Origin of the sequence: Micromonospora sp. LOL_013, from assembly GCF_048060315.1 — a bacterium.
GTDB lineage: Bacteria > Actinomycetota > Actinomycetes > Mycobacteriales > Micromonosporaceae > Micromonospora_E.
This window is the reverse complement of sequence record NZ_JBHMIQ010000019.1, coordinates 57,672-113,080: the sequence shown is the minus strand read 5'-3', so window position 1 is coordinate 113,080 and position 55,409 is coordinate 57,672. Positions and strand designations below refer to the sequence as shown.

Here is a 55,409-nt window from a genome sequence, read left to right as displayed (position 1 = left end):
GCTGGCCTCGAACTTGCTCACCCCCTCCGACTCCAGGGTCTTGACCACGTCGTCGAGGTCGACGCCGACGGCGATCAGGTCGTCGAGCACCTGCCGGGCGGCCGGGTAGGAGCCGGTGACCGTGTCGCCCCGGGTCTCGCCGTGGTCGGCGTAGGCGTGCACCACCGACTCCGGCATGGTGTTGACCGTGCCGGGGGCGATCAGCTCCTCGACGTAGATGACGTCCCGGTAGGCCGGGTTCTTCGTCGAGGTGGAGGCCCACAGCGGGCGTTGCGGGTGGGCGCCGGCGTCGGCCAGTGCCTGCCAGCGGTCCGAGGAGAAGGTCTCCGCGTACCGTTCGTACGCCAGCTGCGCGTTCGCCACGGCGGCCTTGCCCTTGAGTGCCTTGGCCTGGTCGCTGCCGATCTTGTCGAGGCGCTTGTCGATCTCGGTGTCCACCCGGGAGACGAAGAACGACGCGACCGAGCCGATGGTGGTCAGGTCGTGGCCGTTGGCCTTCGCCTGCTCCAGGCCGGCGAGGAAGGCGTCCATCACCGCGCTGTAGCGGTCCAGCGAGAAGATCAGGGTCACGTTGACGCTGATCCCCTCGGCCAGGGTGGCGGTGATCGCCGGCAGCCCGGCCTCGGTCGCCGGGATCTTGATGAACAGGTTCGGCCGGTCGACCAGCCACCACAGCGCCTTCGCCTCGGCGACGGTCTCCGCGGTGCGGTACGCCAGCCGCGGGTCGACCTCGATCGACACCCGGCCGTCGACGCCACCGCTGGTCTCGTACGCCGGGCGCATCACGTCGCAGCCCCATCGCACGTCGTAGGTGGTGAGCATCCGCACCGCCTCGTCCACGCTGACGCCCCGGGCGGCCAGGTCACGCAGCTGCCAGTTGTACTCGTCGGCGTCGGCGAGCGCGGCGGCGAAGATGGTCGGGTTGGTGGTCACGCCGGCGACGTGCTTCTCGCGGCGCAGCTGGTCCAGGTTGCCGGTGCTGAGCCGTTGCCGGGACAGGTCGTCGAGCCAGACCGCCACGCCTGCGGCGGTGAGCTCACCCAATCGGTCTGTCATCTGGTGCCTCCTCAGTTTCCGGTGGTGGTGCCGGTGATGGCGCCGACCCGGGTCAGCGACGCGTGCGCCGCCGCGACCACGGCGTCGGCGGTGAAGCCGAACTGCTCGAACAGCACCTGGTATGGGGCGCTGGCCCCGTAGTGTTCAATGCTGACCGATTCGCCGCAGTCGCCGACCAGGCCGCGCCAGGACATGCCGATGCCGGCCTCGACGCTGACCCGGGCCTTGACCCCGCGCGGCAGCACCGATTCGCGGTACGCCTCGTCCTGCTCGGTGAACCATTCCTGGCACGGCATCGAGACCACCCGGGTGGCGACGCCCTCGGCTTCGAGGCGCTCCCGGGCGGTGAGCAGCAGCTGCACCTCGGAACCGGAGCCCATCAGGATCACCTGCGGCTGGGCGTTGCCGGCGTCGGCCAGCACGTAGCCGCCCTTGCGGACTCCTTCGGCCGAGGCGTAGACGTCCCGGTCGATGACCGGCACCGCCTGGCGGGTCAGCGCCAGCGCGGTCGGCCGGTCGGTGTGCTCCAGGGCGACCCGCCACGCCCAGGCGGTCTCGTTGGCGTCGGCCGGGCGGACCACGTCCAGGCCGGGGATGGCCCGCAGCGCCGACAGGTGCTCGATCGGCTGGTGGGTGGGGCCGTCCTCGCCGAGCCCGATCGAGTCGTGCGTCCAGACGTAGATCACCGGGAGTTTCATCAGCGCGGCCAGCCGCACCGCCGGGCGCATGTAGTCGCTGAACACCAGGAACGTGCCACCGTACGGGCGGGTGCCGCCGTGCAACGCGATGCCGTTGAGGATCGCGCCCATGGCGTGCTCGCGGATGCCGAAGTGCAGGGTGCGGCCGTACTCGTGGCCGGGGAACTCCTTGGTGGCGTACTCGGCCGGGACGAACGACGGCTCGCCCTTCATCGTGGTGTTGTTGCTCTCCGCCAGGTCGGCCGAGCCGCCCCACAGCTCCGGCAGCTCGGCGGCGAGCGCGGTCAGCACCTTGCCGGAGGCGGCCCGGGTGGCGACCCCCTTGGGGTCCGCCGGCCAGTCCGGCAGCGCGTCGGTCCAGCCGGTCGGCAGGGTACGGGTGGCGAGCCGGTCGTGCAGCGCCTTGCGCTCCGGGTTGGCCTGCGCCCAGGCGTCGTACTTCTCGGTCCACTTCGCGTGTGCCTGCCGGCCCCGGTCGAGTACCTCGCGGATGTGGGCGAAGACCTTGTCGTCGACCGCGAAGTGCTGGTTGGGGTCGAAGCCGAGGACCTCCTTGGTGGCGGCGACCTCGTCGGCGCCGAGCGCCGAGCCGTGGATCTTGCCGGTGTTCTGCTTCTTCGGCGCTGGCCAGCCGATGATGGTGCGCAGCGCGATGAACGACGGGCGGTCGGTCTCGGCGCGGGCGGCGGTCAGCGCCGCGTACAACGCCTCGACGTCCTCGTGGTACTCGCCGTCGCCGGCCGCGCCGGCCCGCCAGTCGACGGTCTGCACGTGCCAGCCGTACGCTGCGTAACGGGCGGCGACGTCCTCGCTGAGCGCGATCCGGGTGTCGTCCTCGATGGAGATCTGGTTGTCGTCGTAGACGACGGTCAGGTTGCCGAGCTTCTGGTGCCCGGCCAGGGCGCTGGCTTCGTGGGTGATGCCCTCTTCGATGTCACCGTCGGAGGCGATCACCCAGATGTTGTGGTCGAAGACTGACTCGCCGGGTGCGGCGTCCGGGTCGAGCAGGCCGCGCTCCCGGCGGGCGGCGATCGCCATCCCGACCCCGTTGGCCAGCCCTTGGCCGAGCGGCCCGGTGGTGGTTTCCACACCCCGGGTGTGGCCGTGCTCCGGGTGTCCGGGGGTCAGCGATCCCCACTGCCGCAACGCCTTGAGGTCGTCCAGGCTCAGGCCGTAACCGGAGAAGAAGAGCTGGATGTACAGGGTGAGACTGGAGTGGCCGGCGGAGAGGACGAACCGGTCCCGGCCGGCCCAGTCCGGGTCGCTCGGGTCGTGCCGCATGACCCGGTTGAACAGCAGGTACGCCGCGGGAGCGAGGCTCATCGCGGTGCCCGGATGGCCGTTGCCGGATTTCTCCACGGCGTCGGCGGCCAGCACGCGTGCGGTGTCGACCGCGCGGCGGTCGAGGTCGGACCAGTTCAGGGGGGCATCGGTTGGTGTTGCAGCCACGGTGGATGTGCTCCTCGTCCAGCAGGTAGGCGGAACCCTCGTCACGACCCTATCGAGCAGGGTTGAACGCGCGCCCGCCGATCTCGACAACCGGATGGTCGTCCAGGGCGTGGTCGGTCGTCGGAACCTCCGACCGACCACCGGGGGATACGCATCGTGGCCGGTGGAAAGCCTGCCGGGTGTGACGACGAGCACCGGTGACGGGTCGGCCGGGCAGGCGAAATACCTGCGCGTACGCTGTCGGAGGCGCGTCGGCCCGCAGGTCGCGCCGCCAGTTGAAGGTCACCCGCCGCCGACGCCGGAAGGTGCAGCCCGTGAGCATGGTCACCGAGCGCCCCGCCCATGACCGGGCGCGGGTCAGGTCCGTCGTCGAAGCGGACCGGGTGCCCGGCACAGCGGTGGTGGATCCGGGACCGGTGGCCGCCCCCGGGCTGGCCGTGGTCCGGGCGTACGTGTCGCTCACCAAGCCGCGGATCATCGAGCTGCTGCTGGTCACGACCGTACCGACGATGATGGTCGCGGCCGGTGGGCTGCCGTCGCTGGGGCTGGTGGCGGTGGTGCTGGTCGGCGGTACCTTGGCCGCCGGTGCGGCGAACGCGTTGAACTGCTTCATCGACCGGGACATCGACCAGTTGATGCGCCGGACGAAGCGCCGGCCGCTGCCGAACCACGTGGTCGGCCCCAGGCACGCACTGATCTTCGGATTGGTGCTCGCGGTGGGCTCGGTGGCCCTGATGGCGGTCTTCACCAACTGGATCGCCACCGGGCTGACCCTCGCGGCGATCGCCTACTACGACCTCGTCTACACGCTGTGGTTGAAGCGCACGACGCCGCAGAACACGTTCTGGGGTGGCATCTGCGGCGCCGCTCCGGTGCTGATCGGCTGGGCGGCGGTGACCGGTGGCCTGGCCCCGGTGGCCTGGGCGCTGTTCGCCGTGGTGTTCTTCTGGCAGCTGCCGCACTTCTACGCGTTGGCGATCAAGTACAAGGTGGACTACGCGCGGGCCGGGATCCCGATGCTGCCGGTGGTGGCCTCCGAACGTCGGGTGGGCGTGGAGATCGTGCTGTTCAGCTGGTTGACGGTCGGGTCGTCGGTGCTGGTCTGGCCGTTGGGCATGTCGCCGATCTACGCGGTGCCGGCGGTCGTGGTCGGGGTCGTCTTCCTGCTGGAGGCCCACCGGCTGCAGCGCCGGTCCGGGCGTGGTCTGCCGGTCCAGCCGATGCGGCTGTTCCACTGGTCGACGACCTACCTCACGGTGCTCTTCGTCGCCGTGGCGATGGACGCGCTGATCTGACGCTGGGTCGCTCTGACCTGACGCTGGGTCTCGCCCGTCCGGGTCCCTAACTTCTGTCGTGTTTGCCGTTCTTCGTGCTGAAATTTGTCCCTTTTCATAGTAGAAATCACGATCAATCATCTGTGGAACTTCTTAAGCCCACGGATGATTGGAGTCACAAAAAGCCGACATCCGATCGGCGAAACGTCGTCGCTCTGCTTACGCTTCGCGTATGGCAGATGGTTCCGATACGACGCTGGCGACCGAATCCGTCCCGGGGGACGCCCCCTCTGGTCTGGTCGCCGGCATCCGGTCCTTCGCCGCTGGCCACGGCGGTGCGAAGGCGGTCATCGAGTATGTCGGCAAGCGTGGCGCACGGATCGTCCTGGTGGGGGAGGACGGCGCCTGGGGCGACCAGTTCGCTGACGGCACCGACGTGGCCCGCGCCGCCTGCCTCAAGGCGGGGGTCGAGATTGAGAACGAGTGGGAGCGGGAGCTGATGGATCAGATGCGACCCAGCAACGACCTGTGGCGGTCGATGTCGCGTCGCAGTCTGGCGCGCTGACCAGCCCGTTCCCGTCCTGCACAACGAACGACGACCAGTTGCGTGACTGGACGAGCGGTCCGTCAGCTGGAGAATCAGAGCCGAGCGAGACCCGGGCGGTTACGCCCGGGTCTCGCTCGTTGTCCGCCGCGGCAACCTGCGGCTGGACGTCCGGCTGGTCGGCGGCTACTAGACGTGGGCCGGCGGCCGGACGGGTGCCGGTGGCACCGGTAGCGCGGTGCCGCTGTCGGCGCCCCAGCCGATCGTCCGGTACGTCTGCGGGCACCTGGCGCGCAGCCAGAGCGCCCAGCCGACGCCAGCCAGCGCGGCCAGGGCGTACCCGGCCGGGAACCACCAGCGCAGCGGGGACGCGCCGATGCCGAGCAGGTCACCGAAGCTGGTGACGGTGCCGATGAGGATCAGCCCGAGCGCGCCGGTGGCCGCGCCCGGCGCGACCAGTCGCCGCCAGGCCGACTCGCCACGCGGGTCGCGGCGGAAGTAGCCGATCACCGCGAGCGAGGTCACGGTCATCAGGATCAGCACGCCGAGCCCACCGGTGACGGTCACCCAGAAGAACAGGTGGGTGATGGGATCCAGGCCGGTCGCCGCGTACGCCACGATCACCGCGACGGCCAGCCCGCTCTGCACCAGCGAGCCAAGCTTCGGCGCGCCGGTCCGCCGGTTCGTCCGGCCGAGCGCCGCCGGCAGCACCCGTTCCCGCCCGAGGGCGAACAGGTACCGGGCAACGGTGTTGTGGAACGCGAGCAGCGCGGCGAACAGGCTGGTCAGGAACAACAACCGGCCGGCGTCCACGAGCGTCGTGCCGATGTGCGGGTCGACCAGCACGAACATCAATTCGGTGCCGTGCTCGCGGGCCTGGGCGACGACGTCGTTCGGGCCGGCCGCCACCGCCATCGTCCAGGCGGAACCCGCGTAGCAGACTCCGGCGATCGTCACCGCCAGGTAGGTGGCCCGGGCGACCGTACGACGCGGATCCCGGGTCTCCTCGGCGAACACCGTGCCGGCCTCGACACCGACGAAACCGGCTATGCCGCCGACCAGCATCGCCGCCACCCCCGGGGTGAGCAGCTGGCGGGGGTCGAGACCCGCCGCGGCGGCACCGTCGGCGGGGTGGCCGACCATGACGATGCTGTAGCCGATGATGACCGCGAGCTCGGCCAGCAGCAGGCCGGCCAGGATCCGGCCGTTGAGGTCGACGCGGGCCAGGCCGAGCGCGGTCACCAGGGCCCAGCCGGCCAGCGCGCAGAGCCACCACGGCACGGTGGCACCGGCGACGGCGAGTACCTCGGCGGCAACCACGCCGAAGGCGCCGTACAGCCCGATCTGCATCGCGTTGTACGCGACGACGGCGACGAACGCCGCCGCGATGCCGGGGATCCGGCCGAGACCGTGCGCTACGTAGCTGTACATCGCGCCGGCGTTGACGACGTGCCGGCTCATCGCCACGTAGCCGACGGCGAAGACCGCCATCACCACCGCGATGAGCAGGTAGGCGACCGGCACCGCGGTGGTGCCGGTGACGGCATAGCCGGTGCTGGCGCCGCCGGCCACCACGGTCAGGGGCGCGGCGGCGGCGAGAACGAAGAACAACACCTGGGGTACGCCCAGGCGGGACCGGGCCAACGTCGCGGCGACGGTGCCGGACCGGCTCGTTCGGGAGGTAGACACGCGGGAACTCCGAAAGTGGGTCAGTCAGGAAAACGCGGGAGTGCGCGTGCGGTGACGGAGGATCGTCCGGGGTACCGCTACGCGGGTCTGGTCCAGGCAGGGAACCGACCAGGGGCGCGGCAGCCACGGCACGGGGGGACCGTCACTGCCGCGCCCGGTTCGTCGTGCCGGTGGTTGTGCCCCGGCACAGGCGTAGCCTCACCGGTACTCTCCGCTATGGGGATAGGTCTGCCGTCTTCAACCGTCTTCAACGGTTGGTGATCTTAAGGTTGCGCTCTGGCCAGGGGGCGCTCGTTGCCGTCGTCAGAAACCACCCTGGTAGCGGCTGAATCCGGCCCGGTCGGCTCCCGGGTCCGGGTCGACCAGAGCACGCCGAGGGTGGCCAGCCACACCAGACACGCGCCGAGCATGTGCGCGCTGACCAGCGCGACCGGCAGGTCGGTGAGGTATTGCACCACGCCGATCAGTCCCTGGGCGATCTCCACGACGACGAGCACGGCGGCCGCGCGGACCGCCGGTCGGGGTGCGCCGACCGCGCGCAACGCGAACCACCAGGCGACCGACAACCCGATCAGCAGGGTGACCGAGTCGGCGTGCAGCTGGGACATGGCCTGCGGATCCAGCCCGGTGCGCCCGGCGTCCGGGTCACCGGCGTGCGGGCCGCTGCCGGTCACCACGGTGCCGAGCACCAGCACCCCGAAGCTCACGGCGGTGATCACGAGGGCCAACTGGCGCAGCGGCCGGGCCACCACGTCGCGGGTGGTGCGGCCGCCGGCGCGTACCCGTCGCCACAATCCGTACGCCACCGCTACGGCGACCATCGACAGCATGAAATGCAGCGCCACCACCCAGGGGTTGAGCTGCACCCGGACGCTGACCCCGCCGATCAGGCCCTGCAGGATCACCAGACCTAGAACGCCGAGGGCCGGTCCGCGCAGGTCCAACCGGCGTGGCCGGGACCGCAGCACCGCCAGCAGGGTGGCGAGCGCGATCATGCCGACCAGGATGCCGAGGACCCGGTTGCCGAACTCGATGATGCCGAGCACGCCCATCTCCGGCGTGGTGACGTAGGAGTCGTCGGTGCAGCGCGGCCAGGTCGGGCAGCCGAGCCCGGACCCGGTGAGCCGCACGCCGCCCCCGGTCAGCACGATCGCGACGTTGGCCACCAGTGAGGCGAGCGCGAGCCGCCGGAGCAGGGCGGGGCCGGCGGACAGTCGACCGGACGGGGAGACGGGCACGGCGGCAATCGTACCGATATGGCGGATACCACAACTGTGCGGTGCCGCCGGTACCACAGCCCTGCGGTGCCGCCGGCCGACTGCGGCAAGGCTTCGCTGTGCTGGTCGCGGTGGCGGTCAGGCTCGGTGCGGTGGATCACCCGGGGGCGCGTTTGCGGCCGACCGCTGAAATACGTAACGTTGGCGTAGTGAAAAACAGGGTGGGCCTTCCAGAGGGCGGGTCGGCGACCGGTGCGGTCGCTGCCGGCCCGGACGGGCGTACCCGGGACCGCCTGGTCGCGCTGCTGCTGGAGCGGGGGGCGGCGACCGCCGCTCAGCTCGGTGACGAGCTCGGGCTGAGCCCGGCCGCGATCCGCCGACACCTGGACGCGATGCTCGCCGACGGCGACGTGGTGACCCGGGACGCGGTCACCCGGGCCCGTCGACGACGCGGTCGGCCGGCCAAGGTCTTCCGGCTCAGCGACGACGCCCGGTCCCGGCACGGGCGTTACCGCTACGACAGTATGGCCGCCGCCGCGCTGCGCTGGATTGCCGGTCACGGCGGCGAGGCGGAGCTCGAGGCGTTCGCGGCGGCTCAGGTCGCCGGGCTGGAGGCGCGGTGCCGGGCGGCGATCGACGATGCCGGTGCGGACCCGATCGCCCGCGCCGAAGCTCTCGCCGCCGCACTCAGCGCCGAGGGCTACGCTGCCAACGCATCCACGATCGCCTCCGGGGGGCAGTTGTGCCAGCACCACTGTCCCGTGGCCCATGTGGCTGCCGAGTTTCCGCAGCTGTGCGAGGCTGAGACTGCGGTGATCTCCCGCCTGATCGGCACCCACGTGCAGCGGCTGGCCACCATCGCTCACGGCGACGGGGTGTGCACCACGCACATTCCAGACCCGAGACGGGCCGGCGGCACCCCGACCGTTGCCATCAATGTTTCCACCGACCACGTCACCAGCACTGTGAGGACAGATAGATGACCGAGCAGACCGTCGCGCCCATCTCCCAGGAGGAGCACCTCGCGGCCCTCGGCCGGTACGAGTACGGCTGGGCCGACCGCGACGTGGCCGGCGCCGCCGCCCAGCGCGGGCTCAACGAGGCGGTGGTGCGTGACATCTCCGCCAAGAAGAACGAGCCGCAGTGGATGCTCGACCTGCGGCTCAAAGGGCTGCGGCTGTTCGGCCGCAAGCCCATGCCGGCCTGGGGTGCCGACCTCACCGGAATCGACTTCGACAACATCAAGTACTTCGTCCGCTCCACCGAGAAGCAGGCCGCCAGCTGGGAGGACCTGCCCGAGGAGATCAAGAACACCTACGACAAGCTGGGCATCCCGGAGGCGGAGAAGCAGCGGCTGATCGCTGGCGTCGCGGCCCAGTACGAGTCCGAGGTGGTCTACCACAAGATCCGTGAGGACCTGGAGGAGCAGGGCGTGGTGTTCCTCGACACCGACACCGCGCTGCGGGAGCACGAGGACATCTTCAAGGAGTACTTCGGCACCGTGATCCCGGTCGGCGACAACAAGTTCGCCGCGCTGAACACGGCGGTCTGGTCCGGTGGATCGTTCATCTACGTGCCGAAGGGCGTGCACGTGGAGATCCCGCTGCAGGCCTACTTCCGGATCAACACGGAGAACATGGGCCAGTTCGAGCGGACCCTGATCATCGTCGACGAGGGTGCCTACGTGCACTACGTCGAGGGCTGCACCGCGCCGATCTACTCCTCCGACTCGCTGCACAGCGCGGTGGTCGAGATCGTGGTGAAAAAGAACGCCCGCTGCCGCTACACGACCATCCAGAACTGGTCGAACAACGTCTACAACCTGGTCACCAAGCGGGCCGTCTGCCACGCCGGCGCCACCATGGAGTGGATCGACGGCAACATCGGTTCCAAGGTCACCATGAAGTACCCGGCCGTGTTCATGACCGGTGAGCACGCCAAGGGCGAGGTGCTCTCGGTGGCGATGGCTGGCGAGGGGCAGCACCAGGACGCCGGCGCGAAGATGGTGCACGCGGCCCCGCACACCTCCTCGACGATCGTCTCCAAGTCGATCGCCCGCGGCGGCGGGCGCACCTCCTACCGTGGGCTGGTCCAGGTGCTGGAGGGCTCGCAGCACAGCCGGTCGACGGTGAAGTGCGACGCGCTGCTGGTTGACGCGATCTCCCGGTCGGACACCTACCCCTACGTCGACATCCGCGAGGACGACGTCGCCATGGGGCACGAGGCGACCGTCTCCAAGGTCAGTGACGACCAGCTGTTCTACCTGATGAGCCGGGGTCTGAGCGAGGACGAGGCGATGGCCATGATCGTCCGGGGCTTCATCGAGCCGATCGCCAAGGAACTCCCGATGGAGTACGCCCTCGAGCTGAACCGGCTGATCGAGCTGCAGATGGAGGGCGCGGTCGGCTGACCCGCCCGAGACACCGCCCCACCGACACCGCCGAGAACAGGAAGAGATGACTATTCAGGCCTCCGCGCCGCCCAAGACCAAGTCGCAGGCGTTGCGCTCGTACGATGTCGCCGACTTCCCGGCCCTCACCGGCCTGGAGGAGGAGTGGCGCTTCACCCCGCTCAAGCGGATGCGGGGACTGGCCACCGGGACTCCGGCGGCCAGCGGCTCGGTCCGGTACGAGTACGCCGATCTGCCCGCCGGGGTGACAGCGGGTCAGGTCGACCGCACCGACCGACGGATGGGCGGTGTACTGACCCCGTTCGACCGAATCAGCGCTCTGGCCTACACCGGGTGCTCCGAGGTCCTGCTGGTGGAGGTCGCACCGGAGGCCACCCCGGCCGAGCCGGCCGTGGTCCGGGTGCTCGGCACCGGGACGGACCAGATCGCGTACGGGCACACCCTGGTCGACGTCGGCCGGTTCGCCGAGGTGACCCTGGTGTTCGACCAGGTCGGCTCGACCACCCTGGCCGACAACGTCGAAGTGCTCGTCGGTGACGGTGCGACGCTGACCCTGGTCACCATCGCCGACTGGGCATCCGACGCGGTGCAGGCGCAGCATCTGAAGTTCCGGCTCGGCCGCGACGCCCGGGTCACGCACATCCAGGTCACCCTCGGCGGTGACCTGGTACGCCAGTTCACCAGCGTCGAGTACACCGGCCGGGGCGGCGACGCCGAGCTGTTCGGGCTCTACTTCGCCGACGCCGGCCAGCACCTGGAGCACCGGCAGCTGGTGGACCACACCGTGCCGGACTGCCGCAGCAACGTCGGCTACCGGGGGGCGCTGCAGGGCGACGGCGCGCACACCGTCTGGGTCGGCGACGTACTGATCCGCGCCGAGGCCACCGGCACCGACACGTACGAGATCAATCGGAACCTGGTGCTGACCGACGGCGCCCGGGCCGACTCGGTGCCCAACCTGGAGATTGAGACCGGCGAGGTGGCCGGGGCCGGGCACGCCAGCGCCACCGGCCGGTTCGACGACGAGCAACTGTTCTACCTGATGGCCCGGGGCATCCCGGAGGCCGAGGCGCGCAAGCTGGTGGTCCGCGGGTTCTTCGCCGAGCTGGTCGACAAGATCCCGGTGGCCGAGCTGCGCGACCGGCTCGGCGACGCGATCGAGCAGCGGCTGCGGCGTGTCGAGGCCGGCGCGGTCGCGCCGCGCACCGCCGACGTGGCGGCACCACCGACCGTGCCCGGCCAGCCCGGCCAGCCCGGTGCGGTCACCGAGGGGACCCGCTGAGCATGTCCGACCTGATCCGGGTCTGCGCCACCGCCGAGATCCCGAAGGGGACGGCGGTCAGCGCCGACATCGACGGTACGCAGATCGCCCTGGTGCACACCGACGAGGACTCCTTCCACGCGGTGTACGACGAGTGCTCGCACGCCGCGGTCGCCCTCTCCGAAGGCGAGGTGGACGGCTGCACGTTGGAGTGCTGGCTGCACGGTTCGCGCTTTGATCTGCGCACCGGTGAGCCGACCGGGCTGCCCGCCACCGAACCCGTACCCGTCTTCCCCGTCGAGATCCGCGACGGCGACATCTACGTCAGTCTGACGCCGAGCAATGGAGTGACCGCACCATGAGCGTTCTGGATATCCGTGACCTGCAGGTTTCGGTCAAGCTGCCGGAAGGCGAGCTCAAGCCGATCCTGGCCGGGGTGACGCTGACCATCCGGTCGGGGGAGACACACGCCATCATGGGCCCGAACGGCTCCGGCAAGTCGACGCTGGCGTACTCGATCGCCGGGCACCCCAAGTACGAGATCACCGGCGGGGAGGTGCTGCTCGACGGTGCGGATGTGCTGGCCATGTCGGTCGATGAGCGGGCCCGCGCCGGGTTGTTCCTCGCCATGCAGTACCCGGTGGAGGTGCCCGGCGTCTCGGTGGCGAATTTCCTGCGTACTGCCAAGACCGCTGTCGACGGCGCCGCGCCGAAGCTGCGTACCTGGGCCGGTGAGCTGCGCGGGGCCATGGAGCGGCTGCAGATGGACCCGGCGTTCGCGCAGCGCAACGTCAACGAGGGTTTCTCCGGTGGGGAGAAGAAGCGGCACGAAATCGTGCAGCTGGAGCTGCTCAAGCCGAAGATGGCCATTCTTGACGAGACCGACTCCGGGCTCGACATCGACGCCCTGCGGGTGGTCAGCGAAGGGGTCAACCGGGTCCGCTCCACCGGGGAGACCGGCCTGCTGCTGATCACCCACTACACCCGGATCCTGCGCTACATCAAGCCCGACTTCGTGCATGTCTTCGTCGGCGGACGCATCGTCGAGGAGGGCGGCCCGGAGCTGGCTGAGAAGCTGGAAGCCGAAGGCTACGAGCGGTACGTCGCGGGTGCCGGCGCGGCCTCGGCCTGAGACTCACTATCACCCCGCGTGCAGAAGGGCGGCGTCGAGCCGATGAGCACCATAGCCATCCCCCGGGACACGCCGACGCCGGACGGTCCGTCCGCTCTGGACGTTGACGCCGTCCGGGCCGACTTCCCGATCCTCGGTCGGGAGGTCAACGGGCATCCGCTGGTCTACCTGGACAGCGCCAACACCTCGCACAAGCCGCGCCAGGTGCTCGACGCGCTGACCGACTATTACCAGTCGCACAATGCCAACGTCGCCCGCTCGGTGCACACTCTCGGCACCGAGTCAACCGAGGCGTACGAGAGCGCCCGAGCCAAGCTGGCCGCGTTCGTCAACGCGGGCAGCCCGGACGAGGTGGTCTTCACCAAGAACTCCACCGAGGCGATCAACTTGGTCGCGTACGCGTTCTCCAACGCCTCGACGGGCGCCGCGATCGGGGCCGACCCCCGTTTCCGGCTCGGCGCCGGCGACGAGGTGGTGATCTCTGAGATGGAGCACCACTCGAACATCGTGCCGTGGCAGCTGCTCTGCGAACGCACCGGCGCGACGCTGCGCTGGTTCGGGCTGACCGAGGACGGTCGGCTGGACGAGTCGCAGCTGGACGAACTGGTCACCGAGCGGACCAAACTGGTCTCGCTGGTACACATGTCGAACATCCTCGGCACGGTCAACGACCTCACTGCGATCACCCGGCGGGTCCGCGAGGTCGGTGCGCTGCTGCTGCTGGACTGCTCGCAGTCGGTTCCGCACCGCCCGGTCGACGTCGCCGCGCTGGACGCCGACTTCATCGTCTTCACCGGGCACAAGATGTGCGGACCGACCGGGATCGGGGTGCTGTGGGGCCGCGCCGCGCTGCTCGCCGCGATGCCACCGGTGCTCGGCGGCGGCTCGATGATCGAGACGGTGGCGATGAGCGGGTCCACGTTCGCCGCTCCACCGGCCCGGTTCGAGGCCGGCACCCCGCCGATCGCCCAGGCAGTCGGCCTCGGTGCCGCCGTCGACTACCTCTCCGGGTTGGGCATGCCGGCGGTCGCCGCGCACGAGCAGCGGATGACCGCGTACGCCCTGGAAGCTCTGGCCACCGTGCCGGGGCTGCGGATCGTCGGCCCGCCCGGGCCACACGGGCGGGGTGGCACGGTCTCGTTCGCGGTGGACGGGATCCATCCACACGACGTGGGCCAGATTCTCGATGCCCAGGGGGTGCAGGTGCGGGTCGGGCATCACTGCGCCCGGCCGGTCTGCGTGCGCTACGGCGTCCCGGCGACCACTCGGGCCTCGTTCTACCTCTACACCACGACCGGCGAGGTCGACGCGCTGGTGCGCGGTCTGGAGAAGGCGCGGAAGGTCTTCGACTGATGGAGCTCGACCAGCTGTACCAGGAGATCATCCTGGACCACTACAAGCGTCCGCAGGGGCGTGGTCTGCGCGAGCCGTACGCGGCGGAGGCACACCACGTCAACCCGACCTGCGGCGACGAGATCACCGTACGGGTGAGTCTGGGTGGCGACACCCGGGTCGGGGTGTCGCACGACGGTCAGGGCTGCTCGATCAGCCAGGCCTCGGCGAGTGTGCTGTACGAGCTGGTCGACGGTCGGCCGGTGGGCGAGGCGTTGGCGGTGCACGGCGCCTTCGTGGCGCTGGTGTCCGGCCGCGGCGAGGTCGAGCCGGATGAGGATGTGCTGGGTGACGGGGTGGCGTTCGCTGGTGTGGCGCGCTATCCGGCCCGGGTGAAGTGTGCGTTGCTGCCGTGGATGGCCTTCAAGGACGCCGCGGCGCGCGCCGGTGTGGGTGCGAGCCCGGAGGTGAAGCAGTGAGTGCCGAAGAGACCATGACCGGGGCGACGCAGGCGACGGAGCCCGCCGACGGCGGTACGGCCGCGGCGGCGATCGTCGGCCAGCCGGCGATCGCTGACATCGAGGAGGCGATGAAGGACGTCGTCGACCCGGAGCTGGGCATCAACGTGGTCGATCTCGGCTTGGTGTACGGCGTACACGTCGACGATGACAACGTCGCCACCCTGGACATGACGTTGACCAGCGCGGCCTGCCCGCTGACCGACGTGATCGAGGAGCAGGCCCGTACCGCGTTGACCACTGGACCCGGTGGCGGACTGGTGTCCGACATCCGGATCAACTGGGTGTGGATGCCACCGTGGGGGCCCGACAAGATTACTGACGAGGGCCGGGACCAGTTGCGGGCGCTCGGCTTCAACGTCTGACGGTACCCGCGTCGCCGCCGACCGTCACGTTCGGCCGGCGGCGGCGCGGCCCGTCAGTGCACCAGGCTGACCAGGGCCCGTTTGAGGAAACCGTCGTGCCGGTCGTCGACCCAGCTGACCGCGCTGATCGGGCGCCCCTGCCGGCGGGCCTCGTCGCAGTAATTAAGTACGTCGGCGGCCGGCTGGTAGTCGGTCACCGCGAGCGCCGCGTTGGCGCGCATGCGGTACGCCGCGTCCTCGGCGTCGCGTACCGCCACCCGCCCGTCGTCGTCGCGGCGGGCGGCCACGGTGATCTGCCAGCCGAAGATCTGAACCAGCACGATTCCCGGCGGGGCGTTCGCCGGGATGCTCACCTCGGCGTTGGCCCGGGCGAGCGCCTGGGCCACCTCCCGTTGGTAGGTGCCGGCCCAGGCCGCCTGCGCCTGTTGCGGACGCATCACCGACAGCATATCGGTTTGTCGGTCCGCGGGCATCGCGGTGAGCAGGGCAGCGACGGTGGGCTGCGGCAGTCGGTCGGCCACCGTGTGCACCTGCTCGGCCGGAAGCTGATTGAGCATCGCCACCGCGTCGGGGATCGGCATGGCTCGGGCCAGGTCGGCCAGCTGATCGGTGCTGAGCAGACCCATCAACCGCGACTGTAGGTCGTCGCTGGCAGCTGGGAGCAGCCGGACCAGGTCAGAGGTCGTCAGCTCGGCGACTGCCACCGGGATCCGGTCGGCCGGCATGGCTGCCAGCAACCCGACGGCCTGTCGCGGCGGAGTGCTGCGGATCATCGCGATCAGCTGGGTTATGGGCATCATCCCACCGGGCAGCATGAGTGTCGTCTCCAGGGAGTCAAATGATCGTTACGCGCGCCTGATGTGCCTAACATCCCTGTCGGCGTGGTGCATCACCCCGTTGGCGGACAAGTTCCCCGATTCGGTCAGGCCGGTCCACCAGGCTGGCGGTGCGCCGCGTACCGCTTGGTCAGCTGATGTTCCGCGAGACCGTCGGGGATGGATCGCCGGATGCCTTCGATCCACGTCGCCGTCGATGATCTCGCTGCGAAACCGACTGGGGTGCCGGTACTGACCGCCGGTAGGATAGGGCCGTGCTGCTCTGCGAAGGCTGAACCGCCCCACGCCGACGGACAGAAGGTCCGGTCGGCGTCTTGTCGTGTCCGCGAGTCAGCTTCCGATCTCAGGAGTGAGCTATCAATGATCACCGCTACCGGCCTGGAACTGCGCGCGGGCTCGCGGATCCTGCTGTCCGACACCACCCTACGGGTGCAGCCCGGCGACCGGATCGGTCTGGTCGGCCGCAACGGTGCCGGCAAGACCACCACGCTGAAGGTGCTGGCCGGCGAGGGCCTACCGTACGCGGGACAGCTCGACCGGCGCAGCGCGGTCGGTTATCTCCCGCAGGACCCGCGAACCGGCGACCTGAATGTGACCGCCCGCGACCGGGTGCTGTCGGCCCGCGGCCTGGACCGGCTGATGTCGCAAATGAACGAACTCGAGCAGCAGTTGGCACAGGGCGGCACCGACGAGCGTCTGGTTCGCCGCTACGGCACCCTGGAGGACCAGTTCGCCTCCCTCGGCGGGTACGCCGCGGAGGCGGAGGCGGCCCGGATCTGCGCCAACCTGGGTCTGCCGGACCGGGTGCTGAGCCAGCCGATCGGGACGCTCTCCGGCGGTCAGCGTCGCCGTATCGAGCTGGCCAGGATCCTGTTCCGGGACGCGGCCGAGAACGGCGGCGGCATCCTGCTGCTCGACGAGCCGACCAACCACCTGGACGCCGACTCGATCACCTGGCTGCGTGGCTTCCTCGCCGGGCACAAGGGCGGGCTGGTGGTGATCAGTCACGATGTGGACCTGCTGGGCGCGGTGGTCAACAAGGTCTGGTTTCTCGACGCCACCCGCTCGGTTGTGGACGTCTACAACGTCGGCTGGGCGGCGTACCAGCAGCAGCGGGAGACCGACGAGCGGCGCCGCCGCCGGGAACGGGCGAACGCGGAGAAAAAGGCCGGGGCGCTACTCGCCCAGGCCGACAAGATGCGGGCCAAGGCCACCAAGACGGTGGCCGCGCAGAACATGGCCCGGCGGGCGGAGAAACTGCTCGCCGGTCTGGAGGACGAGCGGGTCGCTGACAAGGTGGCCAAGGTCCGGTTGCCCAGCCCGGCCCCGTGCGGCAAGACGCCGTTGACGGCGGCGGGGCTGTCGAAGTCGTACGGATCGTTGGAGATCTTCTCCGGGGTCGACGTGGCGGTCGACCGGGGCTCCCGGGTGGCGATCCTCGGGCTGAACGGTGCCGGTAAGACGACGTTGCTGCGGATTCTCGGTGGTCTGGTCGAGCCGGATTCCGGGGCGGTGCGGCCCGGGCACGGGCTGCGGATCGGCTACTACGCGCAGGAGCATGAGACCTTGGACGTGGAGCGTTCGGTGCTCGACCACATGCGCAGTGCGGCGATCGACCAGGCGGACACCGACCTGCGAAAGATTCTCGGTGCGTTCCTGTTCAGCGGTGAGGACGTGAACAAACCGGCCGGGGTGCTCTCGGGCGGGGAGAAAACCCGGCTCGCGTTGGCCACGCTGGTCTGTTCGGGGGCGAACGTATTGCTGCTCGACGAGCCGACCAACAACCTGGATCCGGTCAGCCGTGAACAGGTTCTCGATGCCATCGCCCGGTATCCCGGAGCCATCGTCCTGGTGACCCATGATCCGGGTGCGGTGCTGGCTCTCAAACCGGACCGGGCGATTCTCCTGCCCGACGGAGACGAGGATGCGTGGAGCGACGACCTGCTCGAACTCGTGGAACTTGCATGAGGGCGCGGTCCGTCCGGCAGCCCGGCCCGGGCGATGCCGCATCGGTGAACGTCATTATCGGATAGCGTGAATTGTATGAACAGGTGCGCCGGGTGAGGGTCGGCGAAGGGCTGCCAGCATGCCGGTGGGATTGCTCGGCGGCACCGTATCGGGTAACTGACAGGGTCGTGCGTGTCGGTTGGCGAACAGTTGATATCTGGCGCATGATCGTTGGAGGCGGTCTAATAGGTGGGACCGCATCGAACCGCACAGTCTGGGACGTGAGGAATCAACATGGCAGCCACCGGCACAGCCGCCACCACCGAGAAGGGTCGCCGGATCGTCGGAGCCGAGCGTCAGACCCTGGCCAAGGACCTGGTCAAGCGGTATACATCCGGCGAGAGCATCCGCGCCCTTGCGGCCTCCACCGGCCGCTCGTACGGGTTCGTCCACCGGGTGCTCACCGAGTCCGGCGTGCAACTACGCCAGCGTGGCGGCGCTCGGCGTCGCAAGAAGGGGTGACGATCCAGTTGCGACCCGTACCCCGCTGTCACGGTAAGGGCCCTCGTTGACCGTGTCCGGTGGCGTACGACTCGACTACGACGGGCCGGTCGCGACGGTGACGTTGGACCGGCCCGACGTGCTCAACGCTCAAACCCCACAGATGTGGCGGGCGCTGCGCGGCATCGGCCGGGAGTTGCGTGGCGACGTTCGCGTCGTGGTGGTCCGCGGCGCCGGTCGGGCCTTCTCCGCCGGCCTCGACCGGGGCGCGATCCAGGCACTGCTCGATCCCAGCGTTGCGGGTAGCACCGATGCGGATCTCGCCGCGACCGACCATTCGCGAGCCGACTCGCCTGGCGACCGTCCGCCCGGTGACGATCCGGCCCCGCCGCCGTTGGCTGCCCTGCCGCCGGACGAGTGCGCTGCCCGGATCGCCGAGTACCAGGAGGCCTTCACCTGGCTGGCACGCCCCGACGTGATCAGCGTCGCCGCCGTGCAGGGGCCGGCCGTCGGCGCCGGATTCCAGCTTGCCCTCGGCTGCGACCTGCGCGTCCTGGCCGACGACGCCCGGTTGCGGATGGCCGAGGTGACCCTCGGCCTGGTGCCGGACCTCGGCGGCACCCGGCGACTCGTCGACCTGGTCGGCTACGCCCGCGCCCTGGAGATCTGTGTCACCGGTCGCTGGCTCGACGCGGCCGAGGCCGATCGGCTCGGGCTGGCCAACCTGGTGGTGCCCGCGACGGAACTGGCCCCGGCAGTCGCCGACCTGGTCGCGGCCGTGCTGGCCGGGCCCCGCGACGCGGTCGTCGAGATCAAGGCCCTGCTCGCCGGAGCCACCGACCGCACCCCCGCCGCCCAGCTACGCGCCGAGCGGGAGGCACAGACCCGACGGATCCGGGACCTGACCGGAGCCGGCGATTGACGTCCTCCTCTTCCTGAAGAAAGAGGGATTCCGGTCTGCTACACCCCGAAGGGGTGAACTCCGGTGGGTTACCGCTTCTCGGCGCGGTGCCGGCACGGGTGCCGGTCTTACCTGCGCTCCACGGTCGTTGAAGTCCGCCGTCCGGCGGCCTTGATGTTGCGTGCGGCGTTGACGTCCCGGTCGTGAACTGCGCCCAGCCGGCGTCGTGCACCGACTTGGCCAGCCTTGTACGACCCGATCCAGCAACAGCGAGGTCCTCGACGTACACCGCTGAGACGAAACTCGGACCTTGACCACGTGTGCGGCAGCGTCCCGGCGGAGCCGGGACACGTGGTTGACGGGCATGGTGATGGGCTTGCCGCTTGTGGCCGGGATGCGGCAAGCTGGTTTGCTGTTGGGGAGAGCGACCACGTTGTCGGCCTTTGTGGCCTGACCCTGCTGGAAACGGCCTTGTCGGCGCTCTTCCCACCGCTTATGGGTGGGGAACTGGCAGGTCGTTCAGGTGGCGGCCTCGCTGTCGTGACCGCCGCGACCATCGCGTGGTCGGGGAGGGCCGCAGACCATCGGTGCCCGCGACGCCCGGCCCGAACTAGGGAAACTGGTCGACGCCGCCCACTACGTAGGCCAGCACACGATCATCACCAAGTCCGGGGAGCCGCGCGCCGTGCTGGTGCCCTACGAGTGGTGGAGCCAGCGGCAGAACCGGCCGGGTTAGGGCACTGCTCGGGCCATGGCGGCCCTCCCGGCGCGGTCCTTCACCCCCGGCCTGCAGGCCGGAGCACTAACCCGCCTTCCGGTAGCCGCCGGGTCGGACAGTAAGGCTCCAACGGGAAGACGCCAGTTACCTGAACTGTTGTCGTAGGTGTCCGGGACACTGGTACCCGCGACGGTGGCGAGACGAAGGTGGCGGGTGCCGATGGCTGGATCCGGTGGGATGGGTGGCATGGGGGCCGGCTGGGGCATGCTGCGCTCGATGCGCGACGGCGACCAGCTGCGTTCCCACCGGGTCAGCAGGGGAACCACCCGGCGGATCGTCGCCTTCGCCCGCCCGTACCGGCGGGACATCACCGTCTTCCTGGTCACCGTCGTGCTGGCGGCCGGCATCGGGGTCGCCACCCCGGTCCTCGCCGGCGACGTGGTGAACACGATCACCGCCGGTCGCGCCGACGCCGGCGCGACCGTGGTCCGGCTGGCCCTGCTGATCGCCGCGCTCGCCGTGGTGGACGCCCTGCTCTCCCTGGCCCAACGCTGGTACGCCGCCCGGATCGGTGAGGGCATCATCCTGGACCTGCGGACCCGGGTCTTCGACCACGTGCAGCGGATGCCGTTGCAGTTCTTCACCCGGACCCAGACCGGCGCGCTGGTCAGCCGGCTCAACAACGACGTGATCGGCGCCCAGCGTGCCTTCACCTCGACGTTGTCCGGTGTGGTCAGCAACGTCATCCAACTGGTGCTCACCGCCGCGGTGATGTTCACCCTGTCCTGGCAGATCACCGCGCTGTCCCTGGTGCTGCTGCCGATCTTCATCGTGCCGGCCCGCCGGGTCGGCAAGCGGCTCGCGGAGATCACCCGGGAATCGTACGATCTCGACGCCAAGATGAACGCCACGATGACCGAGCGGTTCGGGGTCGCCGGCGCGCTACTGGTCAAGCTCTTCGGCCAGCCCGAGGTCGAGGCACGCCGGTTCGCCGAGCGGGCCGACCGGGTCCGGGAGATCGGCATCCAGTCGGCGATGTACTCGCGTACCTTCTTCGTGGCGATGCTGCTGGTCGCCTCGCTCGCCCAGGCGCTCACCTACGGACTCGGCGGTTGGCTGGCGGTCACCGGCGCGGTCAGCGCCGGCACCGTGGTGACCCTGGCTCTGCTGCTCACCCGCCTCTACGGGCCGCTGACCGCGTTGAGCAACGTGCGGGTCGACGTGATGAGCGCGTTGGTCTCCTTCGACCGGGTGTTCGAGGTGCTCGACCTCGCCCCGTCGATCGCCGAGCGTCCGGACGCCGTCGTCGTGCCGCCCGGATCCAGCCGGCTGGAGTTCCGCGACGTCCGGTTTCGGTACCCCAGCGCCGCCGAGATCTCGCTGGCCTCGCTGGAGGATGTCGCGACGCTCGACCGGACCGTCTCCGAGCCGGTGCTGCGCGGGGTGTCGTTCAGCGTCGAGCCGGGGCAGCTGGTCGCCCTGGTCGGCCCGTCCGGCGCCGGCAAGAGCACCACCGCAATGCTGGTCTCCCGGGTGTACGACGTGACCGACGGCGAGATCCGGGTCGGCGGGGTGGACGTGCGCGACGCGACACTCGACTCGCTGCGCGACACCATCGGGGTGGTCACCCAGGACTCCCACCTGTTCCACGAGACGATCGCGGAGAACCTGCGGTACGCCCGGCCGGACGCCACCGACGACGAGCTGTGGGCGGCGCTGCGCGGCGCGCAGGTCGAGGAGCTGGTCCGGGCCCTGCCGGACGGGCTGGACACGGTGGTCGGGGAGCGCGGCTACCGCTTCTCCGGTGGTGAGAAACAGCGGATTGCCATCGCCCGGCTGCTGCTCAAGGCGCCGTCGATCGTCATCCTCGACGAGGCCACCGCCCACCTCGACTCGGAGTCCGAGGCGGCGGTGCAGCGCGCCCTGTCGGTCGCGCTGACCGGCCGTACCGCCCTGGTCATCGCGCACCGGCTGTCGACGGTGCGCGACGCGGACCAGATCCTCGTCCTCGACGAGGGCCGGATTGTCGAGCGCGGCCGGCACGCCGAGCTGATCGCCGCCGGCGGGCTGTACGCCGAGCTGTACCGCACCCAGTTCGCGGTGGCCGACTCACCGACTCCGTACCTCGACGACACCGGGTTGGATCCGGTGACGGCCGGGTCGGGTCGCGCCTTCCCGACCGACCAGGACCTGCCCCCGCCGCCGGGCGGTGCCGCCGGATAGCGGTCCGCCGTCCACTATGCTGGGCCGGTCGTACTGACCGAGTCGGTGGCTGCGGCGCTCTGCGCCGCCCTGCGGTCGTACCACGATCCCCGCGACCGGGGCCGGTGCGCCCAGTGCGGAGGGCCACGTCTCGACGAAGGCCTTCAGTGTCTCGACTGCGGACAACCGGCCGGCCTGTTCGGTCAGCTGATCCGCGAGCGGATGGCCCGCCACCAGTAGTCGCCTACCGTGGCGGTTCGGCCGCCACCGCCTGCCGCAGCCGGTCGAACTCGGCGACGAGCCGGTCGAGCTGGTAGTGGGCATTGAGCCCCGCTCGGGTTGGGCAGCACCCAGAGCCTCGCACCACCGAGGCTCTCGGGTCGGGGTCCGACGAGCGCCCGTCGCTGGTCGAACGCCAGCCGGTACGCGGTCACCCCGACCACGGCGATCCACCGGGGTCGGCACGCGGCGGCCAACCGGACGAGCCGCGCGCCTCCGGCGACCAGCTCCGGCGGCGTGAGTTCGTCGGCCCGCGCCGTCGCCCTGGCGACCAGGTTCGTTACGCCCAGCCCGAACCCGGGCAGCAGATGGTCCTCGCTGGGGTCGAGCCGCCGGGGCGTGAAGCCGGACCGGTGCAGTGTCGGCCAGAACCGGTTGCCCGGCCGGGCGAAGTGGTGGCCGGCGGCAGCGGAGTACCGGCTCGGGTTGATCCCACAGAACAGTACGTCGAGGTCGGGTCCGACGATGTCGGGCAGGGTACGGCCGACAGCGCCGGCCAGCAGCTGCGCCATCGTGACCCGGTCGGTGTGCACGCCGGGAAGCCGGTCAGGGGCAGGGCAGCGCGCCGCCGTCGACGGGCAGCGTGATGCCGGTCAGATAGCTCGCCGCCGGGGACAGGACGAACGCCGCCACTCGGCCGAACTCCGCCGGCTCGCCCAGCCGGCCGAGCGGGATGTCGGCCTCGGCCTCGGCCCGGGCCTGCTGCGGATCGTCGGTCGCGGCGAAGAGTTCCACGTTGCGGTCGGTCATGATCCGGCCGGGCAGCAGACTGACCACTCGGACGCCCCGGCCGGCGTAGCCGTCGGCGAGCTCCTTGGCGACCGCCGCGAGCCCGGGCCGCAGGCCGTTGGAGATGCCCAGCCCGGGCAGCGGCATCCGGGCCGACGTCGACAGCACCACGGCGACCGCCCCGCCGGCGGGTAGCGCGTCGGCGACGGTCCGCACCGCCCGAACCGCGCCGACGAAGACGGTGTCGAACGCCGCCCGCCACTGTTCGTCGCTGACCGCGTGGCTGGGACCGGGTTTCGGCCCGCCGACCGAGATCAACGCCCCGTCGAGCCGGCCGAAGTGCTCCTTGGCCGTCGCGACCAGGCGTGCCGCGCAGTCCGGCTCGCCCAGGTCGGCGCTGACCGCGATCGCGTGCTGCGGGCCGCCGAGGCGGTGCGCCGCCGCCGTCAGACCGGCGGTGTCCCGGGCGGCGAGCACCACCCGCGCCCCGTCGGCGACCAGACAGGCAGCGGTGGCGTAGCCGAGTCCACGGGACGCGCCGGTGAGCACGTACACCCGGTTTTCGAGGCCGAGGTCCATGCCCCCGATCCTGCCGCATGCCGTGGGGTCGCCGGTGATGACCCCCACCAGCTACCGGCGGCGCCCGCCGTACGTCCGCACCCGACCGGCGACCTGGACCGTCCACCCGCCGGGCAGCCGTCGTACCGCCGGGAGACGGCGTCGGCGGGGAACCGACGACCCGTCGTAGCACCAGCCGACCTCCCAGCCAGCCAGCTCCGCCACGGCCAGATCCGGCAGACGGTCATCGGCGGCCAGCGCCCGGGCGAAGTCCCAGCCGTCGCGCAGCCCGCCCGCCGGCCGTCGGCCCGTTGCCCAGCGGACGAACGCGGCCGGCCAGGCAGCACCGAGTGAGGCGGCCACCTGCGGCCAGTGCCGGGCCGCCTCGCCGGCCCGCTTGCGGGCCAACGCGGCACGGGCGACCGACAGCCGGTGCGGGTCGAAGCCGGGTGGCGGATCGGCACCCTCGACGAGGGACGCGACCAGCGCACGCTGGGCGGCGGCGAGTCCGGCACGGGGGTCGGAACCGTCGCCGGGTGCCACCTGGGCGGTCACGTGATCCGGCCCAGCCCGGCGGTCGCCGCGATTACGTCCAGCTCGGCGCGCAGCACCTCGCCCGGCGGATAGTGCCCGTCCCGCTCCAGCAGCACCGCTGGCCCCCGTCGCCGGGCACACAACTCGCCGAGCAGGCGCAGCACCTCGGCCGGGACCGGGTCGGTGTGCGTGTCGTGGTAGATCCCGTCCCGGTCGGCGGCACCGCCGGCGACGTGCACGTACGCGATGCGTTCCAGCGGCAGCCGGTCGAGCAGAGCGACCGGGTCGTCGCCCCGGTTGCGGGCGTTGGCATAGACGTTTGCGACGTCCAACAGCAGCAGCGCGTCTGAGCGCTCGACGATCTCGCTGACGAAGTCGGCCTCGTCGAGTTGGTCGTCGGGCCAGTCGAACACCGCGGCGATCGGTTCGAGCGCGACCGGCACCGGCAGCTCGGCGGCCACCCGCCGGACGTTGCCGACGACCGTGTCGACCGCCGCCCAGGTGCGGGGCAACGGCAGTAGATGCCCGGCCTCGACCCCGCCGGCCCGGACGAAGGCGATGTGCTCGCTGACCAGGGGCGCGCCGAGCAGCTCGGCGACGCCCGCGAGCCGGTCGACTCGGTGCTGTTCGACCGGCTCGGCGCCGCCGAGGGACAGCCGTACGCCGTGCGGCACGACGGTCACCCCCCGCTCACGGAGCCGGAGTAGCTCGTCGTCCAGCGGCCGGCCGGGGTCGACGGACTCGGCGATCACCTCGCAGAAGCGCATGCCGGGCAGTTCATCGAGGAAGCCGGAGATCTCCGGGCGCCAGCCGATGCCGACCCCGAGCCCGGTGTCGGGGCTGGGCGGCCAGGCGGTGACGGACATCGGCCTCATCCGCCGCAGCCGCCACCACCGCAGCCGCCGCCTCCTCCGTCACCGCCACCCCCGCCGCTGTCACCGCCCCAGCTGGAGGACCCGGTGCTGGCGCTCACTCGGTGGATCTCCGCGGTCCCCGCGAACGCCGGGTCCATGGCCCACAACGACGCCGCCCCGAAAACGCCGACCCCCATCGCCGCGCCGGCGACACCGTACGTCGCGGGGGCCGGCCGCAGAGTCGGCGAGAGGTGACGGTACTGGCTGCGCAGTCTGGTGAGGAGGCGGTTCGCGGCCCGGGTGCGGCGCGGCACCGAGAAGAACAGCACCATCGCCACCGGTACGGTGACCGCGAGCATCAGCACCAGGTAGCCGACCGGCCGGTTGTTCGCGGTGCCGGCGAACACCCGCAGCACACCGACGGCGGCGAGGATCCCGACCGTGCCGGCGAGCAGCCGGGCGGTACGGCGTTGGCCGTCGCTGATTGCCAGCCCGGCGGCGACTAGCCCGTCGCGCATCCGGTGCAGCGCGTCGACGACCCACTGGTCGGTCTGCAGGTCGCGGACGCGTCCCTGGCGCTGCGCGGCGTGGTGCACCGCTTGGTCGAGTTGCCCGGTCCCGGTCGGCAGCGGACCGGCGGCCCGCAACGTGCCTCGGGCGCCGACGTCGACGCTGCCCGCCGAGCGCAACGCCGCCAGGCTGGCGTACACAGCCAACCGGCCCCCGCCGTTGAGATACGCGACCTCGGTGCCGCCGAGCGATCCGGTGCGGCCGTCCTGCCCGGCGAGCGCGATCCGCCGGTAGCCGAGGTTGGCGAGGAGGAGCACCAGTGCGGTCAGTCCGAAGACGGCGAGGAAGGTGGGTCCGGGGATACCCCAGGTTTCACCGGGCGTCATAAGGTCTCCTGGCTTGCCGGGCGGGCGTCGGGTCGCCGACGCTCCCGCGCTGACGGTGGTCCCTATTGTGGGACGGGCGTGCCACCCGTCAGCGCGGCGTCGGGCGTCGTACCGCCTCCTCTACGATGTCGAGCACGGCGCCGAGGTCGCTGCCCGGCCGTCCCATCGCGAGCTGCAGCACCAGCCCGTCGTAGGCCAGCTCCAGGAACCGCGCCAGGACGTCAATCGGTACGTCGTCGCGCAGCACGCCGGCGTCGCGTTGGCGGCCGAGCCGCTCCCGGGTCGCCTCGGCGATCGCCGCCGACCGGGCGGCCCAGCGCCGGGCGAAGTCCGGGTCGGTGCGCAGCCGCCGGGACACTTCGAGCTGGCTGCCCAGCCAGCCGGCGGTGTCCGGGGAGTCGGTCCGGGTGAGCAGGTCGCGCATCACCTGGACCAGGCCGTTGCGGGCCACCGTCTCGACCATCGCGGCCGCGTCGTCCTCGGCGACCGCCAGGAACAGTGAGTCCTTGTCCCGGAAGTGGTGGAAAATCGCTCCTCGGGACAGCCCGGTGGCCTCCTCCAGCCGGCGGACGGTGGCACCTTCGTACCCATGCCGGGCGAAGCAGACCCGGGCGGCGGCGAGAATCTCCTGGCGGCGTGCGTCGAGCTGGATCTGGCTCACCCGGGGCATGATGTGATCGTGTCAGGTGGGCAGACCGGTAGCAAGCCGTACGTACGGCTTGCTACCGGTGCTCGTTTACATTCTGGGACTGTTCCCCGCCATACGGTGTCGCGTAAGGTGCGCCCGTGCCACTCCTGCTCCTGGATCTGGACAACACCCTGCTCGACCGGGCCGGGGCGTTTCGCGTGTGGGGTCAGGAATTCCTGGACTCGGTCGGTGCCCCACGGGACGACATCGACTGGTTGGTCTCCGTCGATGCCGACGGGCTGACCGACCGGTGGGATCTGGCCGACGCGCTCCGGGAACGGTATCGACTCCGGTCGTCGTCGGTCGACCTGGTCGAGGAGTTGCATGACGGCGTCGTGCGGCACACCCGGCTGGATCCGCTGGTCGCCTGTTCGTTGGCGATCGCCCGGGACGCCGGCTGGGTGCCGGTGATAGTCACCAACGGGGCGGCCCGCCAGCAGGAGGCGAAGATCCGCCGGACCGGCCTGGACCGGTACGTGGCCGACTGGGTGATATCGGAGGCCGCCGGGGTCAGCAAACCCAACCCGAGGATCTTCGCACTCGCTGCGCAGAGCGTCCGGATGCGGCTACGCGGCGCCTGGATGGTGGGTGACAGCCCGGAGGCCGACATCGGCGGGGCCGCCGCGACCGGCCTGCCCAGCGTCTGGCTGCACCGGGGCCGCAACTGGCTGGACGATCGGTACGCGCCGACCCGGGAGGCGTCCGGCGTGATCCCGGCCGTGGCTGCGGTGCTGGCCGGCTGACCGAGGATCCCGCCACTACTGCAGGTAGCCCTCCACCTCGCCGGTGGGCCGTGGCTGGACGGCGTCTGGATCGCCGCCGACGTCCCGGGCAGCCCGGCGGCGACGCAGCAGGTCCCAGCACTGGTCGAGCGCCTCTTCCAGCGCACCCAGTCGGGCGTGCTCCTCGTCCGCGGAGAGCTGCCCGGCGGCGAACCTGCCACGCAGCTCGTGCTCCTCGTCGACCAGTTCCTGAATTCGGGCCAGCAAGGTCCTGTCGTCCATGGCTCCGAGCTTGGCACAACACGGCGGTGGGCGGTGACCGGACCGGTCACCACCCACCGCCGCCGTTCATCCGTGACCGGGTCAGCCGGCCAGCATCTTGCGTAGCACGAACTGCAGGATGCCGCCGTGCCGGTAGTAGTCGGCCTCGCCCGGGGTGTCGATCCGGACCACGGCCTCGAACTCGACACCGGTGTCGGTGCGCACGGTCACCGTACGCGGAGTGGTGCCGTCGTTGAGCGCGGTCACCCCGACGATGTCGATCGTCTCGGTGCCGGTGAGCCCGAGGGAGGCGGCGTCCTGCCCGGCCGGGTACTGCAACGGCAGCACCCCCATGCCGATCAGGTTGGAGCGGTGGATCCGCTCGTAGGACTCGGCGATGACGGCCCGTACGCCGAGCAGCATGGTGCCCTTGGCCGCCCAGTCCCGCGACGAACCGGAGCCGTACTCCTTGCCGGCCAGCACCACCAGCGGTACGCCGGCCTGCGCATACCCCACCGAAGCGTCGTAGATGCTGGTCTGCTCACCGGTCAGATGGTTCACGGTGAACCCGCCCTCGACGCCCGGCACCAACTGGTTGCGCAGCCGGATGTTGGCGAAGGTGCCACGGATCATCACCTCGTGGTTGCCGCGCCGGGACCCGTACGAGTTGAACTCGTGCCGGGGGACGCCGTGTCCGCTGAGATAGCGCCCGGCGGGGGAGTCCGGCTTGATCGCCCCGGCCGGCGAGATGTGGTCGGTGGTCACCGAGTCGCCGAGCTTGGCCAGCACCCGGGCGCCGGCGATGTCGGTCACCGGCCGCGGCGTCGGCGCCATGCCCTCGAAGTACGGGGGCTTACGGACGTAGGTCGACTCGTCTGCCCAGGTGAACGTGTCGCCGGTCGGGGTGGGCAGTGACTGCCACCGCTCGTCGCCAGCGAACACGTCGGCGTACGCCGCACCGAAGCCGGCGGCACCGATCGCACTGGCCCGTACCTGTTCGATCTCGGCGTTGCTGGGCCAGATGTCGCGCAGGAACACCGGCTGGCCGTCGGACCCGGTGCCCAGCGGCTCGTTGGCCAGGTCGATGTCCATCGTGCCGGCGAGGGCGTACGCGACCACCAGCGGCGGTGAGGCCAGGTAGTTCATCTTGACGTCCGGGTTGATCCGGCCCTCGAAGTTGCGGTTGCCGGACAGCACCGACACCACGGTCAGGTCGTGTTCGTTGACAGCGGCGGAGATCTCCTCGGGCAGCGGGCCGGAGTTGCCGATGCAGGTGGTGCAGCCGTAGCCGACCAGGTGGAAGCCGAGCTTCTCCAGGTACGGTGTGAGGCCGGCCCGCTCGTAGTAGTCCATGACGACCTTGGAGCCCGGTGCCAGGGTGGTCTTCACCCACGGCTTGCGGGTCAGGCCTCGGTCGACGGCGTTGCGGGCCAGCAGCGCGGCACCGAGCATCACCTGAGGGTTGGAGGTGTTGGTGCAGGAGGTGATCGCCGCGATCACCACGGCCCCGTGGTCCAGTTCGAACCGGGCGCCGTCAGCGCCGGTCACCTGAACCGGCTTGCTGGCCCGCCCACCGGCACCGACCGAGGCGCTGAGCAGCTCGTGCGGCTTGTCGGCCGGGTCGTCGGCGCCGTCGCTGGCCGGCGGGTCGCTGGCCGGGAAGGACTCGACGCTGGCCTCGTCGGCCGGGCCGGCCACGGACGGAGTGTGGTCGTCGGCGACGTAGTCGGTCAGCGCCGAGCGGAACATGGTCTTGGCGCTGCCCAGCGGCACCCGGTCCTGCGGGCGCTTCGGCCCGGCCAGCGACGGCTCGATGGTCGACAGGTCGAGCTCGAGCCGCTCCGAGTAGTGCGGTTCGGCGGCCGGGTCGTGCCACAGGCCCTGTTCCTTGGCGTACGCCTCGACCAGCGCGACCTGGGCGTCGTCGCGACCGGTGAGCCGCAGGTAGTTGATGGTCTCCGCGTCGATCGGGAAGATCGCGACGGTGGAGCCGTACTCGGGCGACATGTTGCCGATGGTGGCCCGGTTGGCCAACGGTACGGCGCTGACACCAGGTCCGTAGAACTCGACGAACTTACCGACCACGCCGTGCTGGCGCAGCATCTCGGTGATGGTGAGCACCAGGTCGGTGGCGGTGGTGCCGGCGGGTGCCTCGCCGGACAGCTTGAACCCGACGACCCGGGGGATCAGCATGCTGACCGGTTGGCCGAGCATGGCGGCTTCCGCCTCGATGCCGCCGACGCCCCAGCCCACGACGCCCAGCCCGTTGACCATCGTGGTGTGCGAGTCGGTGCCGACGACGGTGTCCGGGTAGGCCTGCCCGTTGCGTTCCATGATCGTCCGGGCCAGGTACTCGATGTTGACCTGGTGCACAATGCCGGTGCCGGGCGGGACGACCTTGAACTCGTTGAACGCGGTCTGCCCCCAGCGCAGGAACTGGTAGCGCTCCTTGTTGCGGCCGTACTCCAGCTCGACGTTGCGGGCGAAGGCGTCCTCGCGGCCGAACAGGTCGGCGATGACCGAGTGGTCGATGACCAGTTCGGCCGGCGCGAGCGGGTTGACCTTGGTCGGGTCGCCGCCGAGTTCGCGGACGGCCTCCCGCATGGTGGCCAGGTCGACCACGCACGGCACACCGGTGAAGTCCTGCATGAGGACCCGGGCCGGGGTGAACTGAATCTCGACGCTCGGCTCGGCGGTCGGGTCCCAGGAGCCGAGTGCCCGGATCTGCTCGGCGGTGACGTTGGCCCCGTCCTCGGTGCGGAGCAGGTTCTCCAGCAGGATCTTCAGGCTGTACGGCAGGCGTTCGTGACCCGCCACTGTGTTGATCTTGAAAATCTCGTAGCTCGCGTCGGCGACGCGCAGCTGGCTCTTCGCACCGAAGGTGTCGAGGCTCGCCACGTCGGACTCCTTACCGCTGTGTCCCTGGTCGTCCTGGCAGTCTTTCGTACGGATTACCGCGGCGTTGGGGTGAGGTAACACTTACCCGGAGCGCGGCTCGCAACAAAACCGTACGTCCGTCTTGCTATTGTCGCAACCCGGTGTCAGCTCCCGGGACGGTTTGTCGACCGGGCCCACCGGGCACTGCGGTCTCGTGGACACCTCGACTGACCTCGACACGCTCGCCGGCTTCTTCGACCGGTACGGCGCGGCGATCACCGCCGGCGACGTGCCCGGTATCGCGGACTGCTTCGCGTCGCCGGCGATGGTCGTCGCCGATGCCTACAGCTTCGCGTTCTCCTCGCCAGCGGCAGTGGCACTGTCCTTCGTCGGCGCCGCGCCCGACTACGCCCAACGGCGGATCGTCGCGTCGCACGCCCGCTTCCACCAAATCCAGCAGGTGGGCATGACGTTGGTGGCGGTCGAGGTGGAGTGGGAGTACCTCGACGCCGACGGTCGGTCGGTGCCCGGTCAGCGATTCCACTATCTGTTGCGGCTTGGTCGCAACGCGGTGCGTATCTGTACTGTTACCCCACTCGACTAAGTAGTCAGTAACTGGGCCTTTTGCACTGCGGGTCGGAATCGCTACTCTTCCGCGGGACACCGGTGCGAAAAGGGGGCCAACGTGGACGGCAGGCACGCCGCGCGCATCGCCTGGACCCCCTCCACCGTGATCGCCCTGGCGCCGTGGGTAGTTGTCCTGAGTGGACTCGCTGTCATGGTGGTCATCTTGCTGGTGGCCGCCGGTTGCGTACCCATGCAGACCCGGGCGATCGGTGAGCCACCGCCGACCGTGGTCCCCGAGCCTGAACCGCGGGTCGCCGCGAGCCCGCCGGCGGTGAACACCGGCGGCCAGCTTGTCGCCGCCGCCCCGCCGCCGTCCGGCGAGGCGGTCCTGCGACCCGCACCCTCCTCGTCAGCTCCCTCCTCGCCGGCGCCATCCACTCCGGCCGCCATGCCGCCGTCGCCGTCCGGCCCGATCCACGAGCCGTCGCACGCCACCACATCCGCCCCGCCCCGCACCCCGGCGCCGCCCGTCGATCCCGACGTGGTCGGCCGCTACAGCGTGCTACAGCAGTTCGGCGACGGCTTCATCGCCGAGGTGCTGGTGGTGAACACCTCGGGACGCGATCGTGACTGGACCGTCACCATCCGGTTTCCGGACAACGTCGGCCAGCTGTACACGGCCTGGGTCGAAGGCGCGCCGCAGGCGACCATGCGCCGGTCCGGCCGGGAGTACGTCTTCACCAGCTCGGTACCGGTCGGGGCCCGGTCGTCCGTGCCGCTGCGGTTCCACTTCGAACGCCACGGCCGCGGCGCCACCCCGCAGCGGTGCCTAACCAACGGCGCGCCCTGCGACCTGGACTGACCGCGCCGCAATGCCGACCCGCCGCTGATCCACCGCCGCGCCACCTGAACTGCCGTCCGTCGACGGGCCGGTGCGGTCCGCCCGTCGCCACGCCTGCAAGATACTGCAGAATCTTGCAGCAAGGGTTAGCGTGCGCTCATCGTCAACGCAAGGCTGTCGACGGAAGCCGCACCCGTGCGTCCCGCCTGGCGCCGTACGCTCTCGCCGCCGCCTTGGCCGGCGTCCCGGTGCCGGCTGCCCGACCGGTTCGCCAACGGCGAGCCGGGCACGGGCTGACCGGCGACCGGCTCGTCACCGGTCACGACCCCACCGACAAGGTTTCTACCAGGGCGGCGACCTACCGGGTGTGATCGACGACCTGAACTGCATCCAGGGCCTGGGCACCACCGCCATCTGGCTCGCCCCGGTCTTCGTCAACCGACCGGTGCAGGGATCGGCACCGGATCAGGCCGACGACGGACGGGGCAGCCGAGCGTCAGTGCAGTCGAGCGTCGTCAGGGCAGCCGGGGGCCGGCGTCGCGCTGCGCCGCCAGCCATGCCTCGACCTCGTCGGCCTGCCGGGGCAGCCCGGCCGACAGGTTCACCGCCCCGGCGGCGGTGACCAGCACGTCGTCCTCGATCCGGATGCCGACGCCGCGCAGCTCCTCGGGCACCAGCTCGTCCTCCGGCTGGAAGTACAGGCCGGGCTCGACGGTCAGCACGTACCCCTCGCCGAGCTCGCCGTCGCGGTAGCGTTTCTTACGGGCGTACGAGCAGTCGTGCACGTCGATGCCGAGCATGTGGCCGAAGCCGTGCAGCGTCCATCGACGGTAGACGGTCGACTCCTTCTCCATCGCCTCGTCCACGCTGACCGGCAGCACGCCCAGCTCGGCCAGGCCTTCGGCGAGCACCCGCATGCAGGTCTGGTGCACGTCGCTGAACTTCACCCCCGGCTTGATGTAGTCCATGCCGGCCTGCTGCGCGGCGTACACGATGTCGTAGACCTGCCGCTGCAGGGCGGTGAACCGGCCGGACACCGGCAGGGTCCGGGTCACGTCGGCGGTGTAGAGATGGTGCCCCTCCACGCCCATGTCCATCAGCAGCAGTTCACCCGGACGGGTGACGCCGTCGTTGCGGACCCAGTGCAGGATCGTCGCGTGCGCGCCCGCGCCGACGATCGAACCGTAACCGACGTCGTTGCCGTCGTGCCGGGCCCGCAGCGCGAAGATCCCCTCCAGCAGCCGTTCGGCGACCGGCCGGTCGGCCGGCAGCACCCGGGCCACGTCCTCGAAGCCGCGGACCGTCGCGTCGATCGCCGCCTGCAGCTGGGCGACCTCCCACTCGTCCTTGACCAGCTTCGCCTCGGCGATCGCCGTGGCCAGCTCACGGTCGCGGGCCCCGGCGTCGTCGCCGCTGTCGTACGGCAGCACCGCCGCGTCCACCCGGGGGTCGAAGCCGCGCAGCACCCGGGTCCGGGCCGGCGCGCACCCGGCCAACGCCTGCGGCAGCTCACTCAGCGGTGCCGTGCGCAGACCCAGCTCGGTCGACTTCTCCGCCAGGGTGCGCCGCCGGCCCACCCACAACTCGCCGTCGCGGCTGCGGAAGAACTCGTCGTTGTCCCGCGACGACCGCTGCCGGGTGTAGAGCACCGCGTCGTGCCCGTCCCCGGTCGGGTGCAGCACCAGCACGCTGTCCGGATCGTGGTCACCGGTCAGGTAGACGAAGTCGCTGCCCGGCCGGAACGGGTAGTCGGTGTCGTTGGCCCGGGTCTTCTCGGTGCCGGTGGGCACCACCAGGGTCTCGCTGGGGAAGGCGTCGGCGAGGGCGGCGCGGCGGCGGGCGTGGTTCGGCGCCTCGGTACGCGGGGCGAGCGGCAACGTGTCGTCGCGCCAGCCGGTGCGCATGAACTCCAGGAGCTTCTCCGGGAAGTCCGGGTCGTGCGACTCGGTGCGCGGCTGCTCGGCGACGACCTCGGCGGTCGTCCCGGTGCCTTCGGCGGTCGTCTCGGTGCCGGTGGCTCCGGCCCGGTCCGGTGCCGTGCCCTCGGTCTGATCTTGTGTCATTGCGTCCTCCCCACGGTTGGGCGTACTCGACGGTACCGCGTGACCGGCACGTGAAAAGATGTCTGCCATGTGCGGACTCCTGGCCTTTTTCAGCGCCCGCGGCGACGCCGGCGCACACCGCGACGCGATCGCCCACGCGTTGGAATGCCTGCACCACCGTGGCCCGGACGAGACCGGCGTGGAGGTGATCGGCGACCCGACCGGCCGGTGGGCGGACGCGGTGTTCGCGCACAAGCGGCTGGCCATCATCGACGTGGCGTCCAGCCAGGAGCCGCTCGCCTACGCCGACGGCCGCTACCTGCTCACCTTCAACGGCGAGATCTACAACTACATCGAGCTGCGGGACCAACTGGTCCGGGAGTTCGGCGCGCAGTTCGTCACCGCCGGTGACGGTGAAGTGATCGTCGCCGGGTACCACTACTGGGGCGAGAAGGTGCTGCACAAGCTGCGCGGCATGTTCGCCTTCGTGATCTGGGACCGGCAGCGGCGTCGGGCGTTCGGTGCCCGGGACTACTTCGGCATCAAGCCGCTGCACTACCTGCAGACCCCGGACGGCATCTACCTGGCCTCGGAGAAGAAGGCGCTGCTGCCGTTCTCCGCCGCCGCGGGCGCCGGCGACGCCGGGGTGGACACCGCGAATCTGTCGCACTACCTGACCCTGCAGTACGTGCCGGAGCCGCGCACCCTGCACTCCGGGATCAGCCGGATCGGCTCCGGGGAGTGTCTGACCTGGTCGCCCCCGGCGCTGGACCCGACGACCGGCGGTCCGGCGCCAGATCCGGCCGGCGGGGTGCAGGTCCGCCGCTGGTACCAGCCGATCTTCCGGCCGGCGCCGACGCCGGACCCGCAGCGGCTCTACGACGAGATCCGCGAAACGCTGCGGGAGAGCGTACGCATGCACATGCGGGCCGATGTGCCGGTCGGAGCGTTCCTGTCCAGCGGCATCGACTCGACAGCGGTGGTGGCGCTGGCCCGCGAGTTCAACCCGAACATCCTGACCTTCACCGTCGGGTACGACGTGTCGGGCTACTCGGAGATCGAGGTGGCCCAGGACTCGGCCCGGCACCTGAACGTGACCACCATCCCGACGAAGATCGGGCCGCAGGACATGATGGAGGCTTTGCCGCGCATCGTCTGGCACCTGGACGACCCGGTGGCCGACCCGGCGCTGGTGCCGCTGTACTTCGTGGCGCAGAAGGCCGCCGAACACGTGACTGTGGTGCTCTCCGGCGAAGGCGCGGACGAGTTCTTCGGCGGCTACACCATCTACCGGGAGCCGTTGTCGCTGGGCGCGGTGCACGGACTGCCGGATCCGATGCAGAAGGGGCTGCGCGCCGTCTCGAAGGTGATCCCGCAGGGGGTCAAGGGCAAGAGTTTCCTGGAGCGGGGCACCACCCCGATCGAGGAGCGTTACTACGGCAACGCGCGGATGTTCACCGAGGAGGAGAAGCGGCACCTGCTGCGCCGCTACGACCCGTCGGTGCGCTACACCGACGTGACCGCGCCGATCTACGCCGAGTGCGCCGAGCTCGACGACGTCACCAAGATGCAGTACGTCGACCTGTACACCTGGCTGCGCGGCGACATCCTGGTCAAGGCGGACCGGATCTCGATGGCGCACTCGCTGGAGGTGCGGGTGCCGTTCCTGGACAAGCAGGTCTTCGACGTAGCCGCGAAGATCCCGGTAGAGCTGCGGTTGCCGCCCCGTTCCGATGCCACCAAGTACGCGATGCGCCAGGCCCTGCAGGGCGTGGTGCCGCCAGCCATCGTGAACCGGCGCAAGCTCGGTTTCCCGACCCCGACCCGGGTGTGGCTGCGCGGCGAGATGTACGAGTGGGCCCGGCACATCTTCGCCACCTCTGGCGCCGGTGACCTGCTCGACCTGTCGTACGCGATGCGGCTGCTCGACGAGCACAAGCGTGAGGAGGCCGACCACTCCCGCAAGGTGTGGACGGTGCTGGTGTTCTGCATCTGGCACGCGATCTTCGTGGAGCGTTCGCTCGACCCCGGCATCCGGCGCAACCAGTCGGCGCTGCTCACCAAGCCGGTGGTCGGGTCGATGGTGGCCTGACCCACTGCGGTCCGCGTCGCCGGGACTACCGAGTCACGCGTCGACTCGACCTGCGCGGCCACGCGCCGACGGGCCCGGCAGCGTTTCGCGCTGCCGGGCCCGGCCAGGTGGGAATCTGCCGTGTGTGGCGGTGGATCAGCTCGCGGAGCAGGCCGTCGACGGTGTGCCGGGGCTGCCGTTGGCGACGAAGCCGAATGTGGTCGACCCGTTCGGCGACAGCGACCCGTTCCAGGTCGCGTTGCGGACGGTGACACTCGATCCGCTCACCGTGTGGGTGCCGCTCCACAGGCTGTTGATGGTGACCCCGCTGTCGAAGTTCAGGGTCGTGGTCCATCCGCCGATGCTCGCGGAACTGTTGTTGGTGACGGTCACCTCACCCTGGAATCCACCGGACCAGGAGCTGGTGGTCTGGTAGGTTGCCGAGCAGCCACCGGTGGGCGGGTTGATGGTCGGCGGCGCGGTGGTCGGGGGCGCGGTGGTCGGCGGGGCCGTGGTGGGCGGCGGAGCGGTGGTCGGCGGCGGGGTCGGGTTCGGGTTGCCCCCAATCCCGGTGACCTCACCGTTGCCACCGTCGAACGTGACGTCCGAACAGCCGAAGAAGTTCTCCTGGCTGTCCGAGCGGACCCACCGCGAGTAGATGATGTGCCGGCCGCTCTTGTTGCTGGGCAGGTTGCCGCTGAAGTAGTAGTGGCCGTCATTGGTGCCGACCGCGCCGCGCTGCGGCGGGTTGGTCACCGTCAGGAACGGCGTCGCTTCCAGGTCGCTCCAGGCCAGCGCCCGGTTCGGGCTCCAGCTGTCCTTGGTCACGTAGAAGTAGAACGTGCCAGGGTGGTGGGCCCAGTTGCTGTACTTGAACTCCATCCGGGCACCGGCGGTCAGGTGGGTCAGCGGCCAGTCGTTGCGGGCCAGGTTGTAGCCGGAGAAGCCGGAGTTGCCACCGCTGCACAGCTGTCCGTCGGGGATAAAGCCGGTGGTGCGGCCACCCGCGTCGGAGCGCAGCACGCTGAACCAGTTGTACAGCGAGTTGGCCCCGCTCTGGGCGACGGCGGCCGAGCAGGCCGGGTTCTGCGGGATGATCTGGCCGGTCTGCGACAGACCGTCGACCCAGCAGAGGTAGGTGCGGCTGCCCGGTGCCATGGCGGCACCGTGCGCGGAAGCCGCGTTGGGGGTCACCACCGTGAGCAGGCCGGCGGTGAGCGCGGAAGCGGCGGCAACTACCGCCACTCTGCGTAGAGCTTTCACCGAGACTCCTTCGTGAACCGGTCCACGGCGCGGGACAAACCCGGGCCGGCGGACAGGGCGATGGGTTCCGACATGGCGGAACGTCAGGAAAAATGAGGAGGAACGGCGACTGGCCAGCCGTGCCGCGGACGCGGTTGACCGACGTGCCGTCCGATGGACGTCTAGCGCGCTCGCGCAGCTCCCGGCGAGTCCAAGGGACAGCGAGTTGCCCCCACGCTGTCCCGGTAATCGATATCCCACCATACATCGATCGGAAGTGCAATAGTCGCTGCTCGATGTGCTTGCGGGTGCGGGGTGGCGACCGGCACCAGGGCACCGACCTGGCAAACTTCGGAGCGGCGCAACTGCAGGTGGGAGGAGATCCATGCGGTACGCGGTGGTGCTCGGCGAGGCACTGATCGACCTGCTCGACGGCGAATGCGCCGGCCAGCCGGTCTACCGCCAGGTGATCGGCGGGGCACCGCTGAACGTCGCGGTCGGCGTCGCCCGGCTCGGCGGCGCGGTCGAGTTCGCCGGGACCCTCGGCGACGATCCGCTCGCCGACCGGATCCGCGACTTCCTGCGTACCGCCGGGGTCGGCGACCGGGGCTTGGTCACCGTGCCCGCGCCCACCACCCTTGCGGTGGCCACCTTCACCGGCGCCGAGCCGAACTTCCGCTTCTACGGTGACCCGCCCTCGTATGGACTGCTCGAACCGGCCAGCCTCGACGGGAAACTGGTCGGCGACGCCGCTGTGCTCTACTGCGGCTCCATCGCGCTGCTGTGCGAGCCGACCCTGGCCGCCGCCCGGCAGGCCTGGACGGGTGCCAGCGGGCTTCGGGTCTTCGACCCCAACGTCCGGCCCCGACTGCTGCCCGACGCCGAGTCGCTGTCCGCGTACCGGCAGGTCGTCGCCGGCTTCGCGGCAACCGCCGACCTGGTCAAGCTGAGCGCCGCCGACGCCGAGGTGCTCTACGACGGCGCCGATCCGGTGACCGCCGCCGCGCTGCTGCACGATCTTGGCGCGGGCGCGGTGGTGGTCACCCGGGGCGCGGCCGGCGCCCTGGTCAGCGCCGGCCGCGAGGTGCTGACCGTGGCCGCCCCGAGGGTGGCCGCGGTCGACGCCACCGGCGCCGGTGACTCGGTGATGGCCGCCCTGATCGCCGAACTGCTCGACGCCGGGTTGCCGGCCGACGCGGCCGGCTGGGCGGCCCGGGTCGGGTTCGCCTTGCAGGTGGCGGGGCTGGTGTGCGAGTCACCGGGCGGCGCGGTGTCGATGCCGACCCGGTCAGCCGTCGCCGAACGCTTCGACTGATCACCGGCGTCACGGCCCAAACCGCCGGTGCTCAGCCGGTCAGCCGCTGAGCATGCCCGGACCGAACACCTCGTACGCGATCCGGTCCACCGGCAGGCCTCGGTCGCGCAGCCCGCTGCGGACCTGCGCCATGAACGGCACCGGCCCGCACAGGTGCGCCCAGGCTCCCGGCGTGAGCGGGATCAGCGCCGGATCCACCCGCCCGGCGTGGAGGGTCGCCTTCAGCCCGACACTCTCGCCGTCGGTGGCGTCCTCGTACCACAGGTGCACCGACAGGTTGGGCAGCCGCTGCTGGAGCTCCGGCAACTCGTGGCGCAGCGGGTGCGCGGTCGCCGACCGGTCGGCGTGCACCAGCACCACCTCGCGGGCCGGCGCGACCGTGCTCAGCTGGGCGAGGGCCGCCATCGCCGGGGTGACGCCGATTCCGGCACTGACCAGCAGCAGCGGCGCGCCGGTGTCGCCAATCGAGCTGACCTCGCCGAACGCCGGGCTCAGCCGCAGGACGTCACCGACGGCGGTCCGGTCGTGCAGTTGGCTGGAGACCGTCCCGTCCGGTGCCGGCGACCCGGCTGACCCACCCGCCGCGCCGGCCCCGCCCCGGAGCCGTTTGACGGTGATCCGCCAGGTGACGGCACCGGGCCGACCGGACAGACTGTACTGACGGATCTGCTGTCCCTGTCCGCCTCCCAGATCGACCGCGACCGAGACGTACTGACCGGGCGTGAAGGTGGGTGCCGCGTCGCCGTCGGCCGGGGCCAGGATCAGCGACACGACGTCGGCGGTCTCCGGAACCTTCTCGACGACCCGCCACGGCCGCCAGCCGGCACCGGCCCGTAAGGGAAGGCCGGCGACGGTGTACAGCCGGGCCTCCCGGGCGATCAGCTCGCAGGCCAGCAACCAGTAGACCTCGTCCCACGCCGCCGCGACCTCGGGCGTCACGGCATCGCCGAGCACCTCGGCGACGGCGGCGAGCAGATGCCGTCCGACGATCGGATACTGGGTGGCGGTGATGCCGAGCGAGGCGTGCTTGTGCGCGATCCGGTCCAGAATCGGCGCCCAGGGCAGCGTGCTGCGCCCGGTCAGGTGCTCGGCGTAGGCGACCACTGCGGTGGCCAGCGCCGCCTGCTGGCGGCCGGTCGCCTGGTTACCCCGGTTGAACAGATCCAGCAGCTCCGGATGGGCGGCGAACATCCGCTGGTAGAACCGGCTGGTGATGGCCTCGCCGTGGGCCTGCACGGCGGGCAGGGTCGCGGTCACCACCGCTGCTGAGGACTCCGAGAGCACAATCACTCCTTTGGGGATTGGACGGGTACGACGTCACTAAACAGGAATCTGTGACTCCTCTTTAGGGCCATTGGTCCCGAGCCCGTTCACACCGCGCCGGGCCTGCCGGTCTGCCGTGGCTGATTAGGGTCGGGACGTGAAGCTCAACCGGTCCACGGACATGGCGTTACGGGTCGCCATGTTCGCCGCCGCATCCCGCACCCGTACCACGGTGGACGACCTGGCCGCCCGGCTCGCCCTGCCGCGCAGCCACGTCGCCAAGGTCGTGCAACGGTTGCAGCGGCTCGGCGTTCTGGTCACCGTGCGGGGCCGGGCAGGCGGCACCGCGTTCGCCCCAGCCGCCGCCGAGATGACCGTGGCCCAGGTGGTAAGGGCATTCGAAGGCGACGGTGAGGTCGTCTCCTGCGAACAGCCGGCCTGCCCGCTGCGCGCCGGCTGCCGGTTGCGGGTCGAGCTGCGCCGGGCCCGCGCGGCTTTCCTCACCGCGCTCGACGAGATCCGTCTCGGTGACCTGGTCGACGTCGACGCCGGTCCACTGCCCATACTCCTCAGCATCGGCCCCGGGCCAGCGTCGCCAGCCCTCGACGGCCGAGCCGAGGGCGGTCAGGCCCGGTTGGACAGTTCGGCGTAGCCGCGGACGATCGCGGTGCCCGCCGCCCGCGGCCCGAACGGTGCCCGTGCGGCGACCCGTGCCGGCGGCGCGCCGTCGGCGTGTCCGTCGCGGATCAGCCACTCCAACGCCACCAGCTCGGCGTGCTGGGCCCGGACGAAGTCGACACCGACGCAGGCGCCGTGGCCCGGCACCACGACACTGACCGGGCCGAGCCGCCGCAGCACCGCCGCGAGGGTGTCCGGCCACTCCAGCGGGTACGCGTCGTCGAACGACGGTGGGGCACCCTGCTCGACCAGGTCACCGGCGACCAGCAGGTCCGCGTCCGGGATGTGCACCACCAGGTCGCCGATGGTGTGCCCGCGCCCGGGATGCCACAGCTCGACCGCCCGGCCGCCCAGGTCGAGCGTCGCGGCGCGGGTCACCGTACGGTCCGGTGGGTGAACCACCGCGTGGCTGAGCTGCTCGGCCAGCCGCGGATCGTGGCCGATCATTTCGCGGTACGCCTCGTCGCGGACCACCTCGACCGGGCGGGCCAGCAGCCGGACCGCCTCCTGATGGGCCCACACCGGCGCGGGCGGATCCCCGGCGGCCACCTGGTTGCCGAAGCAGTGGTCGAAGTGGTGATGGGTGTTCACCACCGACCACGGTAGGTGGGTGATCCGTCGGGCCGCCTCGACCAGCTCGGCGGCCTCGGCCGGCGTAGCGCCGGTGTCGACGAGCACGGCGGCGGCCGCGCCGACGACCAGCGTCGAGTTGACGTCGAGCCGGGTCCGGCGCAGCACGTACACCCGGTCGCCGACCTCGACGAACCGGGCGCTCATCCGGAGACTGCCCGCTCACCGGTGGGGTCGTCGCCGACGCGTGGTGCCGGCGTGCGGTCAAAGGCCCGCTCGACGAACCGGTGCCGGTCGACCAGAGCCCGCTCGATGCGGCCCTGCGCGACGGTCGTACTCCCCTCGAACACCACCACCTCGAAGACCAGCCGCCGCCCGTCGACCTCGGTCAGCCGGGCCATCGCGGCCACCGTACGGCCGACCGGGGTCGCCGCCCGGTGGTCCAGCTCGACCCGGGTGCCGACGGTGGTCATGCCGGGTGGCAGCCCGGTGGCGGTGGCGGCGACCGTCGCCGCCTCGGCCAGCGCGAGCAGCCGCGGCGTACCGAGGACCGGTACGTCGCCCGAGCCGACCGTCTGGGCGGTGTCGGAATCGGTCACGGTCAGCTCGACCCGGGCGGTGGCACCCGGGCGGAAACTGTTTTCCGGCATGTGTCCCATGACCAATCAGCCTAGGTGCTCGACCTGCGTCGAACCACGAAAGCCGGACCGCGCGCCGGCCGCGTCCGGGTCACCGCTGCCGTCCGGGCCGTCCCCGGCGGTGCTCTGCCGGACCGCCAGTGTGAACGGGTCTGCACGTCGTACGGCGGCCGGAGCGGACGCCCTTCGATCCGGTCGACGAGCCGTCGGACCGCCAGCCGGGCGACCGCCGCCTTGTCCGGGGAGATACTGGTCAGGCTCGGGTTGGCGTACCGTCCCTCCTCGACGACCACCACATCTCCCCAGCACGGTCAGGCGGGTTCGCACAACTTGCACGGGTGGACCACCGCGCTTGGCCGTTCGAACACATCGAACGCACCACCGCCGTCACGGTCGCGTAGGGCAGCGCTCTGCGGACCGGGCGCTGGGCCTGGTGGGACGAGACGTTCACGATGGCCCCGCTACGCCCTGCGTCAGGAAGTGGTTGACCGCGACGTGGCAGCCGGCGACCGCCAAGGCCAGGTTGGTGGAGATCACGTCCAGGATTCGGGCCGCCGACGCGTCACTCATACCCGCGTCAGCGAGGACCGCAGCGTTGTTGACCCAACCGAGCAGCGGACCGGCGGACTCGGCGGTGGCCGCCGCCCGTTGCGCCGTCTGACCCCCGTCGACGAGGCGTTCTGCAATCGCGCGACCGATTCCCCGGGCGCCTCCGGTGACCATTTCCGATGGATCTTCGGTGCGACCGTCGCCGGGCAACTCGCCGATCGGTTCGTCTACCTCGCGCTGCCGCTGGTGGCGATCCTCTGGCTGGACGCGGACGAGTTCGAGGTCGGCGTGCTGACCGCGATGACCACGGCCGGGTCGCTGCTGATCGGGCTGCCGGCGGGTGCGTGGGTCGACCGGTGGCGCAAGCGCCCGGTGATGGTCAACACGGATTTGCTCCGGGCCGCGCTGCTGATGACGCTACCGCTGGCCTGGTGGGCCGATGCGCTGTCGATCTGGCTGCTGTACGCGATTGCTCTCGGCCACGGACTGCTGACCGTACTGTTCGAGGTCGGATATACAAGCTAGGTCCCTACGTTGGTCGGTCGTGACCACCTGGTCGAGGCGAACAGCAGGATCGCTGCGGCCCGTTCCGCCGTCAGCATCAGCGGCCCCGGTCTGGCGGGTCCCCCGGTCGGCTGGCTCGGTGCACCGCTCACGCTGATCGTGAGCGCCGCCGGGATGCTGTTGTCCGCGCTCGGCACGCTGCGAATCCGTACCGTCGAGGTGGTGCGGCCGGAAGCAACCGATCTGGATCTGAGTACGTCTGGCATCGGCTCGGTGCTCTCGGCGATGGCCTGCGGTGGGTTCGTCGGCGCGTTGCTGGCCGGCCGGCTGATCGCCAGGATCGGCCCGGGTCCGGCGATCTGGTTGGCACCACTGTGCACCGCACCGGCCGCTGCGCTGCTGCCGGCCACCGCAACCGGCGTACCCCGCTGGCTCACCGTGGCCGGGTTGGCCCTGCTGTCCTTCGGTGGCGTGGTCCGGCTGATCGCACAGGCCGGCCTGCAACAGCGGGTAACCCCGGACCGGCTACTCGGGCGGATGAGCGGCGCCACGGTCCGGTTCGTCCAGTGGGGCAGCATGCCGGTCGCGGCGCTGCTCGGCGGTGCGCTCGGCGGCCTGTTCGGGGCGTCCGCCGTACTGTGGATCGGCACGGCCGGGATGACCGCCGCCTTCCTGCCGGCCCTGCTGTCGCCGCTGCGGGCGACGGACCAGCTGCCGGAGAACGAGAGCACCGCAGCCCAATAGGTCGACCCAGCCTCGGCTCCAACCGTGAGAGCGGAGCCGAAGGCTGGGTTGTCCGGCCTACGGCCGACTTGGCGCTGTCCGATGGCTCAGGGCTTCAGGGCGGCGGCCGTCGACACGAAGGACTGCCACGCGGTCGGTCCGAAGGCCAGCATCGCGCCGTCGCGGTCCTTGGTGTCCCGTACGAGGACGCGCCCGGCGACGTTGTCGGCCACCTCGACGCAGGCCCCTGTGTCGGACTTGGTGCTCTTACGCCAACGAGGCTTGGTCAGGTCCATGTCTCTCCCGCCTTCGTGATCAGTTCGAGCGACTGCGCGCAGGGTAGAGCGTACTGCCGGATCGACTCCCAGTCGCTCTCCAGGCTCGCGGTGCGGTCGGGCGACTCCACCACCCGGCCTTCCTGGTGGCCTTCGAGGAAGCCAACTGTGCGACCCTCAACCGAGGCTAGGACGATCGGGCCGTACATCCCGACATACGCCGGGGTGGCCAGTGGCACCACGTGGATCTGTACATTCGGTCGATCGCCCACCTCCGTCAGTGCTTTGAGCTGCTCGCGCATCACTTCCGGCCCGCCGGAGGTGCGGCGGATCGCCATTTCGTCGAGTATCACGACCAGGCGGCAGGGGCTGGTGGTTCGGGTGATGATCTCTTGCCGGTCCAGCCGTGCCGCGAGCGTCTGTTCGACGTCCTCGGCCGGGACGTTCATCGCCGGTAGGAGAGCGCGTGCGTACGCCTCGGTTTGCAGCAGTCCGGGGATCAGCGTCGGATGGTAGATCCGCAGCAGGGTCGCCCGACCTTCGTACTCGACGAACGGTCGGTACCACACGGGTGTCCAGTCGCCCCGGACGAACTCCCGATAGAACCTGACCAGCGCGGTGCCGAACACCTTGTCGCCGGCCTTCAGGTAGTCCGGCAGCGCGGGTCGCTCGCCGCGCTCGATGGCACCCACGTGTTTCGCCGAGAAGTGGATTCGGTCGGCCCACGCATCCTGGGTCAGCCCGAACGACTCGCGCAGCCGGCGTAGCTCCGATATCAGATAATCGTTCCCAGCCATAGACCTTCACATCTCTCAAATCACTCGAACTTGTTGATCTCTTGCTGGCCTGGACAGCACGTACATTCCCTGTGTCTAACGCCTTTTTTCATTGAGCATCGTCAGCGATCCAGGGTGGAACTCAGCAAAAAGATACACGCTGTTCGTAATCAATCCGAGGGGGTAATGATGATCAGAAACGACGGGATCGGTGGGACGCCGAGGCTGGCCCGCTACACCTCGATCGGCGTGCCGCGGAACGTCGATCCGACACCGAACCGGCCGCCGCTGCCGAAGCGCAACCCGGGGGAGACAGATCCGGACCAGGACGACCGTTTCCAGCTCGCCGGGGGACGCGGCGTCGCGCCAACTCCCGCTGGCGTCCTGGACGACCCGGCGCGAGGCGGCGACCCTACCTGGTCACCGGGGCTGGCCCGAGTCGTCCATGATGCGAACTCCACCGCCCGGACCCACATCCCGAACCGCACCACCGGGGAGTGTCACCGGTGCGGCGGCATCCCGGCACCGTGTCGACCGTTCCTGCAGGCACTCGCCATTCTGAACCGGTGGGACGCGAGCTCCGCCCGGCGCATCCGGGCTGTGCTGCACCTGTCCGGGCTGATGCCGGCCGGCGAGCCGGACGACGACGGTGACGGGTGACCCGGCGATCGGCACCTGCGGTGGACGCGGCTCGCCCTCGCCCGCAGGGATCGCGGCGGCCGACGCCGCGAACGGCGGTTACCGTCGGGGACATGTCCGACCGATCGAGCGCGACACCTGCCGACGAGGTGGTGCAGTGGCTGGCCGCAGCCCGGGACATCCTGGTGCTGACCGGAGCCGGCATCTCCACCGACTCCGGGATACCCGACTTCCGGGGCCCCAACGGCGTCTGGACCCGGGACCCGGAGGCGGCCAAGCTGTTCACCCTCGACGCGTACGTCGCCGACCCGGCGGTGCGGCGGCGGTCCTGGATCGGCCGCCGGGACCATCCGGCCTGGTCTGCACAGCCGAACGGCGGCCACGCGAGCCTGGTGGAGTTGGAGCGGTCCGGCCGGCTCGCCGCGATCGTCACCCAGAACATCGACGGCCTGCACCAACGCGCCGGCAACAGCCCGGACAAGGTGATCGAGATCCACGGCACCATGTCCGAGGTCGAGTGCCTGAGCTGCGACGACCGGACCGGCATGGACGAGGCGCTGGCCCGGGTGGCCGCCGGTGAGGACGACCCGGACTGCCGCTTGTGCGGCGGCATCCTGAAGGCGGCGACGATCTCGTTCGGCCAGTCGCTGCACGGGCCTACCCTGCGCCGGGCGGTGCGTGCCGCCGAACGCTGCGACCTGCTGCTCGCCGTCGGGACGTCGCTGACCGTGCAGCCGGCCGCCGGGCTGGTGGAGATCGCTGCCGAAGCCGGCACCCGGGTGGTGATCGTCAACGCGGCGGCGACGCCGTACGACCCGATCGCCGACGCGGTGCTGCGCGAACCCATCGGTACGGTGCTGCCCGCACTCGTCCGGCAGCTGATCTAGAAGGATTTGGCCGGTATATCGACCACAATTCTTCTAGATCGACGGCGGTGGCTCGACCGGTGCGGCTGGCTCAGCCGACGGCCGAGGCTCAGCCGGCGTGCTACGGGCGGCGCGGGCCCGGTCGCTCAGCTCCGCCGCCAGCCACCATGCCTCGGCCACGTCCCGGTCCTTGGCGGCGGCGCTCGGCCCACCGGCGGTGTCGGCGTACACGGTGGCCAACCCGAGCAGCCGCTGCAACGGCCCGCGCACCACCCGTATGCTCTGCATCCGCGCGTACGGCACGACCAGCATCTGCCGGGTCAGCAGCCCGCCGCGGACGTTGAACACGTCGTCGGCAAGCCCGGCACCGAGCTTCGGCTGCACCAGCGGGTTGAGCCAGCGGGCACGGCGCGGCGGCGGCGTCATCGGCAGCGCGTCGAGCGCGATGCCGGGCAGCACGTCGGCGAGGATGTGGTTGGCGGTGGACAGTACGCCGACCGGCAGCAACTGGTCGGACTGGGTGCCGCCGCCCTGCCCGTCCGGTGCGGCGTAGCCGGCGACGTGCAGCCGCATCCGCAGCCACTTCTTTCCCCGCCACAGCAGTGGCCAGGTCGCCCCGATCGCCTGAATCCGGTGCAGCGGTACGGTCTGCGACCGGGTCTCGGTCAGCCCGTGCCGGACCCGCAGACCCACCTCGTCGCGGGCCAGCCGGAAGTTCCAGTCGCTGAGCACCCGCCGGATCGGCTGCAGGATCACCCCGGCGGTGGCGGTCAGGGTGCTGGCGACCGCCACGAACGACCAGGTGGCGTCCATCGCGAACTGGGCGATCACGAACGCGACACCGAACGGCAGGAACATGGTCTGCGGGGTGAGCAGCTGGCTGATCAGCAGGTCCCGGTTGACCACGGTGTGCAGCAGCCGGCCGGGTGGCGGCGCCGATGGGTCGGGCAGGCCGGCCGGGGCGCCGTCCGGCGGCGGTGCCGTCCCGCCGGGGGCTGTCGCGTCCGGTGCCGGCCCGGCGCGGCCGGCGCGGCCGGCGCGGCCGGCGAGCGCCAGCAGCCGGGCCCGCAGCGCGGCGGCGTCGGCGACGGTCAGGTACGCCAGCGGCGCCTCGGTCTGGCCGCCGCCGACCACTTCGAGCCGCAGCTCGGCCAGACCGGTCAGCTGGGCGAGCAGTGGCCGGACCACTTCGACGGCCTGCAGCCGCTCCAGCGGGATGGCACGGGTCCGCCGCCACAGCAGACCTTCGTGAATTCGCAGCTCACGGCCGACCACGTGGTAGCCGGTGTTGTACCAGCTGATCACCGCCACCGCCAGGTAGCCGAGCAGGCACAGCACGACCAGCAGCGCGAAGCGGCCGAAACCGACCCGGCCGAGCGTCTGCCAGGACAGGCCGGCGATGATCACCACGAGCGCCCTGCTGCCCTTGAGGATCGGGCTCAGCGGATGCAGCCGCTGGCGGGGCTCCTCGACCGGGCCGGGCGGCGGGTACGGCGGGTACGGCTGGCCGGGCAGCGGGTAGGCCTGGCCGGGCAGCGGGTGCGGCGGCAGGACCGGTTCGTGCGGCTGGCTCACAGACCCTCCGCCCGGATCTCGCCGAGCGCGGTGAGCCGGTCCCGTAGCCGGGACGCCTCGGCGGGCCGCAGCCCGGGCACCCGGGCGTCGCTGGCTGCCGCGGCCGTATGCAACTGCACGGTCGCCAGGTCGAAGGCCCGCTCCAGCGGGCCGGCGGAGACGTCGACGAACTGCATCCGGGCGTACGGGACGATCGACATCCGGCGGACCAGCAGCCCGTGCCGCACCAGCAGGTCGTCGTCGCGTTCGGCGTACCCCCAGGCGTAGACGGCCCGTACCGTCGCCACCACCCGCAGCACGGTGAGCAGCACGGCGGCGGCGAAGCCGACGCCGACGAACCAGAAGCCGGTGATCGCCCAGCCGATGCCGAGCCCGACGAGCAGGAAACTCATCCCGATGGCGAGCCGGATCAGCTCCACCCAGACCAGGTCACGGGAGACAGGCTGCCACTGCACCGTCTCCGGCCAGGGCTCCAACGGGCTGATCGGGGCTGCGGGTGCGGCGGACTGTTCGGTCACCCTTACGAGCGTAGGCGATCAGCCAAGCGGTGCCACGTCGCGGAGAAATCCGCGTACGTGCAGGAAGTCGCCGAGCCGGTCCCGGTGGTCGGCGCAGGCCAGCCAGGTTTTGCGGCGTTCGGGCTGGTGCAGCCGGGGATTGTTCCAGTTGAGCGCCCAGATCGCCGGGGCACGGCAGCCCTTGGCGGAGCAGGTCAACTGCTCGCCCGGTGCGGTGTCGGCGGAATCGGGGGGTGCGGCCACGGTACGAGTCTAGGTCGGTACCAGGCGAGGCGGCGCTAGGCAGGAAGGCGCCAGACGAGGCTGGGAGCAGGCCGGGAAGGCACCAGGACAGGGGCGGCACGCACCTGAAGGAGTGAGCGCCGGGCGGCCACGGGGGAAGCCGCCCGGCGACGGCTGAATCGTACACACGCCGATCCCCCTCGTGTCTACCCACCGGGCGGTGCTTTCTCAGCCCCTGCCCGCCGGTTCGGACCGGCGTGCGACGCTTAGTGCGGCACGACCTTTTCGACCCGACGACGCCAGAACCCTGACGACGCCAGAGCACGCTGTGGAGGACCGGTGGCCCAGCCGACCACGCCCGAATCGTCGACACCGACCGCTGCGCCGCCGTCGCCCCCCGAGGCGACACCGGCCATCGACGCGACCCTGCTCGAGCGGGCGATGTTCGAGGTCAAACGGGTCATCGTCGGTCAGGACCGGATGGTTGAGCGAATGTTCGTCGCGCTGCTCGCCCGAGGTCACTGCCTACTCGAAGGCGTCCCGGGGGTGGCGAAGACGCTCGCCGTGGAGACCCTGGCCACCGTCGTCGGTGGTTCGTTCGCCCGGATCCAGTTCACCCCCGACCTGGTCCCCGCCGACCTGGTCGGCACCCGGATCTACCGGCAGTCCAGCGAGAAGTTCGACATCGAGCTCGGGCCGGTGTTCGTCAACTTCCTGCTCGCCGACGAGATCAACCGCGCGCCGGCAAAGGTGCAGTCGGCGCTGCTCGAGGTGATGAGCGAGCGGCAGGTGTCGCTGGGCGGGCAGACGCACCCGGTACCGGATCCGTTTCTGGTGATGGCCACCCAGAACCCGATTGAGCAGGAGGGCGTCTACCCGCTGCCGGAGGCCCAGCGCGACCGGTTCCTGATGAAGATCGTGGTGGGCTATCCGACCGACGCGGAGGAGCGGGAGATCGTCTACCGGATGGGGGTGGAGGCGCCGCAGCCGAGCGTCGTCTTCAAGCCCACCGACCTGGTCGACCTGCAGCGCAAGGCGGACAAGGTGTTCGTGCACAACGCCCTGGTCGACTACACCGTACGCCTGGTGCTGGCCACCCGGGCGCCGGCCGAGCACGGCATGCCGGACGTCGCGCAGCTGATCCAGTACGGAGCCAGCCCGCGTGCCTCGCTGGGCATCGTACGGGCCAGCCGGGCATTGGCGCTGCTGCGCGGGCGCGACTACGCGTTGCCGCAGGACGTGCAGGACATCGCCCCGGACATCCTGCGTCACCGGCTGGTGCTCAGCTACGACGCGCTCGCCGACGACGTGCCCGCCGACCACGTCGTCGGGCGGATCATGCAGATGGTGCCGCTGCCGTCGGTCGCTCCCCGGCAGAACGCGACGCCGCAGCCGGTGGGACCGATGGGACATGCCGCGCCGGCCGCCGCGGTGCCCGGCCCGCCCGGTGGCGCCGGCTGGCCCGGGCAGTCGCAGTGACCGCTGCGGTGCCGAGCTCGGGCCGGGCGGAGGCGGTGCTGTCCCGGCTCTACCTGACCGTCACCCGCAAGCTCGACGGCCTGCTGCAGGGCGACTACGTGGGGCTGCTGCCCGGTCCGGGCAGCGAGGCCGGTGAGTCGACCGAGTACCGGCCCGGTGACGACGTACGCCGGATGGACTGGCCGGTGACGGCCCGGACCACCGTGCCGCACGTTCGGCGTACCGTCGCCGACCGGGAGCTGGAAGCCTGGGTGGCGGTGGACCTGTCGGCCAGCCTGGACTTCGGCACCGCCCGGTGCCTCAAACGGGACCTGGCCGTCTCGGCGGCGGCGGCGATGGTGCACCTGACCGCGCGGGGCGGCAACCGGGTCGGCGCGGTGATCGGCACCGGTGATCCGGCGCTCGGCGGCGTCCTCACCCGGCTGCCGGCGCGGACCGGCCGTAAGGAGGCGCACGGGCTGCTGCGGGCGATCGCCGGCACCCAGTCCCGACCCGGCCGCAGCGACCTCGGTGCCCTGATCGACATGCTGAACCGGCCGCCGCGTCGCCGCGGTGTCGCCGTGGTGATCTCCGATTTCCTGGCCCCGCCGCAGCAGTGGGGCCGGCCGGTCCGCAAACTCGCCGTCCGGCACGACGTCCTCGCCGTCGAGGTGGTCGATCCGCGTGAGCTGGAGCTGCCCGACGCCGGCGTGCTGACCCTGGCCGACCCGGAGACCGGCACGCTGCACGAGGTGCAGACCGCAGATCCCCGGCTGCGCCGGCGGTACGCCGAGGCGGCCGGGGCCCAGCGGGCGGCGATCGCGCAGACTCTGCGCGGTGCCGGCGCGGCCCACCTGCGGCTGCGGACCGACTCGGACTGGCTGCTGGACATCGTCCGGTTCGTCGCCGGGCAGCGGCACGCCCGTACCCGTGGCATCGCCCGCCCGGCCCCCACCCCGCGCCCGGAAAGCGAAGCTCGATGATCCGTTTCCTGCAGCCCTGGTGGCTGCTCGCCCTGCTGCCGGTTCTGGCGATCGCCGGGATGTACGTGTGGCGTCAGTTCCGCCGCAAGGCGTACGCGGTCCGGTTCACCAACGTGGACCTGCTGCGTACGCTGGCTCCGCGTGGTCTGGGCTGGCGCCGTCACCTGGCCGCCGGGGCGTTCCTGCTCAGCCTGCTGGTGCTGGCGTCGGCGCTGGCCCGGCCGTCGATCGACACCGAGGAGTCGCTGGAGCGGGCCACCGTCATGCTCGCCATCGACGTGTCGCTGTCGATGGAGGCCGACGATGTGACTCCCAGCCGGATAGAGGCGGCCCAGCAGGCGGCGAAGGAGTTCGTCGCTGAGCTGCCGGAGGGCTACAACATCGGGCTGGTCGCGTTTGCCAAGTCGGCGAACGTGCTGGTCTCGCCGACCAAGGACCGGGCTGCGGTGTCCCAGGCGATCGACGGTCTGGTGCTGGCCGAGGCCACCGCCACCGGCGAGGCGGTGTTCACCTCGTTGGAGGCGATCCGGCTGGTGCCGACCGACGGCGCGCAGGGTCCGCCGCCGGCCCGGATCGTGCTGCTGTCGGACGGCTACCGCACCTCGGGCCGGTCGGTCGAGGAGGCCGCTGCGTCGGCGTCGGCGGCCAACGTACCGGTGTCGACGATCGCATTCGGCACCGACGACGGCCAGGTGCAGATCGGCAACCAGGTGCAGCGGGTGCCGGTGGACCGGTTCGCGCTGGCCGAGCTGGCCGAGGCGACCAACGGCTACTTCTACGAGGCGGCGTCGGTGGGCGAGCTCAACCAGGTGTACGAGGACATGGGATCGTCGATCGGTCAGCGGACCGTGCCGCGGGAGATAACCCAGTGGTACGCAGCCCTGGCGTTGCTGCTGGCGCTGGGTGCCGCCGTGCTGAGTCTGCTGTGGACCTCACGCTTGCCGTGACCGAACGACCAGCGGCACCGCGTCTCACCGGGCGCCGCTGGCCAGTACGAAGATGACGGCGATCCAGACTGCGGCGAGGGTGAATCCTAGCGGCGCGACGTAACGGTTCATGGGACTGGCTCCGGCGACGGGTGGGCACCCCTGGCGGGGCGACCGGCAGGCGGGCTGACGGGCGACACGGGTGAGTCGCGCGGGCGCACCGGAGCCACACCGGATCAGTGTGGTGGGCCGGCGGCCCGGCGGCGACTGGGAGGATCGCTATCTCGCACAGCGATCACCTCCGTAGGTCGTCCGGCCGTTGAACCGGGCCAGAGCGTACACCCGGGCGGCCGGGTCGGCACAATCCGCAGCATCGCTGCGAGACCGATGGCGAGAAGCGGCAGGTAGACGGCCCGGTCGGCCAGCCATCCGGCATCGTCGGGCCGGGTGTGCACCCCGGCGACGGCGGTGCCGCCGGCGATCCACAGCGCGATGAACGTCAACCCGACCAGCACCGGCTGGTGCCACAGGTAGATGCCCAGCGCGTGCCGGTTGATCCCGGCGATCGGTGCCCACCATCGGGCGGTGGTGTCGATCCGACCACGCAGCCACCTGATAATCAGCGCGGCGGCACCGATCTGCGCCGCCACCGACGCCAGGGTCGCCAGCGACGGCGGGTCCAGGTTCGACGTGATCTGCCCCGGTACGCCCACCGCACTGGCCGGGTACCCGCCGACGACGGTCAGGGCGAGCAGCAGCGCCACGCCGCCGACGGTCATCCCCAACGCCCACCGGGCCGGCGGAGGACCGTACTCGGCCATCACCATGCCGGCGAGGAAGGGCAACAACCAGGCAGCGAGTACGGCGAGCGCCGACGGCAGGTGCCCGGCGTCGGTGGCGGTGACCGTGGTGACCGCCGCCATGATCACCGGCGTGACGATCACGAACGCCTGCTCCGGGCTCTGCCGGATGGCGCGGCGCAGTGGCCCGCCGACCGCCCGCAGGATCAGCAGCACGACCAGGAACCACAAGGGACTGATCGTGAGCTTCGCGACGGTCAGCAGGGTGCCGGTGGGCGCGCCGACGAGATAGCCGACGAGCAGCGCCAGCGCCAGGCAGCCGGCCAGCCCCGACAGCGGGCCGCCGAGCGCCCGGGGCCAGCCACGCCAGAAGCCGCCGGTCCCGCCGGAGCCGGTTCGCTGGGTGGTCCGCGCGGCGGCGAACCCGGCCGCGAAGAACAGCAGGCCGAGAGTCTGCGCCAGCCAGGTCAGCGGACTCAGCCAGGCCAGGTCGACCAGCGGGCTGGCCGCGACCAGTACGCCGTCGTCGTCCAGCAGTAGCGCGGTTACCCACCAGTGTCCGCCGACGACTCCGACGATGGCGAACGCCCGGATCAGATCGATGACCGGGTCACGCTGTGTCCTGGTCGCCACCACCGTCTGCGCCCCGTTCACCGGGCCACCGATATGGCCTGCGTGCCGGACCGGTCCGGGTCGGCGGTGACCAGGTCTGCGAGGGCCTTGAGCGTGTCGCTGCCGGGCCGTAGATAGCCATCGTGGCCGTCGACCCTCTCGGCCGGCAGCGGCCGGGCACCGAAGGACGGGTCCGCCGGGGACGTTCCGTGGCCGAATCCGGCCAGCCGTACCTGCGGCACCCAACTGATCCAGTCACCGTCGGCGGTGGCGCTCCACACCCGGGCGCCGGTGGCGAGCTCGTCGACGTGTGACGCGCCCATGCCCGGAGCGCCGAGCGCGACCAGATCGGTGACGCAGTCGGCCAGGTCCGCCGCCGCCCGTCCGGTGACGAGTGCGCCGTAGCTGTGCCCGACGACTACGACGGTGGCGTCCGGCTGCTGTCGGCACACTTCGGCGAGGAACCGGACCAGCTCGACAGCACCAGCGCGGGCCCGGTCCGACCGCAGCGCCGACGGCCCGAATCCTTCCGGCGCGTCGTAGCCGAGCCAGGCGATGACCGCGGTACGCGGCTCACGGCGGTGCGCCGCCCCGTACAGCACCCGGGCCTGCACCGCCGGTGCGCGGTGGGTGAATCCACCGAGCCCGCGGTCGAAGGTGGCCAGGGTGTGGTCCGTTCCCGGTACCAGCACCGTGATCCGGCGGGCGGTCGGCAGGTGGCCGACCACCTCGACGGCGGTGCCGTCCCCGGTGGTGTCGAAGGCCAGGAACTGCCGTCCGGCGGTGACCGGCAGCAGGTCGCCGTGGTCGGCCGGCACGGTGGCCAGTGCGGCGCCACACAACGTGGCGAGAGCGATCAGGCGGATACGCATGCCGACAGCCTGCGGTGTCGGTGTATGGGCGCGCGTCGTGCCGTGGAGCCAGAAGCCACGTAGTACCGCGGAGCTATTCGCCGGCGGCGACCAGCCCCGACTCGTACGCGACGACGACCGCCTGCGCCCGGTCACGCAGACCCAGTTTGCTGAGAATCCGCCCGACGTGGGTCTTGACCGTCTGCTCGGCGACGATCAGGTCGGCGGCGATCTCGCCGTTGGACCGGCCGCGGGCGATCAGCCGCAGCACCTCGGTCTCCCGTACGGTCAACGTGGTCAGCGACACCGGGCGGGGACGTTCCTGCCCGGGCCGGGTGGCGAATTCGGCGATCAGCCGCCGGGTCACCGACGGTGAGAGCAGACCCTCCCCGGCAGCCACCACGCGGACCGCGTTGACCAGGTCGGCGGCCGGCGCGTCCTTGAGTAGGAACCCGCCGGCCCCGGCCCGCAGCGCCTCGTAGACGTAGTCGTCGAGGTCGAACGTGGTGAGGATGAGCACCCGGGGCGGTTCGTCGCGGGATCGTCCGGCGAGCAGTTGCCGGGTGGCGGCGATTCCGTCGAGCACCGGCATCCGGATGTCCATCAACACCACGTCGGGGTCGAGTCGGCGGGCGGCGCTGACCGCGTCCGCGCCGTTGGCGGCGTCACCGACGACCAGCAGGTCCGGTTGGGCACCGAGCATGGCGCCGAAGCCCTGTCGGACCATCGCCTGGTCGTCGGCAATCAATACTTTGATCAATGTCGTCCTCAGATCGTCGTCCGCACGCTACCCGGCCGGCTGGTCCCGGTCAGCGACGGCGTGGGGGTTTGCGGCGGCGGCGGTGTTGTTCGGGCGGTACGGCAACCAGGCGGTGACCACGAACCCGGATCGGTCGTCCGGGCCGGCCGCGAAGCTGCCGCCCAGCAACTCGGTCCGTTCCCGCATGCCGATGACGCCGTGGCCGCCAGCGGAGCGTTGCGCACCCGTGGCCAGCTGGGCGGGCCCGTTGCCGACCCGCACCACCAGCCGGGCGGGGGTCATCCGTAGTTCCACCCGTACCCTCGCCCCTGGCGCGTGCCGGCCGGAGTTGGCCAACGCCTCCTGCACGATCCGGTACGCCGCCAGCCCGACCGGCTCGGCGACCGCGTCCGGCATGAGCCGGGGGTCCCACCCCAGCTCGACGTCCAGCGCGGCCCGCCGGGTGGCGGCCACCAACCCGGCGATGTCGGCAAGCCCAGGCTGCGGGCTGCGCGCCGCCTGCTCGGTATCGCTGCGCAGCACCGCGAGCAGCCGGCGCATGTCGCTGAGCGCGGATCGGGCGGCGTCGGCGATCGCGGTGAACTCGGCCCGGTCATCCCGGTCAGCCGGTACGGCGCGGTCTCCGCCTGCACGGCGATCATCGACATGTGGTGGGCCACCACGTCGTGCATCTCCCGGGCAATCCGGGCGCGTTCCT

General features: G+C 71.0%; 56 protein-coding genes and 3 pseudogenes (2 of these 59 cut by a window edge). 29 read left to right on the top strand and 30 right to left on the bottom strand.

All coding sequences use genetic code 11. The features are described from left to right. Positions 1-1,056, bottom strand: partial view of a transaldolase gene (gene tal / locus ACFHWS_RS14825; RefSeq protein ID WP_416554842.1) — the 5' portion only. It extends 123 nt beyond the left edge of the window; the window shows 1,056 of its 1,179 coding nt (coding positions 1-1,056); it begins with the start codon at positions 1,054-1,056; its stop codon lies beyond the left edge, outside the window. Between the two features lie 11 nt (positions 1,057-1,067). Beyond that, positions 1,068-3,203: a transketolase gene (gene tkt / locus ACFHWS_RS14820; protein ID WP_416568367.1), complete on the bottom strand. Its 2,136-nt coding sequence runs from the start codon at positions 3,201-3,203 to the stop codon at positions 1,068-1,070. A 434-nt stretch (positions 3,204-3,637) separates the two neighbouring features. Between tkt and ACFHWS_RS14815 the strand changes: the two are divergent. Both ACFHWS_RS14815 and ACFHWS_RS14810 read left to right on the top strand, forming a co-directional pair. Beyond that, a pseudogene (locus ACFHWS_RS14815) lies at positions 3,638-4,498 on the top strand (heme o synthase); the annotation flags it as partial. 211 nt (positions 4,499-4,709) lie between these two features. After that, positions 4,710-5,042 (top strand): hypothetical protein, encoded by a 333-nt coding sequence (locus ACFHWS_RS14810; RefSeq protein WP_123602407.1) that lies wholly within the window; start codon positions 4,710-4,712, stop codon positions 5,040-5,042. Positions 5,043-5,210: 168 nt separating this feature from the next. Here the strand turns inward: ACFHWS_RS14810 and ACFHWS_RS14805 are convergent, their stop codons facing one another. Both ACFHWS_RS14805 and ACFHWS_RS14800 read right to left on the bottom strand, forming a co-directional pair. Continuing rightward, complete coding sequence (locus ACFHWS_RS14805; RefSeq protein WP_416554846.1) at positions 5,211-6,710, bottom strand: APC family permease; 1,500 nt, start codon at positions 6,708-6,710, stop codon at positions 5,211-5,213. A 263-nt stretch (positions 6,711-6,973) separates the two neighbouring features. Next, on the bottom strand, positions 6,974-7,948 hold the full coding sequence (locus ACFHWS_RS14800; protein ID WP_416554848.1) for a COX15/CtaA family protein: 975 nt from the start codon (positions 7,946-7,948) through the stop codon (positions 6,974-6,976). A gap of 188 nt (positions 7,949-8,136) precedes the next feature. On the opposite strand from ACFHWS_RS14800, the gene ACFHWS_RS14795 reads away from it, so the two are divergent. The 8 genes from ACFHWS_RS14795 to ACFHWS_RS14760 are packed head-to-tail and all read left to right on the top strand — an operon-like array spanning position 8,137 to position 14,945. Continuing rightward, the gene (locus ACFHWS_RS14795; protein WP_416554850.1) at positions 8,137-8,910 is read left to right on the top strand and encodes a helix-turn-helix transcriptional regulator; all 774 of its coding nucleotides are present in this window, start codon (positions 8,137-8,139) and stop codon (positions 8,908-8,910) included. Next, positions 8,907-10,337, top strand: coding sequence for a Fe-S cluster assembly protein SufB (gene sufB / locus ACFHWS_RS14790; RefSeq protein ID WP_282231248.1), 1,431 nt, complete (start codon positions 8,907-8,909; stop codon positions 10,335-10,337). The genes ACFHWS_RS14795 and sufB overlap by 4 nt, the downstream gene beginning before the upstream one ends. Before the next feature lie 46 nt (positions 10,338-10,383). Beyond that, positions 10,384-11,619 carry a Fe-S cluster assembly protein SufD gene (sufD, locus tag ACFHWS_RS14785; RefSeq protein ID WP_416554852.1) on the top strand — a complete coding sequence of 412 codons (1,236 nt, stop codon included), beginning with the start codon at positions 10,384-10,386 and terminating at the stop codon, positions 11,617-11,619. Between the two features lie 11 nt (positions 11,620-11,630). Continuing rightward, positions 11,631-11,960, top strand: a complete 330-nt coding sequence (locus tag ACFHWS_RS14780; protein ID WP_123604783.1) for a non-heme iron oxygenase ferredoxin subunit — start codon at positions 11,631-11,633, stop codon at positions 11,958-11,960. After that, positions 11,957-12,730: a Fe-S cluster assembly ATPase SufC gene (gene sufC / locus ACFHWS_RS14775; protein WP_281550395.1), complete on the top strand. Its 774-nt coding sequence runs from the start codon at positions 11,957-11,959 to the stop codon at positions 12,728-12,730. Before ACFHWS_RS14780 ends, sufC begins: the two co-directional genes overlap by 4 nt. Positions 12,731-12,772: 42 nt before the next feature. Continuing rightward, positions 12,773-14,083: a cysteine desulfurase gene (locus tag ACFHWS_RS14770; protein ID WP_416568366.1), complete on the top strand. Its 1,311-nt coding sequence runs from the start codon at positions 12,773-12,775 to the stop codon at positions 14,081-14,083. Beyond that, a complete protein-coding gene (sufU, locus tag ACFHWS_RS14765) occupies positions 14,083-14,541 on the top strand; it encodes a Fe-S cluster assembly sulfur transfer protein SufU (RefSeq protein ID WP_416554856.1) in 459 nt (152 codons plus the stop codon). The genes ACFHWS_RS14770 and sufU overlap by 1 nt, the downstream gene beginning before the upstream one ends. A 14-nt stretch (positions 14,542-14,555) precedes the next feature. After that, positions 14,556-14,945, top strand: a complete 390-nt coding sequence (locus ACFHWS_RS14760; RefSeq protein ID WP_416568376.1) for a metal-sulfur cluster assembly factor — start codon at positions 14,556-14,558, stop codon at positions 14,943-14,945. A 53-nt stretch (positions 14,946-14,998) separates the two neighbouring features. On the opposite strand, the gene ACFHWS_RS14755 is transcribed toward ACFHWS_RS14760, so the two are convergent. Beyond that, complete coding sequence (locus tag ACFHWS_RS14755; RefSeq protein ID WP_416568365.1) at positions 14,999-15,745, bottom strand: magnesium transporter MgtE N-terminal domain-containing protein; 747 nt, start codon at positions 15,743-15,745, stop codon at positions 14,999-15,001. A 396-nt stretch (positions 15,746-16,141) separates the two neighbouring features. Here ACFHWS_RS14755 and ACFHWS_RS14750 point away from each other — a divergent pair, with 396 nt between their 5' ends. The 5 genes from ACFHWS_RS14750 (at position 16,142) to ACFHWS_RS14730 (ending at position 22,071) form a co-directional block, all read left to right on the top strand. After that, a complete protein-coding gene (locus tag ACFHWS_RS14750) occupies positions 16,142-17,749 on the top strand; it encodes an ABC-F family ATP-binding cassette domain-containing protein (protein ID WP_416568364.1) in 1,608 nt (535 codons plus the stop codon). Between the two features lie 273 nt (positions 17,750-18,022). Continuing rightward, positions 18,023-18,250, top strand: coding sequence for a helix-turn-helix domain-containing protein (locus tag ACFHWS_RS14745; protein WP_123602399.1), 228 nt, complete (start codon positions 18,023-18,025; stop codon positions 18,248-18,250). Between the two features lie 46 nt (positions 18,251-18,296). Next, entirely contained in the window at positions 18,297-19,151 is an 855-nt protein-coding gene (locus ACFHWS_RS14740) for an enoyl-CoA hydratase/isomerase family protein (RefSeq protein WP_416554862.1), read from the top strand. Between the two features lie 562 nt (positions 19,152-19,713). Next, the gene (locus ACFHWS_RS14735; protein WP_416555011.1) at positions 19,714-19,866 is read left to right on the top strand and encodes a type II toxin-antitoxin system Phd/YefM family antitoxin; all 153 of its coding nucleotides are present in this window, start codon (positions 19,714-19,716) and stop codon (positions 19,864-19,866) included. 201 nt (positions 19,867-20,067) lie between these two features. After that, positions 20,068-22,071, top strand: coding sequence for an ABC transporter ATP-binding protein (locus ACFHWS_RS14730; RefSeq protein WP_416568363.1), 2,004 nt, complete (start codon positions 20,068-20,070; stop codon positions 22,069-22,071). 182 nt (positions 22,072-22,253) lie between these two features. Here the strand turns inward: ACFHWS_RS14730 and mug are convergent, their stop codons facing one another. From mug to ACFHWS_RS14700, 6 genes are all read right to left on the bottom strand, one after another. Next, positions 22,254-22,862 (bottom strand): G/U mismatch-specific DNA glycosylase, encoded by a 609-nt coding sequence (gene mug / locus ACFHWS_RS14725; RefSeq protein WP_416554867.1) that lies wholly within the window; start codon positions 22,860-22,862, stop codon positions 22,254-22,256. Between the two features lie 13 nt (positions 22,863-22,875). Then, the gene (locus ACFHWS_RS14720; RefSeq protein ID WP_416554869.1) at positions 22,876-23,637 is read right to left on the bottom strand and encodes an SDR family oxidoreductase; all 762 of its coding nucleotides are present in this window, start codon (positions 23,635-23,637) and stop codon (positions 22,876-22,878) included. 51 nt (positions 23,638-23,688) lie between these two features. After that, positions 23,689-24,171, bottom strand: a complete 483-nt coding sequence (locus ACFHWS_RS14715) for a hypothetical protein (RefSeq protein WP_416568362.1) — start codon at positions 24,169-24,171, stop codon at positions 23,689-23,691. Next, entirely contained in the window at positions 24,168-25,016 is an 849-nt protein-coding gene (locus tag ACFHWS_RS14710; protein ID WP_416554873.1) for a DUF692 domain-containing protein, read from the bottom strand. The genes ACFHWS_RS14715 and ACFHWS_RS14710 overlap by 4 nt, the downstream gene beginning before the upstream one ends. Positions 25,017-25,021: 5 nt before the next feature. Beyond that, positions 25,022-25,900: a TIGR04222 domain-containing membrane protein gene (locus ACFHWS_RS14705; RefSeq protein ID WP_416554875.1), complete on the bottom strand. Its 879-nt coding sequence runs from the start codon at positions 25,898-25,900 to the stop codon at positions 25,022-25,024. 88 nt (positions 25,901-25,988) lie between these two features. Next, positions 25,989-26,570 (bottom strand): TetR/AcrR family transcriptional regulator, encoded by a 582-nt coding sequence (locus tag ACFHWS_RS14700; protein ID WP_416554877.1) that lies wholly within the window; start codon positions 26,568-26,570, stop codon positions 25,989-25,991. Between the two features lie 116 nt (positions 26,571-26,686). Here ACFHWS_RS14700 and ACFHWS_RS14695 point away from each other — a divergent pair, with 116 nt between their 5' ends. After that, positions 26,687-27,331: an HAD family hydrolase gene (locus tag ACFHWS_RS14695; RefSeq protein WP_416554879.1), complete on the top strand. Its 645-nt coding sequence runs from the start codon at positions 26,687-26,689 to the stop codon at positions 27,329-27,331. 15 nt (positions 27,332-27,346) lie between these two features. On the opposite strand, the gene ACFHWS_RS14690 is transcribed toward ACFHWS_RS14695, so the two are convergent. Continuing rightward, positions 27,347-27,592 carry a DUF2630 family protein gene (locus tag ACFHWS_RS14690; protein ID WP_123604777.1) on the bottom strand — a complete coding sequence of 82 codons (246 nt, stop codon included), beginning with the start codon at positions 27,590-27,592 and terminating at the stop codon, positions 27,347-27,349. An 81-nt stretch (positions 27,593-27,673) separates the two neighbouring features. After that, the gene (locus tag ACFHWS_RS14685; RefSeq protein ID WP_416554881.1) at positions 27,674-30,469 is read right to left on the bottom strand and encodes an aconitate hydratase; all 2,796 of its coding nucleotides are present in this window, start codon (positions 30,467-30,469) and stop codon (positions 27,674-27,676) included. A 193-nt stretch (positions 30,470-30,662) separates the two neighbouring features. Here ACFHWS_RS14685 and ACFHWS_RS14680 point away from each other — a divergent pair, with 193 nt between their 5' ends. The 3 genes and pseudogenes from ACFHWS_RS14680 to ACFHWS_RS14670 form a co-directional block, all read left to right on the top strand. Further along, positions 30,663-31,052: a hypothetical protein gene (locus ACFHWS_RS14680; protein WP_416568361.1), complete on the top strand. Its 390-nt coding sequence runs from the start codon at positions 30,663-30,665 to the stop codon at positions 31,050-31,052. A gap of 174 nt (positions 31,053-31,226) precedes the next feature. Next, a complete protein-coding gene (locus ACFHWS_RS14675) occupies positions 31,227-31,877 on the top strand; it encodes a cellulose binding domain-containing protein (RefSeq protein WP_416568360.1) in 651 nt (216 codons plus the stop codon). A gap of 234 nt (positions 31,878-32,111) precedes the next feature. Beyond that, a pseudogene (locus ACFHWS_RS14670) lies at positions 32,112-32,322 on the top strand (alpha-amylase family glycosyl hydrolase); the annotation flags it as partial. A 49-nt stretch (positions 32,323-32,371) separates the two neighbouring features. Here ACFHWS_RS14670 and ACFHWS_RS14665 read toward each other — a convergent pair. Beyond that, entirely contained in the window at positions 32,372-33,919 is a 1,548-nt protein-coding gene (locus ACFHWS_RS14665; protein WP_416568359.1) for an aminopeptidase P family protein, read from the bottom strand. A 67-nt stretch (positions 33,920-33,986) separates the two neighbouring features. On the opposite strand from ACFHWS_RS14665, the gene asnB reads away from it, so the two are divergent. Continuing rightward, positions 33,987-35,990, top strand: coding sequence for an asparagine synthase (glutamine-hydrolyzing) (gene asnB, locus ACFHWS_RS14660; RefSeq protein WP_416554889.1), 2,004 nt, complete (start codon positions 33,987-33,989; stop codon positions 35,988-35,990). Positions 35,991-36,125: 135 nt separating this feature from the next. Here asnB and ACFHWS_RS14655 read toward each other — a convergent pair whose 3' ends face one another. Then, a complete protein-coding gene (locus ACFHWS_RS14655; RefSeq protein ID WP_416554891.1) occupies positions 36,126-37,232 on the bottom strand; it encodes a lytic polysaccharide monooxygenase auxiliary activity family 9 protein in 1,107 nt (368 codons plus the stop codon). Positions 37,233-37,596: 364 nt separating this feature from the next. Between ACFHWS_RS14655 and ACFHWS_RS14650 the strand changes: the two genes are divergently transcribed. Beyond that, positions 37,597-38,526 (top strand): carbohydrate kinase family protein, encoded by a 930-nt coding sequence (locus ACFHWS_RS14650; RefSeq protein ID WP_416554893.1) that lies wholly within the window; start codon positions 37,597-37,599, stop codon positions 38,524-38,526. Positions 38,527-38,565: 39 nt separating this feature from the next. Here ACFHWS_RS14650 and ACFHWS_RS14645 read toward each other — a convergent pair whose 3' ends face one another. After that, entirely contained in the window at positions 38,566-39,816 is a 1,251-nt protein-coding gene (locus ACFHWS_RS14645; RefSeq protein WP_416554895.1) for a globin domain-containing protein, read from the bottom strand. Between the two features lie 130 nt (positions 39,817-39,946). Between ACFHWS_RS14645 and ACFHWS_RS14640 the strand changes: the two genes are divergently transcribed. Then, entirely contained in the window at positions 39,947-40,441 is a 495-nt protein-coding gene (locus ACFHWS_RS14640) for an RrF2 family transcriptional regulator (protein ID WP_416554897.1), read from the top strand. On the opposite strand, the gene ACFHWS_RS14635 is transcribed toward ACFHWS_RS14640, so the two are convergent. From ACFHWS_RS14635 to ACFHWS_RS14620, 4 genes are all read right to left on the bottom strand, one after another. Then, positions 40,414-41,244 (bottom strand): MBL fold metallo-hydrolase, encoded by an 831-nt coding sequence (locus ACFHWS_RS14635; protein ID WP_416554898.1) that lies wholly within the window; start codon positions 41,242-41,244, stop codon positions 40,414-40,416. The genes ACFHWS_RS14640 and ACFHWS_RS14635 overlap by 28 nt on opposite strands. Continuing rightward, positions 41,241-41,687, bottom strand: a complete 447-nt coding sequence (locus tag ACFHWS_RS14630) for a thioesterase family protein (protein ID WP_416555013.1) — start codon at positions 41,685-41,687, stop codon at positions 41,241-41,243. Before ACFHWS_RS14630 ends, ACFHWS_RS14635 begins: the two co-directional genes overlap by 4 nt. A 20-nt stretch (positions 41,688-41,707) precedes the next feature. After that, on the bottom strand, positions 41,708-41,968 hold the full coding sequence (locus ACFHWS_RS14625; protein ID WP_416554900.1) for a substrate-binding domain-containing protein: 261 nt from the start codon (positions 41,966-41,968) through the stop codon (positions 41,708-41,710). Positions 41,969-42,122: 154 nt separating this feature from the next. Continuing rightward, positions 42,123-42,245: a hypothetical protein gene (locus ACFHWS_RS14620; RefSeq protein WP_416554902.1), complete on the bottom strand. Its 123-nt coding sequence runs from the start codon at positions 42,243-42,245 to the stop codon at positions 42,123-42,125. A 78-nt stretch (positions 42,246-42,323) separates the two neighbouring features. Between ACFHWS_RS14620 and ACFHWS_RS14615 the strand changes: the two genes are divergently transcribed. Continuing rightward, positions 42,324-42,749, top strand: coding sequence for a hypothetical protein (locus ACFHWS_RS14615; protein ID WP_416554904.1), 426 nt, complete (start codon positions 42,324-42,326; stop codon positions 42,747-42,749). 9 nt (positions 42,750-42,758) lie between these two features. Continuing rightward, a complete protein-coding gene (locus tag ACFHWS_RS14610) occupies positions 42,759-43,472 on the top strand; it encodes a hypothetical protein (RefSeq protein WP_416554906.1) in 714 nt (237 codons plus the stop codon). A gap of 86 nt (positions 43,473-43,558) precedes the next feature. Here ACFHWS_RS14610 and ACFHWS_RS14605 read toward each other — a convergent pair whose 3' ends face one another. Beyond that, positions 43,559-43,747 carry a DUF397 domain-containing protein gene (locus ACFHWS_RS14605; protein WP_416568358.1) on the bottom strand — a complete coding sequence of 63 codons (189 nt, stop codon included), beginning with the start codon at positions 43,745-43,747 and terminating at the stop codon, positions 43,559-43,561. Continuing rightward, positions 43,738-44,523 carry a helix-turn-helix domain-containing protein gene (locus ACFHWS_RS14600; RefSeq protein WP_416554910.1) on the bottom strand — a complete coding sequence of 262 codons (786 nt, stop codon included), beginning with the start codon at positions 44,521-44,523 and terminating at the stop codon, positions 43,738-43,740. Before ACFHWS_RS14600 ends, ACFHWS_RS14605 begins: the two co-directional genes overlap by 10 nt. A gap of 165 nt (positions 44,524-44,688) precedes the next feature. On the opposite strand from ACFHWS_RS14600, the gene ACFHWS_RS14595 reads away from it, so the two are divergent. Both ACFHWS_RS14595 and ACFHWS_RS14590 read left to right on the top strand, forming a co-directional pair. Beyond that, positions 44,689-45,162 (top strand): hypothetical protein, encoded by a 474-nt coding sequence (locus tag ACFHWS_RS14595; protein ID WP_416568357.1) that lies wholly within the window; start codon positions 44,689-44,691, stop codon positions 45,160-45,162. Positions 45,163-45,254: 92 nt separating this feature from the next. Then, on the top strand, positions 45,255-46,028 hold the full coding sequence (locus tag ACFHWS_RS14590; RefSeq protein WP_416554913.1) for an SIR2 family NAD-dependent protein deacylase: 774 nt from the start codon (positions 45,255-45,257) through the stop codon (positions 46,026-46,028). Positions 46,029-46,061: 33 nt separating this feature from the next. Here the strand turns inward: ACFHWS_RS14590 and ACFHWS_RS14585 are convergent, their stop codons facing one another. The 3 genes from ACFHWS_RS14585 to ACFHWS_RS14575 are packed head-to-tail and all read right to left on the bottom strand — an operon-like array spanning position 46,062 to position 48,343. Beyond that, complete coding sequence (locus tag ACFHWS_RS14585) at positions 46,062-47,543, bottom strand: PH domain-containing protein (protein WP_416555015.1); 1,482 nt, start codon at positions 47,541-47,543, stop codon at positions 46,062-46,064. Positions 47,544-47,578: 35 nt separating this feature from the next. Next, complete coding sequence (locus ACFHWS_RS14580; protein WP_416568356.1) at positions 47,579-48,100, bottom strand: PH domain-containing protein; 522 nt, start codon at positions 48,098-48,100, stop codon at positions 47,579-47,581. An 18-nt stretch (positions 48,101-48,118) separates the two neighbouring features. Then, complete coding sequence (locus ACFHWS_RS14575) at positions 48,119-48,343, bottom strand: hypothetical protein (RefSeq protein ID WP_416554917.1); 225 nt, start codon at positions 48,341-48,343, stop codon at positions 48,119-48,121. A 318-nt stretch (positions 48,344-48,661) separates the two neighbouring features. Here ACFHWS_RS14575 and ACFHWS_RS14570 point away from each other — a divergent pair, with 318 nt between their 5' ends. From ACFHWS_RS14570 to ACFHWS_RS14560, 3 genes are read left to right on the top strand one after another with little or no spacing between them, the layout of a single operon-like run. After that, entirely contained in the window at positions 48,662-49,801 is a 1,140-nt protein-coding gene (locus ACFHWS_RS14570; protein ID WP_416554919.1) for an AAA family ATPase, read from the top strand. Next, positions 49,780-50,763, top strand: coding sequence for a DUF58 domain-containing protein (locus tag ACFHWS_RS14565; RefSeq protein ID WP_416555017.1), 984 nt, complete (start codon positions 49,780-49,782; stop codon positions 50,761-50,763). Before ACFHWS_RS14570 ends, ACFHWS_RS14565 begins: the two co-directional genes overlap by 22 nt. Further along, on the top strand, positions 50,760-51,710 hold the full coding sequence (locus ACFHWS_RS14560) for a VWA domain-containing protein (RefSeq protein WP_416554921.1): 951 nt from the start codon (positions 50,760-50,762) through the stop codon (positions 51,708-51,710). Before ACFHWS_RS14565 ends, ACFHWS_RS14560 begins: the two co-directional genes overlap by 4 nt. 215 nt (positions 51,711-51,925) lie before the next feature. Here the strand turns inward: ACFHWS_RS14560 and ACFHWS_RS14555 are convergent, their stop codons facing one another. The 5 genes and pseudogenes from ACFHWS_RS14555 to ACFHWS_RS14535 all read right to left on the bottom strand — a co-directional run. Beyond that, the gene (locus tag ACFHWS_RS14555; RefSeq protein ID WP_416554923.1) at positions 51,926-53,143 is read right to left on the bottom strand and encodes an acyltransferase family protein; all 1,218 of its coding nucleotides are present in this window, start codon (positions 53,141-53,143) and stop codon (positions 51,926-51,928) included. Next, positions 53,140-53,973 carry an alpha/beta hydrolase gene (locus ACFHWS_RS14550; protein WP_416568355.1) on the bottom strand — a complete coding sequence of 278 codons (834 nt, stop codon included), beginning with the start codon at positions 53,971-53,973 and terminating at the stop codon, positions 53,140-53,142. Before ACFHWS_RS14550 ends, ACFHWS_RS14555 begins: the two co-directional genes overlap by 4 nt. Positions 53,974-54,046: 73 nt before the next feature. Then, a complete protein-coding gene (locus ACFHWS_RS14545; protein ID WP_416554927.1) occupies positions 54,047-54,712 on the bottom strand; it encodes a response regulator in 666 nt (221 codons plus the stop codon). Between the two features lie 27 nt (positions 54,713-54,739). Further along, a complete protein-coding gene (locus ACFHWS_RS14540) occupies positions 54,740-55,252 on the bottom strand; it encodes a sensor histidine kinase (RefSeq protein WP_416555029.1) in 513 nt (170 codons plus the stop codon). Between the two features lie 71 nt (positions 55,253-55,323). Continuing rightward, positions 55,324-55,409 (bottom strand): annotated as a pseudogene (locus tag ACFHWS_RS14535) (histidine kinase); its annotated part runs 631 nt beyond the window's last position; the annotation flags it as partial.

What these genes read in the sequence shown, in the direction of transcription:
- ACFHWS_RS14810 (WP_123602407.1), top strand. Translation starts at nt 4,710, where the DNA reads ATGGCAGATGGTTCCGATACGACGCTGGCGACCGAATCCGTCCCGGGG.
- sufB (WP_282231248.1), top strand. Translation starts at nt 8,907, where the DNA reads ATGACCGAGCAGACCGTCGCGCCCATCTCCCAGGAGGAGCACCTCGCG.
- sufD (WP_416554852.1), top strand. Translation starts at nt 10,384, where the DNA reads ATGACTATTCAGGCCTCCGCGCCGCCCAAGACCAAGTCGCAGGCGTTG.
- sufC (WP_281550395.1), top strand. Translation starts at nt 11,957, where the DNA reads ATGAGCGTTCTGGATATCCGTGACCTGCAGGTTTCGGTCAAGCTGCCG.
- ACFHWS_RS14770 (WP_416568366.1), top strand. Translation starts at nt 12,773, where the DNA reads ATGAGCACCATAGCCATCCCCCGGGACACGCCGACGCCGGACGGTCCG.
- sufU (WP_416554856.1), top strand. Translation starts at nt 14,083, where the DNA reads ATGGAGCTCGACCAGCTGTACCAGGAGATCATCCTGGACCACTACAAG.
- ACFHWS_RS14760 (WP_416568376.1), top strand. Translation starts at nt 14,556, where the DNA reads ATGACCGGGGCGACGCAGGCGACGGAGCCCGCCGACGGCGGTACGGCC.
- ACFHWS_RS14755 (WP_416568365.1), bottom strand. Translation starts at nt 15,745, where the DNA reads ATGATGCCCATAACCCAGCTGATCGCGATGATCCGCAGCACTCCGCCG.
- ACFHWS_RS14750 (WP_416568364.1), top strand. Translation starts at nt 16,142, where the DNA reads ATGATCACCGCTACCGGCCTGGAACTGCGCGCGGGCTCGCGGATCCTG.
- ACFHWS_RS14745 (WP_123602399.1), top strand. Translation starts at nt 18,023, where the DNA reads ATGGCAGCCACCGGCACAGCCGCCACCACCGAGAAGGGTCGCCGGATC.
- ACFHWS_RS14730 (WP_416568363.1), top strand. Translation starts at nt 20,068, where the DNA reads ATGGCTGGATCCGGTGGGATGGGTGGCATGGGGGCCGGCTGGGGCATG.
- ACFHWS_RS14720 (WP_416554869.1), bottom strand. Translation starts at nt 23,637, where the DNA reads ATGGACCTCGGCCTCGAAAACCGGGTGTACGTGCTCACCGGCGCGTCC.
- ACFHWS_RS14710 (WP_416554873.1), bottom strand. Translation starts at nt 25,016, where the DNA reads ATGTCCGTCACCGCCTGGCCGCCCAGCCCCGACACCGGGCTCGGGGTC.
- ACFHWS_RS14705 (WP_416554875.1), bottom strand. Translation starts at nt 25,900, where the DNA reads ATGACGCCCGGTGAAACCTGGGGTATCCCCGGACCCACCTTCCTCGCC.
- ACFHWS_RS14700 (WP_416554877.1), bottom strand. Translation starts at nt 26,570, where the DNA reads ATGCCCCGGGTGAGCCAGATCCAGCTCGACGCACGCCGCCAGGAGATT.
- ACFHWS_RS14690 (WP_123604777.1), bottom strand. Translation starts at nt 27,592, where the DNA reads ATGGACGACAGGACCTTGCTGGCCCGAATTCAGGAACTGGTCGACGAG.
- ACFHWS_RS14675 (WP_416568360.1), top strand. Translation starts at nt 31,227, where the DNA reads ATGGTGGTCATCTTGCTGGTGGCCGCCGGTTGCGTACCCATGCAGACC.
- ACFHWS_RS14665 (WP_416568359.1), bottom strand. Translation starts at nt 33,919, where the DNA reads ATGACACAAGATCAGACCGAGGGCACGGCACCGGACCGGGCCGGAGCC.
- asnB (WP_416554889.1), top strand. Translation starts at nt 33,987, where the DNA reads ATGTGCGGACTCCTGGCCTTTTTCAGCGCCCGCGGCGACGCCGGCGCA.
- ACFHWS_RS14650 (WP_416554893.1), top strand. Translation starts at nt 37,597, where the DNA reads ATGCGGTACGCGGTGGTGCTCGGCGAGGCACTGATCGACCTGCTCGAC.
- ACFHWS_RS14635 (WP_416554898.1), bottom strand. Translation starts at nt 41,244, where the DNA reads ATGAGCGCCCGGTTCGTCGAGGTCGGCGACCGGGTGTACGTGCTGCGC.
- ACFHWS_RS14630 (WP_416555013.1), bottom strand. Translation starts at nt 41,687, where the DNA reads ATGCCGGAAAACAGTTTCCGCCCGGGTGCCACCGCCCGGGTCGAGCTG.
- ACFHWS_RS14620 (WP_416554902.1), bottom strand. Translation starts at nt 42,245, where the DNA reads ATGAGTGACGCGTCGGCGGCCCGAATCCTGGACGTGATCTCCACCAAC.
- ACFHWS_RS14605 (WP_416568358.1), bottom strand. Translation starts at nt 43,747, where the DNA reads ATGGACCTGACCAAGCCTCGTTGGCGTAAGAGCACCAAGTCCGACACA.
- ACFHWS_RS14600 (WP_416554910.1), bottom strand. Translation starts at nt 44,523, where the DNA reads ATGGCTGGGAACGATTATCTGATATCGGAGCTACGCCGGCTGCGCGAG.
- ACFHWS_RS14595 (WP_416568357.1), top strand. Translation starts at nt 44,689, where the DNA reads ATGATGATCAGAAACGACGGGATCGGTGGGACGCCGAGGCTGGCCCGC.
- ACFHWS_RS14590 (WP_416554913.1), top strand. Translation starts at nt 45,255, where the DNA reads ATGTCCGACCGATCGAGCGCGACACCTGCCGACGAGGTGGTGCAGTGG.
- ACFHWS_RS14560 (WP_416554921.1), top strand. Translation starts at nt 50,760, where the DNA reads ATGATCCGTTTCCTGCAGCCCTGGTGGCTGCTCGCCCTGCTGCCGGTT.
- ACFHWS_RS14550 (WP_416568355.1), bottom strand. Translation starts at nt 53,973, where the DNA reads ATGCGTATCCGCCTGATCGCTCTCGCCACGTTGTGTGGCGCCGCACTG.
- ACFHWS_RS14540 (WP_416555029.1), bottom strand. Translation starts at nt 55,252, where the DNA reads ATGCGCCGGCTGCTCGCGGTGCTGCGCAGCGATACCGAGCAGGCGGCG.